Annotated in this window: 47 protein-coding genes and 2 riboswitches (1 of these 49 cut by a window edge); of the genes, 22 read left to right on the forward strand and 25 right to left on the reverse strand. The window is 64.8% G+C overall.

The genetic code is table 11. The features are described 5' to 3' along the window. Positions 1–235 precede the first annotated feature (235 nt). The gene (locus tag KW832_RS09645) at positions 236–2,098 is read right to left on the reverse strand and encodes a serine hydrolase (RefSeq protein WP_218299690.1); all 1,863 of its coding nucleotides are present in this window, start codon (positions 2,096–2,098) and stop codon (positions 236–238) included. 139 nt (positions 2,099–2,237) lie between these two features. Here KW832_RS09645 and hrpA point away from each other — a divergent pair, with 139 nt between their 5' ends. Further along, on the forward strand, positions 2,238–6,317 hold the full coding sequence (hrpA, locus tag KW832_RS09650) for an ATP-dependent RNA helicase HrpA (RefSeq protein WP_218299691.1): 4,080 nt from the start codon (positions 2,238–2,240) through the stop codon (positions 6,315–6,317). Between the two features lie 23 nt (positions 6,318–6,340). Here the strand turns inward: hrpA and KW832_RS09655 are convergent, their stop codons facing one another. After that, the gene (locus KW832_RS09655) at positions 6,341–6,697 is read right to left on the reverse strand and encodes a hypothetical protein (protein WP_218299692.1); all 357 of its coding nucleotides are present in this window, start codon (positions 6,695–6,697) and stop codon (positions 6,341–6,343) included. Positions 6,698–6,929: 232 nt separating this feature from the next. On the opposite strand from KW832_RS09655, the gene KW832_RS09660 reads away from it, so the two are divergent. Further along, positions 6,930–8,615 (forward strand): long-chain fatty acid--CoA ligase, encoded by a 1,686-nt coding sequence (locus KW832_RS09660; RefSeq protein WP_218299693.1) that lies wholly within the window; start codon positions 6,930–6,932, stop codon positions 8,613–8,615. A 112-nt stretch (positions 8,616–8,727) separates the two neighbouring features. On the opposite strand, the gene KW832_RS09665 is transcribed toward KW832_RS09660, so the two are convergent. Further along, complete coding sequence (locus tag KW832_RS09665) at positions 8,728–9,102, reverse strand: PilZ domain-containing protein (RefSeq protein ID WP_218299694.1); 375 nt, start codon at positions 9,100–9,102, stop codon at positions 8,728–8,730. Positions 9,103–9,326: 224 nt separating this feature from the next. On the opposite strand from KW832_RS09665, the gene KW832_RS09670 reads away from it, so the two are divergent. From KW832_RS09670 to KW832_RS09685, 4 genes are all read left to right on the forward strand, one after another. Further along, positions 9,327–12,191 (forward strand): EAL domain-containing protein, encoded by a 2,865-nt coding sequence (locus KW832_RS09670; RefSeq protein ID WP_255577599.1) that lies wholly within the window; start codon positions 9,327–9,329, stop codon positions 12,189–12,191. A 247-nt stretch (positions 12,192–12,438) separates the two neighbouring features. Further along, a complete protein-coding gene (locus KW832_RS09675; protein WP_228895041.1) occupies positions 12,439–12,930 on the forward strand; it encodes a hypothetical protein in 492 nt (163 codons plus the stop codon). A gap of 143 nt (positions 12,931–13,073) precedes the next feature. After that, positions 13,074–13,850, forward strand: coding sequence for a 2OG-Fe dioxygenase family protein (locus tag KW832_RS09680; protein WP_218299695.1), 777 nt, complete (start codon positions 13,074–13,076; stop codon positions 13,848–13,850). Positions 13,851–13,987: 137 nt separating this feature from the next. Further along, a complete protein-coding gene (locus KW832_RS09685; RefSeq protein ID WP_055397444.1) occupies positions 13,988–14,425 on the forward strand; it encodes a universal stress protein in 438 nt (145 codons plus the stop codon). Positions 14,426–14,615: 190 nt separating this feature from the next. Here the strand turns inward: KW832_RS09685 and KW832_RS09690 are convergent, their stop codons facing one another. The 4 genes from KW832_RS09690 to KW832_RS09705 form a co-directional block, all read right to left on the reverse strand. Further along, positions 14,616–15,599 carry a tripartite tricarboxylate transporter substrate binding protein gene (locus KW832_RS09690; protein WP_218299696.1) on the reverse strand — a complete coding sequence of 328 codons (984 nt, stop codon included), beginning with the start codon at positions 15,597–15,599 and terminating at the stop codon, positions 14,616–14,618. Positions 15,600–15,775: 176 nt separating this feature from the next. Then, positions 15,776–16,960, reverse strand: coding sequence for a beta-ketothiolase BktB (bktB, locus tag KW832_RS09695; RefSeq protein ID WP_055397440.1), 1,185 nt, complete (start codon positions 16,958–16,960; stop codon positions 15,776–15,778). A 93-nt stretch (positions 16,961–17,053) separates the two neighbouring features. Continuing rightward, the gene (locus KW832_RS09700; RefSeq protein ID WP_055397439.1) at positions 17,054–17,815 is read right to left on the reverse strand and encodes an SDR family NAD(P)-dependent oxidoreductase; all 762 of its coding nucleotides are present in this window, start codon (positions 17,813–17,815) and stop codon (positions 17,054–17,056) included. A gap of 39 nt (positions 17,816–17,854) precedes the next feature. Then, entirely contained in the window at positions 17,855–18,370 is a 516-nt protein-coding gene (locus KW832_RS09705) for a MarR family winged helix-turn-helix transcriptional regulator (RefSeq protein ID WP_121419934.1), read from the reverse strand. Between the two features lie 87 nt (positions 18,371–18,457). Between KW832_RS09705 and KW832_RS09710 the strand changes: the two genes are divergently transcribed. Further along, positions 18,458–19,342: an EamA family transporter gene (locus KW832_RS09710; protein WP_218299697.1), complete on the forward strand. Its 885-nt coding sequence runs from the start codon at positions 18,458–18,460 to the stop codon at positions 19,340–19,342. 118 nt (positions 19,343–19,460) lie between these two features. Here the strand turns inward: KW832_RS09710 and KW832_RS09715 are convergent, their stop codons facing one another. From KW832_RS09715 to KW832_RS09735, 5 genes are all read right to left on the reverse strand, one after another. Next, positions 19,461–21,122, reverse strand: coding sequence for a methyl-accepting chemotaxis protein (locus KW832_RS09715; RefSeq protein WP_218299698.1), 1,662 nt, complete (start codon positions 21,120–21,122; stop codon positions 19,461–19,463). Positions 21,123–21,208: 86 nt separating this feature from the next. Further along, positions 21,209–22,282 carry a sulfotransferase gene (locus tag KW832_RS09720; RefSeq protein ID WP_218299699.1) on the reverse strand — a complete coding sequence of 358 codons (1,074 nt, stop codon included), beginning with the start codon at positions 22,280–22,282 and terminating at the stop codon, positions 21,209–21,211. Beyond that, positions 22,279–23,304 carry a hypothetical protein gene (locus KW832_RS09725; RefSeq protein ID WP_255577600.1) on the reverse strand — a complete coding sequence of 342 codons (1,026 nt, stop codon included), beginning with the start codon at positions 23,302–23,304 and terminating at the stop codon, positions 22,279–22,281. The genes KW832_RS09720 and KW832_RS09725 overlap by 4 nt, the downstream gene beginning before the upstream one ends. A 27-nt stretch (positions 23,305–23,331) precedes the next feature. After that, entirely contained in the window at positions 23,332–24,012 is a 681-nt protein-coding gene (gene cysC, locus KW832_RS09730) for an adenylyl-sulfate kinase (RefSeq protein ID WP_055397584.1), read from the reverse strand. 57 nt (positions 24,013–24,069) lie between these two features. After that, positions 24,070–24,624: an acyl-homoserine-lactone synthase gene (locus tag KW832_RS09735; RefSeq protein WP_055397429.1), complete on the reverse strand. Its 555-nt coding sequence runs from the start codon at positions 24,622–24,624 to the stop codon at positions 24,070–24,072. Between the two features lie 219 nt (positions 24,625–24,843). Here KW832_RS09735 and KW832_RS09740 point away from each other — a divergent pair, with 219 nt between their 5' ends. Both KW832_RS09740 and KW832_RS09745 read left to right on the forward strand, forming a co-directional pair. After that, a complete protein-coding gene (locus tag KW832_RS09740; protein WP_055397427.1) occupies positions 24,844–25,557 on the forward strand; it encodes an autoinducer binding domain-containing protein in 714 nt (237 codons plus the stop codon). 58 nt (positions 25,558–25,615) lie between these two features. Then, entirely contained in the window at positions 25,616–26,059 is a 444-nt protein-coding gene (locus tag KW832_RS09745; RefSeq protein ID WP_055397425.1) for a DUF4902 domain-containing protein, read from the forward strand. Positions 26,060–26,124: 65 nt separating this feature from the next. On the opposite strand, the gene KW832_RS09750 is transcribed toward KW832_RS09745, so the two are convergent. Next, positions 26,125–26,811, reverse strand: a complete 687-nt coding sequence (locus tag KW832_RS09750; RefSeq protein WP_218299700.1) for an RluA family pseudouridine synthase — start codon at positions 26,809–26,811, stop codon at positions 26,125–26,127. Continuing rightward, positions 26,798–29,023 carry an ATP-binding protein gene (locus tag KW832_RS09755; RefSeq protein WP_121506583.1) on the reverse strand — a complete coding sequence of 742 codons (2,226 nt, stop codon included), beginning with the start codon at positions 29,021–29,023 and terminating at the stop codon, positions 26,798–26,800. The genes KW832_RS09750 and KW832_RS09755 overlap by 14 nt, the downstream gene beginning before the upstream one ends. 306 nt (positions 29,024–29,329) lie before the next feature. On the opposite strand from KW832_RS09755, the gene KW832_RS09760 reads away from it, so the two are divergent. Next, positions 29,330–29,992, forward strand: a complete 663-nt coding sequence (locus tag KW832_RS09760) for an NAD(P)H-dependent oxidoreductase (RefSeq protein ID WP_121506582.1) — start codon at positions 29,330–29,332, stop codon at positions 29,990–29,992. A 64-nt stretch (positions 29,993–30,056) separates the two neighbouring features. Here the strand turns inward: KW832_RS09760 and KW832_RS09765 are convergent, their stop codons facing one another. From KW832_RS09765 to KW832_RS09780, 4 genes are all read right to left on the reverse strand, one after another. Next, positions 30,057–31,409, reverse strand: coding sequence for an MFS transporter (locus KW832_RS09765; protein WP_370628667.1), 1,353 nt, complete (start codon positions 31,407–31,409; stop codon positions 30,057–30,059). Continuing rightward, positions 31,399–32,679, reverse strand: coding sequence for an acyltransferase family protein (locus KW832_RS09770; protein WP_176885803.1), 1,281 nt, complete (start codon positions 32,677–32,679; stop codon positions 31,399–31,401). Before KW832_RS09770 ends, KW832_RS09765 begins: the two co-directional genes overlap by 11 nt. A gap of 72 nt (positions 32,680–32,751) precedes the next feature. Then, positions 32,752–33,792 carry a MerR family transcriptional regulator gene (locus tag KW832_RS09775; RefSeq protein WP_176885804.1) on the reverse strand — a complete coding sequence of 347 codons (1,041 nt, stop codon included), beginning with the start codon at positions 33,790–33,792 and terminating at the stop codon, positions 32,752–32,754. 4 nt (positions 33,793–33,796) lie between these two features. Continuing rightward, on the reverse strand, positions 33,797–34,198 hold the full coding sequence (locus KW832_RS09780) for an FKBP-type peptidyl-prolyl cis-trans isomerase (protein ID WP_369801340.1): 402 nt from the start codon (positions 34,196–34,198) through the stop codon (positions 33,797–33,799). Positions 34,199–34,431: 233 nt separating this feature from the next. Here KW832_RS09780 and soxC point away from each other — a divergent pair, with 233 nt between their 5' ends. Beyond that, complete coding sequence (gene soxC, locus KW832_RS09785; RefSeq protein WP_255577602.1) at positions 34,432–35,679, forward strand: sulfite dehydrogenase; 1,248 nt, start codon at positions 34,432–34,434, stop codon at positions 35,677–35,679. Continuing rightward, positions 35,672–36,325, forward strand: coding sequence for a c-type cytochrome (locus tag KW832_RS09790; protein WP_255577603.1), 654 nt, complete (start codon positions 35,672–35,674; stop codon positions 36,323–36,325). Before soxC ends, KW832_RS09790 begins: the two co-directional genes overlap by 8 nt. A 6-nt stretch (positions 36,326–36,331) precedes the next feature. On the opposite strand, the gene KW832_RS09795 is transcribed toward KW832_RS09790, so the two are convergent. The 7 genes from KW832_RS09795 to KW832_RS09825 form a co-directional block, all read right to left on the reverse strand. Then, on the reverse strand, positions 36,332–36,943 hold the full coding sequence (locus tag KW832_RS09795; RefSeq protein ID WP_218299701.1) for a Crp/Fnr family transcriptional regulator: 612 nt from the start codon (positions 36,941–36,943) through the stop codon (positions 36,332–36,334). 23 nt (positions 36,944–36,966) lie between these two features. Beyond that, positions 36,967–39,858, reverse strand: a complete 2,892-nt coding sequence (gcvP, locus tag KW832_RS09800; protein WP_218299702.1) for an aminomethyl-transferring glycine dehydrogenase — start codon at positions 39,856–39,858, stop codon at positions 36,967–36,969. 77 nt (positions 39,859–39,935) lie between these two features. Further along, the gene (gcvH, locus tag KW832_RS09805; protein ID WP_218299703.1) at positions 39,936–40,310 is read right to left on the reverse strand and encodes a glycine cleavage system protein GcvH; all 375 of its coding nucleotides are present in this window, start codon (positions 40,308–40,310) and stop codon (positions 39,936–39,938) included. A gap of 84 nt (positions 40,311–40,394) precedes the next feature. Beyond that, a complete protein-coding gene (gcvT, locus tag KW832_RS09810; protein ID WP_218299704.1) occupies positions 40,395–41,537 on the reverse strand; it encodes a glycine cleavage system aminomethyltransferase GcvT in 1,143 nt (380 codons plus the stop codon). A 49-nt stretch (positions 41,538–41,586) separates the two neighbouring features. Beyond that, positions 41,587–41,714, reverse strand: a riboswitch (glycine riboswitch). Positions 41,715–41,727: 13 nt separating this feature from the next. Further along, positions 41,728–41,827: riboswitch (glycine riboswitch) on the reverse strand. Between the two features lie 5 nt (positions 41,828–41,832). After that, entirely contained in the window at positions 41,833–43,110 is a 1,278-nt protein-coding gene (locus KW832_RS09815; RefSeq protein WP_121506572.1) for a TRAP transporter large permease, read from the reverse strand. Continuing rightward, a complete protein-coding gene (locus KW832_RS09820) occupies positions 43,107–43,601 on the reverse strand; it encodes a TRAP transporter small permease (RefSeq protein WP_218299705.1) in 495 nt (164 codons plus the stop codon). Before KW832_RS09820 ends, KW832_RS09815 begins: the two co-directional genes overlap by 4 nt. A 147-nt stretch (positions 43,602–43,748) precedes the next feature. Next, the gene (locus KW832_RS09825) at positions 43,749–44,720 is read right to left on the reverse strand and encodes a TRAP transporter substrate-binding protein (protein WP_218299706.1); all 972 of its coding nucleotides are present in this window, start codon (positions 44,718–44,720) and stop codon (positions 43,749–43,751) included. Between the two features lie 381 nt (positions 44,721–45,101). On the opposite strand from KW832_RS09825, the gene KW832_RS09830 reads away from it, so the two are divergent. From KW832_RS09830 to KW832_RS09875, 10 genes are all read left to right on the forward strand, one after another. Then, positions 45,102–45,560 carry an Lrp/AsnC family transcriptional regulator gene (locus KW832_RS09830; RefSeq protein WP_218299707.1) on the forward strand — a complete coding sequence of 153 codons (459 nt, stop codon included), beginning with the start codon at positions 45,102–45,104 and terminating at the stop codon, positions 45,558–45,560. Positions 45,561–45,823: 263 nt separating this feature from the next. Then, positions 45,824–46,738, forward strand: coding sequence for a LysR family transcriptional regulator (locus tag KW832_RS09835; protein WP_218299708.1), 915 nt, complete (start codon positions 45,824–45,826; stop codon positions 46,736–46,738). 319 nt (positions 46,739–47,057) lie between these two features. Continuing rightward, positions 47,058–47,897, forward strand: coding sequence for a putative hydro-lyase (locus KW832_RS09840; protein WP_255577604.1), 840 nt, complete (start codon positions 47,058–47,060; stop codon positions 47,895–47,897). A gap of 25 nt (positions 47,898–47,922) precedes the next feature. Then, positions 47,923–48,888: a TRAP transporter substrate-binding protein gene (locus tag KW832_RS09845; RefSeq protein WP_218299709.1), complete on the forward strand. Its 966-nt coding sequence runs from the start codon at positions 47,923–47,925 to the stop codon at positions 48,886–48,888. A 110-nt stretch (positions 48,889–48,998) separates the two neighbouring features. Then, entirely contained in the window at positions 48,999–49,508 is a 510-nt protein-coding gene (locus KW832_RS09850; RefSeq protein WP_218299710.1) for a TRAP transporter small permease, read from the forward strand. Between the two features lie 21 nt (positions 49,509–49,529). After that, positions 49,530–50,828, forward strand: coding sequence for a TRAP transporter large permease (locus tag KW832_RS09855; RefSeq protein WP_055402381.1), 1,299 nt, complete (start codon positions 49,530–49,532; stop codon positions 50,826–50,828). Between the two features lie 43 nt (positions 50,829–50,871). Then, a complete protein-coding gene (locus tag KW832_RS09860) occupies positions 50,872–51,837 on the forward strand; it encodes a TRAP transporter substrate-binding protein (protein WP_055402383.1) in 966 nt (321 codons plus the stop codon). Between the two features lie 34 nt (positions 51,838–51,871). Then, positions 51,872–52,444: a hypothetical protein gene (locus KW832_RS09865; RefSeq protein WP_055402385.1), complete on the forward strand. Its 573-nt coding sequence runs from the start codon at positions 51,872–51,874 to the stop codon at positions 52,442–52,444. A gap of 44 nt (positions 52,445–52,488) precedes the next feature. Next, entirely contained in the window at positions 52,489–56,142 is a 3,654-nt protein-coding gene (locus tag KW832_RS09870; protein WP_218299711.1) for a hydantoinase B/oxoprolinase family protein, read from the forward strand. 131 nt (positions 56,143–56,273) lie between these two features. Then, positions 56,274–57,671, forward strand: the 5' portion of a protein-coding gene (locus tag KW832_RS09875) for a methyl-accepting chemotaxis protein (protein WP_218299712.1). Its footprint extends 276 nt past the window's final position; only the first 1,398 of its 1,674 coding nucleotides appear in the window; it begins with the start codon at positions 56,274–56,276; its stop codon lies off the right edge, out of view.

The raw sequence follows: 57,671 nt of genomic DNA on the forward strand, positions 1-57,671 counted from the left end.
GCTGTGAATGCACAGTCCAGCCGGGGCGGTGGACTGTGGTCAGGCGGGAGCGAACAAGGGAACAAACATGGTGGTGACCTCCAGTGTTTTCAGGGGCTGCCGTTGCGGCGGGCGCGGCCTGAAAGAAGCGCGAATTGTGGCGATGCCCCCGGCGCTTGGCAAGCCGAAGGCGCCGCAATCGGCTGAATTTGTCGCTTGAAAAGAACAGTGCGGTGGGGGATGAACAGCGCAGTTTTCAGGCTTGGCGCCGGTAGATCCAACCAGCCGCGTGTATCCATTCTTCCTTGTCGCGCGTCTGCACCACGAGTTCCACCAGATCACGGCCCGCGTTGAGCGGCACCTGCACGGTCATGCCGGCCCGGTCCGCCGACAAGGGCAGCAGGAACTGGCTCTCGTCCCAGAACAGGTAGCCGGGCAGTTCGGGCAGCTCCCGAAGTCTGGAGGCCCCCACGCCAATGGCCAGCGGAATGGATGTGGGTGCTTCGTTGGTCAGCAGCCAGTTGCTGTCGAGCCGCGCAGTCCAGGGGGCGGCAAGGGGGCCGGGTGCGGGCGGCATCTGTTGGCCGATGGGCACGGTGATCCAGTAGTGCCCCGCCGTGGCGGCCTCGCGCGCAAGGAGGTAGCGGCGGCCTTCGGACTGCTCCCAGCGGTAGTGGGTGCCAGGCTGGGCGTCTGACCACCACCAGCCATCGCTGCGCAGGCGAAGCCCGGTGCTCAGGTTTTTCCAGTCCAGCAGTTTTGGGTTCCACGACCACAGGTCAACCTGTTGGCGATCGGGCGAGACGGCTTTGATGGGCGCGGAATAGTTGCCATAGATGCCGAGCAGGGCATCCACCGCGCTGGAAGATGCGGTGGCCATGGCGGGGGCGGCGGTCGAGACCCGGGGCGGCAGTACACGCAATTGCCCTGTCTCCTGCAAGGCGCGCAGCGCAATGCCCTCGGCAATCGGGCCCGGCTTGAAGCTGGCGGCGTTGCCGGTGATCATGACCGCCATGCCCGCCTGGGGCAGCACGCAGAAGTCGCTGGAATAAAACATGGTGCCGCCGCTCTTTTGCCACGCGAGCACGCCCGCAGCATTCAAGCCCGGGTGCCGCGCACTGTCCCAGCCCAGGCCCGACTGCCAGTCGGGGGTGAGGCCGGGGTGCATGCCCTGGTTCTGAATCCTGCCCATCTCGGCCACGCTGGTTTTCGACACGATGCGCTGGCCATCGTGCTCGCCGCCCTGGATGAGCATCGCGGCCAGCTTCATCATGTCGCCGGGTGTGGTGCACAGCCCGCCCGTGGCGTAGCCCATCACGAATTCCTGGCCCTGCGGCGCGTCGTTGATGCTGCCGGGGGCAAAGCTGCCCGGTGGCAATGGCTGCAGCGTATAGCCTGATCGGGCCATGCCCAGCGGGTTGAGAAGGGCGGACTGCACAAACGCCGGGTAGGTTTGCCCGGTGACGGCCAGCACGATGCGCTCGATCAGCGTGAAACCGTCGTTGCAATACACCGCCATGGTGCCGGGGGCGTGCTTGAGGTGCACATTGGCCATCGCTGCCTCCACCTCGGCGGCATAGCCCGGCAGCGGCGCAAAGGCAAACATGTTGTGCAGGTAGGTGCCGGGCAACCCCGAGGCATGGCTCAGCAGGTGCCGGACGGTGATCTCGCGGTAGCCCGGCGACAGCATCGCGAACTGCGGCAGGTAGCCCACCACCGGAGCATCCAACTGCACCAGCCTGCGGTCTACCAGCACCATGATGGCCAGCGCCGCGAGCACCTTGCTGACGGAGCCGACGTTAAAGCGTGTGTCGGGCGTTGCGGGCGTGGTGGCGTTTGCATCCAGCGCACCGAAGGCCTCTTGCCAGACGATGTGGTCGTTGTACAGCAGTGCCACGGAGGCCGCCCGCATCTTGCTGCTTTGCATGGCTTCGCGAATTTCCTTGCACCCCCAGGCAATGGTCGTTGTGAGGGTGGGAGATGCAGTGCTGCTGCCACCACAACCGGGCAGCAGCGAAGCCATCGCGCTGGTGCCCGCCCAGGTCAGCCAACCACGGCGCGATGCAGGAAAAAGGCGGGGCTGATCAACAAGGTTCTGGGCGGATGGCTGTCGGGGCATTCGGTATTCCTGGGGGCATTGGCCGCGGAGGCATCGCCAGTCGAGGCGCGATTGTGGAAGCCCCGCACCCGGGCTGGCAACCGCGCGCATGGCCCGTGTTGCACGCGGCCAACGCCCGGCTCGGATAATGCAGCCCTCCATGACCGAATCCGCGCCTCCCCACCCCTTGCCAACCGCCCCGCGCACTGCGCCGCTGCGCATCACCTTTCCTGAGTCCCTGCCCGTATCGGGCAAGCGCGAAGAGATCATGGAGGCCATCAAGAAGCACCAGGTCATCATCGTGTGCGGCGAAACGGGCTCAGGCAAGACCACGCAGTTGCCCAAGATTGCACTGGCGCTGGGCCGAGGCAAGTGCAACGCCAGGCCAGGCACCAAGGGCCAGCTCATCGGCCACACCCAGCCGCGCCGCATTGCGGCCAGCAGCGTGGCCAAGCGCATTGCCGAAGAGCTGAACACGCCGCTGGGTGATGTGGTGGGCTTCAAGGTACGGTTCCAGGACCGCCTCTCCCGCGATGCCTCCGTCAAGCTCATGACCGACGGTATCTTGCTGGCCGAGACGCAGACCGACCCGCTGCTGAAAAACTACGACACCATCATCATTGACGAGGCGCACGAACGCAGCCTCAACATCGACTTCCTGCTGGGCTACATCCGCCAGATCCTGCCGCGCAGGCCTGATCTGAAGGTCATCGTTACCTCGGCCACGATTGATGCGGACCGGTTTGCCAAGCACTTTGAGTCGGCCAAGGGCCCGGCCCCCGTCATCATGGTGTCGGGCCGCACCTTCCCGGTGGAGCAGCGCTATCGCCCGTTTGAAGAAAGCCGCGACTACGGCCTGAACGAGGCCATTGCCGATGGCGTCGACGAGCTGTGGCAAGGCAATGCGGCCGGTGACATCCTGGTGTTTTTGCCCGGCGAGCGGGAGATCCGCGAAGCGGCCGACCACCTGCGCAAGCACCTGTCGCACCAGCCCGTGATGCGCAATGCCGAGGTGCTGCCGCTGTTCGCGCGTTTGTCCCAGGCGGAGCAGGACCGCATCTTTGACGGCCACACGGGCCGCCGCATCGTGCTGGCTACCAACGTGGCCGAGACTTCGCTCACCGTACCAGGCGTGCGGTACGTCATTGACGCAGGAACAGCGCGCGTGAAGCGCTATTCTTTCCGTAGCAAAGTCGAGCAGTTGCTGGTCGAGCCCGTCAGCCAGGCAGCCGCCAACCAGCGTGCTGGCCGCTGCGGCCGAGTGGCCAACGGCATCTGCATTCGCCTGTATGACGAGGCCGGTTTCAATGGCCGCCCCCGTTTTACCGACCCCGAAATCCTGCGGTCATCGCTGGCAGGCGTCATCCTGCGCATGAAGTCGCTGCACCTGGGCGACGTGACGCAGTTCCCCTTCATCGAGGCGCCTTCGGGCCGCGCGATTGCCGACGGCTACCAGCTGCTTGCTGAACTGGGTGCGGTGGATGACGCCAACGAGCTGACCCCCATGGGCGTGGAACTGTCGCGCCTGCCGCTGGACCCGCGCGTGGGCCGCATGATCATCGAGGCGCGCGACCGCAAGGCGCTTGATGAAGTGCTGGTGATTGCCAGCGCCCTGAGCGTGCAGGACGTGCGCGACCGTCCCATGGAGGCGCAGCAGCAGGCCGACCAGGCGCACGCCAAGTTCGACGACGACAAGAGCGAGTTCAGCGGCTACCTCAAGCTGTGGAAGTGGATCAACGAAGCGCGGGGCGGAGCGCCCAGCCTGCCATCGGCCCGTGCGCAAAAGGCCATGGCCGCGCAGAAGGCGCCTTCGCAGGCCTGCTTGCCGGTGGCGCAGCGCAGTGGCGGGGGCAGTCCTGCCGCAGCGCCTGCTGCTGTACCCGCCGCCGTCCCCGCTGCGACTCACAAACTCAGCAACCGCCAGTACGAGCAGCTGCTGCGCCAGAACTTCATCAGCATCCGCCGCCTGCGCGAGTGGCGCGACATCCACACCCAGCTGCTCACGGTGGTCACCGAGCACAAGTGGCAGATCAACACCCAGCCCGCCAGCTATGAGCAGCTGCACCTGTCGATGCTTGCCGGGCTGCTGGGCAACGTGGGCGCCAAGAGCGACGAGGAAGACTGGTACCTGGGCGCGCGCGGCATCAAGTTCTACAAGCACCCGGGCGCGCACCTGAACAAGAAGCCCGGCCGCTGGATCGTGGCTTCGGAACTGGTGGAAACCACGCGTCTGTTTGGCCGGGGCATCGCGGCCATCGAGCCGCAGTGGCTGGAGCAGATTGGCGGGCATGTGCTGCGCAAGCAGCTGCTTGACCCGCACTGGGAGAAAAAGTCTGCGGAAGTGGTGGCTCTGGAGCGCGCCACGCTCTACGGCATCGTGGTCTACAACAACCGCCGCGTGAACTTCGGCAAGGTAGACCCGCACGCTGCGCGCGAGGTGTTCATCCGCGAGGCGCTGGTGGGTGGCAACTGGGAGACCAAGCTGCCCTTCCTGGCCGCCAACCAGAAGCTCATTGCCAAGGTCGAAGAGCTGGAGCACAAGTCCCGCCGCCAGGACGTGCTGGTGGACGACGAACTCATCTACGCCTTCTACGACCAGCAGCTGCCGCCCGAGGTATGCAGCGGCCACAGCTTTGAGGCGTGGTACCGCGAAGAAAGTAAAAAACAGCCTGATCTGCTCAAGCTCACCCGCGAAGAACTGATGCGCCACGAGGCCGCAGGCATCACCACCAATGCCTTCCCACGCACCGTGCGCCTCGGTGGTGTGGACTGCGCCGCCAGCTACCTGCACGAGCCCGGCGATGCGCGCGACGGCATCACCGTGACCATTCCGCTCTTCGTGCTCAACCAGGTGAGCGACGAGCGCTGTGAATGGCTGGTGCCGGGCATGCTCAAGGACAAGATCCAGGCGCTGCTCAAAAGCCTGCCGCAGCGCCCACGCAGCCGCTTTGTGCCGCTGCCCGAGTCCGCCACCCGTCTGGCCGCGCTGCTGGGCACGCCCGAACGTTTTGGCACCGGTAGCCTCACTGATGTGTTGCTCAAGCAGGTGCGCGACGAAACCTCGCTGGATGTGAAGCGGGCGGACTTCAAGCTCGACATGCTCAGCCCCCACCTGTTCATGAACTTCCGCGTGGTGGATGAGCACGGCCGCCAGCTGGGCCACGGCCGCAACCTGGGCGCGCTCAAGGCCGAATGGGGCGCCAAGGCGCGTGGCGCATTCCAGGCGCTGGCAGGGCTCAAGCTCGGTGGCGGGGCGGCAGAGAGTGAAAAAAATGAGTCAAAAATGCCTCCAGCGCTTGATGGTAAAGCGCAAGCAGCTACTAAATCAGGAGTAAAGGGGGCAGCGCCCGCGCCCGCGAAACCTGCGAGCGTCACCCCATCGACCCCCGCAGGGCAGCGCTACACCACCTGGACGTTTGGCGAGCTGCCCGAGCTGATGGAGATCAAAAAGGCCGGGCAGACGCTGATCGGCTTTCCGGCACTCATCGACGGCGGCGACGCTGTGACCATCGAGGTTTTTGACGAGCCCGAAGTCGCCGCCGCCAAACACCGCGCGGGCCTGCGCCGCCTGTTTGCGCTGCAGATCAAGGACGCCCTCAAGTACCTGGAAAAAAACATCCCCGACCTGCAGAAGATGGCCGTGGCCTACATGCCCCTGGGTACACAAGAAGAGCTGCGCACCCAGATCATCGACGTGGCGCTGGACCGGGCCTTTTTGCTCGACCCGCTGCCGACCGACGAAGTTGCCTTCAAACGCCGCGTAGAAGAGGGCAGGGGGCGCCTCACGTTGATCGCCAATGAGGTGGCGCGCCTGGCTGCCACCATCCTCACTGAATACGCAGCCGCCGCCCGCAAGATCAAGGACACCAAAAACGCCCCCGAAGCCACAGCGGACGCACTGCAGCAGCTGCAGCGCCTGGTGCCCAAGAACTTCATTGCCGTGGCCCCGTGGACGCAACTGGCCCACTACGCCCGCTACCTCAAAGCCATCACGCTGCGGCTTGATAAATACCGCGCCGACCCCGCCCGTGACGCTGCCAAGCTGGCCGAGCTGCGCCCGCAAGAGCAGCGCTACTGGCGCCTGGTGGCCGAGCGCAAGGGCGCGGTGGATGCGCGCATGCAAGAGCTGCGCTGGCTGCTGGAGGAACTGCGCGTGAGCTTCTTTGCGCAAGAACTGCGCACGCCCCAGCCGGTGAGCGTGAAGCGGTTGGACAAGCTGTGGGCGCAGGTCAATAGCTGATGGCCGGGGTGGAGGCCTGCGCCTTACCCCCTGGTCCAGATCTTGATCGTCACGTACATCGTGTAGCCCAGGGCGAGCACCAACCACACCACAAAAAACAGGTTGGCCCAGTACTGGCCGGAATGCTCTGCCAGGGTGTAGACCTGCCCGGCGCAGCCCTTTCCAACGCAGGGAATTTCGCGCAGCACCACTGCGCGCAGGGCTTCGAACAAAAGGTAGCAACCCAAACCGGCAACGAGCAAGAAGCCGATGGGCCCGACAGGTGGTTTGGTGAACTCATCGTTCTCGTCGCGCAAGCCCTGGTTGAGCAACTTCTGTCCGTACCGGTAAAAGAAGTAACCGACCGCGAGCACCAGGGCGTAGTAGACGAGGGTCAGCATGTCGTCGAGTCTTGGTAGGTAGGAGGAACAAGCGGCGTGGCGACGATGGTAGCCGACACATCTCGATCACAGCCGCACCAGAAGCGCTGGCGCTGTGCCCCCAGCCTGTGGTCACTGCGCCGCGTGCGACCGGTACCTCGGCGTCACATGCGCGACGCAGCATCAGTGCCATCCCCAATGCCGTGGGGCACCATGCGAACTAGGCTGTGTTCTTCAAAGGAATCCCTGCTCCATGCGCGCTCACTACAAGTTCTGGCCCCGCCGGCTGCCCAAGTCCATCACCCTGCCGTCCACCTCGCTGTGGGACAACCTGTCCACCAATGCACGCCGCTACCCCGACAAGGCGGCGCTGGTGTTTTTTGGGACCACGGTCAGCTATCGGCAATTGATGGAAGGCGCGGAGCGCCTGGCCGCGCGGCTGGCCCAGCTGGGCGTGCAGCGCGGCGACCGTGTGGTGCTGTGCATGCAGAACTGCCCGCAGCTGGTGATGGCGCATTTCGCCATCCTGCGGGCCAATGCGGTGGTGGTGCCGGTCAACCCCATGAACCGGGCCGAGGAGCTCAAGCACTACATCACCGATCCCGACACCAAGGTGGCGATCACCACCGGTGACCTGGCCCCCGAGATGGCCAAGGCCAGCAATGCGTTGGTTCCTGGTGAGCGCCTGGCGCACCTGGTGGTCACACAGTTTTCGGATGCGTTCGACGTGGCCGTGACCGGCATGGATGCGCCGCCCGAGGCTTGGATGGACTGGCTGGGCACGCGCCACCCCTTGCCTGCGCTGGAGGGCGGGCAGGTCCACGCCTGGACGGACGCCCTGGCCTGTGCGGAAGCGCCACCCGCCCTGTCGGTAGGCCCAGCCGACCTGGCGCTGCTGCCCTACACCAGTGGCACCACCGGTCTGCCCAAGGGCTGTATGCACCTGCACAAAAGCATCATGCACAACACGGTGGCCGCCAGCCTGTGGGGCAATGGGTCAGCCGACAATGTGACGCTGGCGGTGGTGCCCATGTTCCACATCACCGGCATGGTGAGCGTGATGCACACGTCGATCTACTGCGGCGCCACGCTGGTCATCATGCCCCGGTGGGACCGCGACCTGGCCGGGCGCCTCATATCGCGCTACCAGGTCACCACCTGGACCAACATTCCCACCATGGTCATCGACCTGCTGGGCAGCCCGAACTTTGCCAGCTATGACCTGTCCAGCCTGGCCTATATCGGTGGTGGTGGAGCCGCCATGCCGCAGGCCGTGGCGCAGCGCTTGCTGGAGCAGTATGGCCTGCGGTATTCCGAGGGCTATGGCCTGACCGAGACAGCTGCTCCGTCGCACGCCAACCCGCCCGACCACCCCAAGCAGCAGTGCCTGGGCATTCCGTTCATGAGCACCGACGCGCGGGTGATCGACCCCGACACGCTGCAGGAGCTGCCTGTGGGCGAGCAGGGCGAGATCATCATCCATGGCCCCGAGGTGTTCGAGGGTTACTGGAAGCGGCCGGATGCCACGGCCTCGGCCTTCATCGAGTTCGAGGGCAAGCGGTTCTTCCGTTCGGGGGACTTGGGGCGCATGGACGAGGACGGCTATTTCTTTTTGACCGACCGGCTCAAGCGCATGATCAACGCGAGCGGTTTCAAGGTATGGCCCGCCGAGGTGGAGGCGCTGATGTTCCGCCACCCGGCCATCCAGGAGGCCTGCATCATCGCCGCGAAAGACAGCTACCGGGGCGAGACGGTCAAGGCGGTAGTGGTGCTGCGCGCCACGCACCAGGACACGACCGAGCAGCAGATCATCGATTGGTGCCGCGAGAACATGGCGGTCTACAAGGTGCCGCGCATTGTGCAGTTTGTGGCGGCGTTGCCCAAGAGTGGCAGTGGCAAGGTGATGTGGCGGGCGCTGCAGGAGCAGGAGGCTCAGTAGGGGCAGTAGCAGTAGCAGTTGCTGTGGCTGTGGCTGTGGCCCATGGGCGTGTGGCCAGGCCGGGAATCGGAATCAGGGGCTGCCATCGGTAGCCCTTTTTCCATGCGCCGGGTCAGTGGGATGGCGTAGCCAGCGTCAGCTCGCCCAGATCCCGCTCCAGCAAGGCGGGGTCGCCCAATTGCAGTTCGATCAGGCGGCGCAGGTGGGTCACGCTGTCCAGATCGATGCCCCGGCACAGCAGGCCGGTGTGCAGGCCTTCGGTATGCGCGACTTCGGTGGACATGGCGATGTGGTTGCCGGTTTCGGCCAGGGGAATGGTCAGCTGGCAGAGCATGCCCAGCTCCAGGTCGGCCTGCGCGGGCACCATGATCAACGCGCCTTTGAGGGACAGGTCCAGCACATGCACGCTGAATGCGTCGGTGGATGTGGTCAGCAGGGCCGGTGCGTCAAAGCCGACGCGGACAAAGTGGCGGCGTTCGTGGGGCATCGCTGTCTCCTGGGCGAAGCGGGGGTGGGCACATGCTACTCCAAGCCCGGCGGTGGCAGATTGCATTTGGATGTTTTTGCAAGCTTTCGTTACCATGGGTCTTATTTCCCTGATTTCGATAGGGCCAAGCTGTGAGTCCATGCGTGTACCGGTTCGGGAGCCATTGCGTCGGCTGGCTGCGATGGGCAGTGCTGTTGGCGTTGCTGTGGGCATGTGGCGTTGCGATGGCGGCTCCGCGCGAACTGCGCGTGGGGGTGTACTCCAACGAACCCAAGGTGTTTGTGAACGCGGAGGGCAAGCCCTCAGGCATCTTTGTGGACCTGCTTCAGCTGGTGGCCACCCGAGAGCAATGGACACTGCGCTATGTGCCCTGCGATTGGCAGGACTGTCTGGATGCGCTGGCAGCCGGGCAGATTGACCTGATGCCCGACGTCGCCCGCACCCGCGAGCGCGAGCGGCTGTTCGACTTTCACGCCTCGCCTGTGCTGCACAGCTGGTCGCAGGTCTACCGCGCGCGGGGCAGTTCCATCCAGTCGATGTTCGACCTGGCGGGCAAGCGTGTGGCGGTGCTCAAGGGCTCGGTGCAGCGCGCAACCTTCCAGAGCATGATGGACAGTTTTGGAATCGCGGTGCTGCTGATCGACGCGTCCACACTGACCGAGGCTTTCGAATTTGTACAGAATGGCGATGCGGATGCGGTGATTGCCAACCACCTGTTCGGCAACTTTCATGCGGCCCAGTATGGGCTGGCGGATTCGGGCATCGTGTTCCAGCCCGCCACCTTGTACTTTGCCACCGGCCTCGGACGCAACGCCGATGTGCTGGATGCCATTGATCGATCAGTGCAGGACTGGCGCAGCGGTGCCGACACGCAATACACCCAGGTTCTGCGCCGCTGGGGCGGACAGGAGCAGGGCGCGCGCATTCCCCCCTGGGCGTGGTGGGGTGTGGCGGGGCTGGCGTTGTTCGGGCTGCTGGCCGCACTCTCGGCCGTGGTGCTGCAGCGCAAGGTGCAGGAGCGCACACGCCACCTTCAGGTCAGCGAGCAGAAGCTGGCGGCCATCCTCGACAGTGTGGGTGCCTTCATCTACATCAAGGGGCGGGACTATCGTTACCAGTATGCGAACCACCATATCCTGGAGCTGTTCGGGCGGCCCGCGAGCGAGGTGGTGGGGCAGGACGACACGGCTTTTTTTGACCAGGCCACTGCCGTACAGATTCAGGAGAACGACCGGCGCGTGCTGGAGCACGGCGAGCGGCTGGAGGTGGAAGAGGTCAATACCCACCTGGCCGATGGCGTGACCCGTGCCTACCTGTCGGTCAAGATTCCCCTTCGCCTGCCCGACGGCAGCATCCACGCGCTGTGCGGCATCTCCACCGACATCACCGAGCGCCGCCGGGCCGAGGAGTCGCTGCGGATCGCGGCGTCCGTGTTCGAGTCCTTCGAGGGCATGGTGGTTACGGGGCCGGACCAGCGCATCCTCAAGGCCAACCAGTCGTATGCACGCCTCACGGGGTATACGGTGGAGGAGCTCGTGGGCCAGACCCCCGCATTGCTGCAGTCTGGCCGCCACGATGCGCAGTTTTACGAAGGCCTGCACAGTGCACTGCGCAGCACCGGTGCCTGGCAGGGCGAAGTGTGGAACCGGCGCAAGAACGGCGAGGTGTACCCCGCGTGGATCACGGTGACGGCTGTGCGTTCTGCACAAGGCGAGGTCACGCACTATGTGGGCACGCTGACCGACATCTCGCACCGCAAGGCGGCCGAGGAGGAGATCCGTCTGCTCGCGTTCTACGACCCGCTCACCGGTCTGCCCAACCGCCGCCTCATGAACGACCGTCTGCAGCACAGCCTGGCCACCTCGGCGCGCTCCGGTGCGGGCGGGGCGCTGCTGTTTGTGGACCTGGACAACTTCAAGGATCTGAACGATACGCAGGGCCACGAGTTTGGTGACCAGCTCTTGCGCCAGGTGGCGGCCCGCCTGGGCGGCTGTGTGCGCAGCGGCGACACCGTGGCGCGGCTGGGGGGCGACGAATTTGTGCTGCTGATCGAGGGGCTGAGCCCACAGGCCCACGAGGCCGCTGCCCAGGCAGAAACCGTGGGGCGCGCGGTGCTGCTCGCATTGGCGCAAGGCTATCCGCTTGGGGGGCACACGTACCACAGCTCGTGCAGCATCGGCGTGGCGCTGTATGCCGATGCGCAGGGCTCAGTGGACGAACTGCTCAAGCGGGGCGACATGGCCATGTACCAGGCCAAGGGTGCCGGGCGCAACACGATGCGGTTCTTTGATCCGCGCACACAGGCCGCCGTCACGGCGCGCACGGCCCTGGAGTCCGGGATGCGCGAGGCCTTGCGTGACGGCCAGTTCCTGCTGCACTACCAGGCCCAGATCAGCCAAGCCCACGGCATGGTGGGGGCCGAGGCGCTGGTGCGCTGGCAGCACCCGCAGCGGGGGCTGGTGTCGCCGGCCGAGTTCATTCCGGTGGCCGAGGCCTCGGGCCTCATCGTGCCGCTGGGGGCGTGGATATTGCGCACTGCCTGTCTGCAGCTGGTGGAGTGGGAAAAAGACCCGGCCACCGCCCCCTGGACCTTGGCCGTCAACGTGAGCGCGCGCCAGTTCCGCCACCCGCACTTTGTGGACGAGGTGCTGGGCGTGCTTGAAGAGACGGGGGCCAACCCGCAGCGCCTGAAGCTGGAGCTGACCGAGACCCTGCTGCTTGACGACGTGGAGGACACGATCGAGCGCATGACCACGCTGCGGGCGCTGGGCCTGGGGTTTTCGCTCGACGACTTCGGCACCGGGTACTCGTCCCTGAGCTACCTCAAACGCCTGCCGCTGGACCAGCTCAAGATCGACCAGAGTTTTGTGCGCGACCTGCTCACCGACGCCAACGATGCCAGCATTGCCCGCACCATCGTCACCCTGGCCCAGAGCCTGGACCTGGGCGTGATTGCCGAAGGCGTGGAAACCTGCGAGCAGCGCGACATGCTGGCCAGCCTGGGCTGCCACATGTGGCAGGGCTACCTGTTTGGGCGGCCCGGACCTGCCAGCGCACTGCGGGAGGCGCCGGCAGGGGCGGTGGTGTAGGGCCGTCTGTTGTTGGAGGGTGCTTCTGTTTTGATAGCTGCTAGCGCTTGATAGGTAAGCGCTAGAAGCAAATTTTGCTTGTAAAATTGACCCCTGCGAGGCCGGCAAGGGGTTCTGTCGCCATTTCCTTACATCCTGTGCACCCTGCGCGGTGTAGGGTGTGGCAGGCCTTGTTACAAACCAGGGCCAGCCTACCGCAGCCGCCCAACGGGTGGCGGCTCCGGTTGGCAAAAGCAAGGAGTCCCCCATGAAAAACACCACCATGACCACGATGCACTCACTCCGTCTTCTCCTGTCTGGCGCGATGGCCGCGCTGCTGCTGGCAGCCGCTGGCGGCGCCCACGCGCAGGCCTATGTCAACGCCACCGTGGGCGGCGAACTGGCGCCCGGCGTGTACGGCCGCATCAACATCGGCAATGCGCCACCGCCGCCGCTGATCTACGCCGAGCCGGTCATCATCCACCGCCCGGCAGTGGTGGTGCCACGGGCACCCATCTACCTGTATGTGCCGCCCGGCCATGCCAAGAACTGGGGCAAACACTGTGGCCGCTACAACGCCTGTAACCAGCCGGTGTATTTTGTGCAGGAGCCACCACCACGCCGTGGCCCTCCACCCCGTGCCCACGGCCGCGATGACCGCCGCTGGGACGACGACCACCGCCACGGTGGCAAGCACGACCGTGACCATGACCGGGGGCGCGGCCATGGCAACGGCAAGGGCCACGGCAACCGCGATTGAAGGCTAACGGCGAGCGGCTAACGGCTGAGGGGGAAGGCCGATATCGCAGTGCTGCGGGGTGCCACGCAGGTGGCAGGCCCTGCCGCACCTTGCTTGAGCCACCGCAGAAGACCTGCGGCGCCAGCGGTTAAGCTCGGGCTTCTATGGCCCAAGTCACTTTTTCTCCTCCGTTCACGGCTCCCTCCGATGTGGCGAGCCAGCTCCGCAAGGCGGGCTACGCCGTTCTGTCGCCTGCCGATGTGGCCCGCTGGGTGGGCTGCGGTCTTTCGTCGCTGATGGCCCTGAGTGGCGACTGGGCGGCGTTGCCGCCCGATGATTTTCTGAAGGACGGTGGCCGCTACCGGCGCCGCCGCCATGCGTGTTTTGTGGTGCAGGGCGGGCAACTGCAGCAGGCACCACACCGGGCGCACTGGCAACCTGTGGAATACAACGCGCTGCATGGCGGCATGGAGCGCTGGTTTGCGCCCATGGAGGTTGCCACCGTGGCCCAGCCGGTGTGGCAGCAGCTGCTGGCTGCGCTGGCCGGGGTGTCCGATGCCGTGTTTGCTCCGTCCGAGGCGCCCGTGCCCTGGTTCATCGAGGCGCACCAGTTCCGCATCGACACCACCGACGGCATTGGCCGGCCCACGCCCGAGGGGGCGCACCGCGATGGCGTGGACTTGGTGGCCGTCTTCCTGGTGGGGCGCGAGGGCGTCAAGGGCGGCGAGACGCGCGTGTTCGAGGCCGCAGGCCCGAGCGGCCAGCGCTTTACGCTGACCGAGCCGTGGTCTTTGCTGCTGCTGGACGATGCCCGCATGATCCACGAGTCCACCCCTATTCAGCCGTTGGCCGAAGGCGGGTACCGCGACACCCTGGTGGTCACCTGCCGCCGAGGCAACTTTCAGGGGGCGGACGTGGTGGGGCAGACCCCGGCAGCCTGAACACAAGCGCCTGCAGCAGCGCATGTGTGCAGCCGATTTGATGCGAATCAAGATGCGGGGTATGGTGGCGGTTCACACTCTGGTTCAAGAAGTCGGGCCACAAGCTTGACTCACCTATCAACCCAAGGAGAAGCACCATGTTCAAGCACATTCTGGTTCCAGTCGATGGTTCCAACACCTCGATGCTGGCCGTGTCCAAGGCGGCCGGGCTGGCCAAGACCTTTGGCAGCGCCGTGACGGCGGTCTACGTCGTAGACCCCTATCCCTTCACCGGCGTGGGGGCCGATTTTGCGTATGGCCAGGCGCAGTACATCAATGCTGCTACCTCCGAAGCCAACGCGGCCCTGGAAGCCACGCGCAAAGCCATGGCCGAAGCCGGTGTGGCTGTGACCACCGTGGTGGGCGAGGGCCATGCCGTGCACGACGGCATCCTGCGCGCGCTGGAGAGCACGGGCGCCGACCTCATCGTGATGGGTTCCCACGGTCGGCGCGGCCTTGAAAAGCTGGTGCTGGGCAGCGTCACGCAGCGCGTGCTGGGTGTAGTGCACATCCCCGTGCTGGTGGTGCGCGACTGAGGGCGTTGCTCCTTAAAAAAACGGCTCCTTACGGGGCCGTTTTTCATGGCAGTTCTCGATAACGCTGCGCATCCGCATCCCACAGCTCGTGGAACAGGCACGCCCCTCGCCAGTGCACCCGTGGATCTGGCTCCGCCAGGCCACCGGGTGCGTCCCCCTTCAGGGGGAAGGCGCGAAGCGCCTCAGGGCGTCACTCAATCTTTGCGCCGGAGGCTTCCACGATGCCCTTCCACTTGGCGTAGTCGGTCTTGAGCAGGGTGCCAAACTGTGCGGGCGACATGGCTTCGGGCTCGGCGCCCTGGGCCTGGATGGCGGCCTTCATGTCGGGCGTGGCCAGCAGCTTGTTGATTTCAGCGTTCACGGTGGTCACCACGGCGGCGGGTGTACCGGCTGGGGCAAACACGCCGTACCAGGTGCTCACATCAAAGTCCTTGAAGCCCGACTCGGCCACGGTGGGCACTTCGGGCAGCGACGAGCTGCGCTTGGCCGACGTGACGGCCAGCGGGCGCAGCTTGCCTGCCTTGATCTGGCCCATGGCCGAGGGCAGGGACGAGACCAGCAGGTCCACGTTGCCCGCCAGCGCATCCATCAACGCGGGGTTCGATCCTTTGTACGGGATGTGGCTCAGCTTGACGCCTGCGGCCTTCTCGAACAGGTCACCCGCCAGGTGGATGGACGTGCCGTTGCCGGGCGAGCCATAGGTGATGGTGCCGGGCGAGGCCTTGGCGGCGGCCACCACGTCGGCCAGCGTTTTGTACTTGGAGTTGACGCTGGTGGCGATGACCACGGGCGTGTAGGCCACGTGGGCGATGGCGGTCAGGTCCTTGGTGGGGTCCCAGGGCAGGTTTTTGTACAGCCAGGGGCCGATCACGAGGTTGTCCTTCTGGCCCATCACCAGGTCATAGCCCGTGGGCGCGGCCTTGACAGCTTCGCCAATGCCGATGGTGCCGCCCGCGCCGGCCTTGTTGTCGGCCACCACGGTCCACTTGGCGCTTTCGGTGAGCTTGTTGGCCACCAGGCGCGAGAGAATGTCGGTGCCGCCGCCGGGCGGGAAGGGCACGATCAGGCGGATGGGCTTGGTGGGGTAGGCCGCAGCCGGTGCGGGTGCCTGGGCGTGCGCGGTGGTGCCCACGGCAAAAGCGATCGCGGTGAAGGAAAGCAGGGTGCGAATCATGGTGTGGTTTGTCTCCGTCGGTTCATGGAATGTGCAGGCGGTGGCTGGGCACACGCCACCTGGCTGATCTGGGTCAGCGGGCGCCAATGATCGCTGATGACCGGAGGCGCCCGCCTTGCCAATGGCGGGGGGCAGCATCGCGGGTGGCGATGGCAGTGTTCCCACCCGCAGGGAGGTCAGATGCGTTCAAAAATCGCTGCAATGCCCTGGCCGCCGCCGATGCACATGGTCACCAGCGCGTAGCGGCCCTGGATGCGTTGCAGCTCGTGGATGGCCTTCACGGTGATGAGCGCGCCGGTGGCGCCAATAGGGTGGCCCAGCGAAATACCCGAGCCATTGGGGTTGACCTTGGCAGGGTCCAGGCCCAGGTCCTTGGTCACTGCGCAGGCCTGGGCGGCAAAAGCCTCGTTGGCTTCGATCACGTCCAGGTCGTTGACGGTGAGGCCCGCCTTTTTCAGTGCCAGCTGCGTGGCTGGCACGGGGCCGATGCCCATGTACTTGGGGTCTACACCTGCGTGGGCGTAGGCCACCAGGCGTGCCAGGGGCTTGGCGCCACGGGCCTTGGCGGCACCGGCTTCCATCAGCACCACGGCGGCGGCGGCGTCGTTGATACCCGAGGCGTTGCCGGCCGTCACCGTGCCGTTTTCCTTGATGAACACGGGCTTGAGCTTGGCCAGGTCGTCCATCGTGGCGCCGGGGCGGAAGTGCTCGTCGGTGGCGTACAACACGTCGCCCTTTTTGCTCTTGAGCGTGACGGGGACGATCTGGTCTTTGAACACGCCGTTTTGCGTGGCGCGTTCGGCGCGGTTGTGGCTTTCCACCGCCAGCTTGTCCTGGTCTTCACGCGTGATGCCCCATTTGGCGGCAATGTTCTCGGCCGTCACACCCATGTGGATGTTGTGGAAAGGGTCGTGCAGAGCGCCGATCATCATGTCCACCATCTTGGTGTCGCCCATGCGGGCGCCCCAGCGCATGTTCAGGCTGGCAAAGGGCACGCGGCTCATGTTTTCAGCGCCGGCGCCAATCGCCACGTCGGTGTCGCCCAGCAGGATGGACTGGCTGGCGTTGACGATGGCCTGCAGGCCCGAGCCACACAGGCGGTTCACGTTGAAAGCAGGCGTACCTTCGCCGCAGCCACCATTGATGGCGGCAACGCGCGACAGGTACATGTCCTTGGGCTCGGTGTTGACCACATGGCCAAATACCACGTGGCCCACGTCCTTGCCTTCCACGTTGGCACGTGCAAGCGATTCGCGCACCACGAGTGCGCCCAGTTCGGTAGGAGGCACGTCCTTGAGGCTGCCACCAAAGGTGCCAATGGCGGTGCGCACTGCGCTGACGACGACGACTTCACGGGTCATGGGGAGGTCCTTTCAGATGAATTTGAGGCTAAATTGGCCGCTAGCGCTTATCCAGAAAGCGCGAGCAGCTATAAAAACAGGAGTTTCGGGGCTTTAGGCATCTCTGACATCGGCCACCGGGTTGGTGCCAAAGTCTGCGCGTTCCAGCCAGGCGAGCACGCGGATAGCGGCGTCGGTGGGCGATGTGAGTTGGCCACCCGTCTTGAGGTTGGCGAAATTCTGGCGGTCCGGGAAGGCGGCCGGGTCGGCGCCGCGCAGCTGGACCTGCATGTCGGTGTCGATCACACCAGGCGCCAGCGAGCATACCTTGGCACCGTGGGGCTTGAGGGCCTCGTCCAGCGCCACGCAGCGCGTGAAGTGGTCCATGCCGGCCTTGGCCGCGCAGTAGGCGGCCTGCGAGGCCATGGCCCGGCGGCCCAGGCCCGAGGAGATGTTGAGCACCTTGCGGGGCACCGTCCAGCTGTCCGTTGCACCCAGGAAGGCGGCGGTCAGTTGCATGGGCGCCTCCAGCCCCACACGCAGGGCGGTGGCCAGGTCGTCCACATTGCTGTGTGACAGCGGTGCAATCTGCGGAATCATGCCCGCGTTGTTGATCAGCGTGGCGCTGGCAAATGCCTGCGGGCCTTGCGCCTGCAGCCAGGCCTGCAGCTTGTGGGCGGCCTGTTCGCCCTGCGACAGGTCTTGCTGCCACTGTTCGATGGTGACACCTGCCGCTTTCGCTTCGATGGCCAGGTCGGCGTTGGTGCTGCGCGCGATGCAGACCAGGGTGTTGCCGCTTTTCAAAAGCTGCTGGGCCATGGCCAGGCCCATGCCGCGCGATGCGCCGGTGAGGATGGTGAGGTGGTTTTGGGGCATCCCGCCATGTTACTGCGCAGTACCCATGGCCGGGGGTAATTACTGCCCTGTGGGCGACTCAAGCGCCGCCAGCAGCAGTGCCAGCCGGGCGTCAAGTGCCGCGAGGTCGGCGGCCTTCAGTGGCGCCAGGATGCGGTGCTCGTTGGCCACATGGGCTTCCACGGCGCGGTCGATCAGTGCCAACCCCTCGGGCGTGAGCTGTACCAGCGAGCTGCGCGCGTCGTCGGGGTTGGGCCGGCGGGTGATCCAGCCCTGGGCTTCGAGCTTGCCCATGCGGTGCGTCATGGTGCCCGAGGTGACCATGAGCGTGGAAAACAGCGTGGTCGGTGCCAGGCAGTGGGGAGCGCCGCTGCGGCGCAGCGTGGCCAGCACGTCGAACTCCCAATAGCTCAGGCCGAATTCGGCAAAGGTCTCGTCGAGCCTGCGCTGCAACAGCGCGGCGCAGCGTTTGATGCGGCCGATGGGGCCCATGGGGCTCACGTCCAGGTCGGGGCGCTCACGGTGCCACTGGGCCAGGATGGCGTCCACGGCGTCGGGTTGGCGTTGGGTGGCCATGGTGTTGGTGATGAAATTATCTTGAATTCAAGATTGTAGGGCACAGGCGTGGTAGGATTATTTATCTTGAATTGAAGATAGATTGCCATGCAAAACCACCGTACCTCTTCCTGGCTGGATGCGCTCACCACGGCCCTGGGTCCGGTGATCTGGGGCTCTACCTACATCGTCACCACCGAGCTGTTGCCGCCCGACCGGCCCTTCACTGCGGCGCTGCTGCGCACGCTGCCTGCAGGCCTGCTGCTGGTGTTGTGGTGCCGCCGTTGGCCGGCGTGGGGCGATTGGGTGGGGTGGCGGCGCCTGCTGGTGCTGTCGGCGCTGAACATCGGGGTCTTCCAGGCGCTGCTGTTTGTGGCGGCCTACCGGTTGCCGGGGGGCGTGGCGGCTGTGGTGGGCGCCATAGGTCCGCTGGTGGTGATGGGGCTGGTCTGGGCGCTGGACCATCGGCGCCCGCCCGGCATGGCGTTGGCGGCGGGTGCCCTGGGCGTGCTGGGCATGGCGGCGCTGCTGCTGTCGCCGGGGGCGCGGTGGGACATGGTGGGCGTGGCTGCGGCGCTGGTGGGCACAGTGTGCATGGCAGCGGGCACGTTCTGGTCGCGGCGCTGGCGGTCGGACCTGCCGGTGCTGGCATTCACGGGCTGGCAGCTGCTGGCGGGCGGCATCATGCTGGCGCCCGTGGCCTGGGTGGTCGACCCGCCGCTGCCCGCGCTCTCGGCTGCGCAGGTAGGCGGTTATGTCTATCTGAGTCTGGCTGGTGCCCTGTTGGCCTACGCGCTGTGGTTTCGTGGCATTGCGCGGTTGCCGTCGGTGGCGGTGTCGTCGCTAGGGCTGCTGAGTCCGGTCACGGCCGTGCTGCTGGGCTGGGTGTTGCTGGGGCAGGCCATGACAGGGGTGGCGCTGGGGGGCATGCTGGTGGTGCTGGCCAGCATTCTTGCGGTGCAGTGGGCGATGTCGAGGCCGGTGCAAGGGTAGGTTCGTTGGTCGCGCCGGGAGGCGGTCTTGATTGCTATATTTTGTATAGCTAACAATGAGAACCATCATGCGCCAGGGCCTCAAAAGGCCCTGAACCATCGCCTTGCCTTGCGGCGCCTCAGGCTGCAGCGATGGCGCGGGGCGCGCTGACGCGCGCAACCGGTGCCAGGGCTGGGTGGGCCGTGTGGGTCGGCGGTGTGGGCGCCCGGCTCGCGGCTGGCAGGGGGGGGCTGCTGCCCGCTGTATCCAACTGGAACACCGAGACCAGCTGGACGAGATCCAGGGCCTGGCTCTTCATGCTGCTGGCGGCGGCGGCCATTTCTTCGACCAGGGCTGCGTTCTGTTGCGTGGCCTGGTCCATCTGCATCACGGCTTCACCTACTTGGCCCACGCCGTCGCTCTGCTCGGCGCTGGCGGCACTGATCTCGCTCATGATGTCCGTCACACGCCGGATCGACTGGACAACATCCGTCATCGTCTGCCCGGCCTTGTCGACCAGGGCCGTGCCTTGGTCCACGCGGCTCACGCTGGCCGAGATGAGTTCCTTGATCTCCTTGGCAGCTTCGGCCGACCGGCCCGCCAGCCCCCGCACTTCGGTGGCCACCACGGCAAAGCCCCGGCCCTGCTCGCCCGCACGCGCGGCTTCCACGGCGGCGTTCAGTGCCAGGATGTTGGTCTGAAAGGCGATGCCGTCGATCACGCTGATGATGTCGGCAATTTTCTTGGAGCTGTCGTTGATGCCCTTCATGGTCTCCACCACCTGGGCCACCACTTCGCCACCCTGCACGGCCACGTCGTTGGCATTGCGGGCGAGCTTGTTGGCTTGCTGGGCGCTGTCGGAGTTCTGCTTCACGGTCGAGCCCAGCTCCTCCATGGAAGCAGCGGTTTGCTGCAGCGCGCTGGCCTGGCGTTCGGTGCGGGCCGAGAGGTCGTGGTTGCCCTGCGAGATTTCTGCACTGGCGGTGGAGACGCTTTCGGCGCTTTGCCGCACGTTGGCCACGATGTCGGCCAGCTTGGCACGCATGTGTGCCAGCTCGGTGAGCAACTGGCCCGGCTCGTCCTTGGCCCCCAGGGGGATGGGAGTGGCCAGGTCACCCGCCGCGATGGCCGTGGTGGCCTGTACGGCCTGCCGCACAGGGGCGGTGATGGAGCGGGTGGTCCACCATGCCAGGAACAACCCCACCAGGATGGCCAGCACGGTGCTGCCGCTCACCCAGGCGGTGCTGGCCTCGGCCTTGCGCGTGGTGTCCTTCAGTGTGCTGGCCACGCCTTCGTCCAGCGTGTGGGTTAGCTCTTGCAGCACGGCCGCGTAGCTCTGAAAGACGGGCGCGAGCACGGTATCGGCCTGCGCGGCCACGTCCTGTCCCGCCTCCTTGGCTTTGACGAGTTCGGTGCGCTTGACGCGGTAGGCATCGCGCGCGGCAATAGCCTGGTCGTAAAGCTGCATTTCCTTGCCGGACAACAGGTAGCTGCGCACCTCCTGCATGCGCTTGCTTTGCACCTCGACCACGGCAGACATGTCTTTCTTGAGCTTGCCGGCGTACTGGGCGTCGTTGGCTTTGAGGAAGGCTTCGGTGCGCAACCAGTTCATCTGGATGTCGGTCTGCCACTGGTGCACGATGCCCTGGCGCTTGAGTTCCGAGGTGGCAATGTGCTCATTGCTGTGCTGCAGGGCGGTCACGCTCATGACGCCGAGTACAGCGATGACCATGGTAATCAGTAGCAGCAGCCCGAATGCCACTCCAAGTCGAATGCCCAGTTTCAGGTCTTTGATGCGCATGGCGGTTCCTTGAGGGTGCAGTGGCGAAGGTGTGTGAAGGGGGCTGGGGTCGGGTGCCTGTGGACCAGGTTGGTTTGCCGCGCTGGTCAGGACAAGGCCGCTGCCCCGGTTTCCAGGGAGCTGGTGCTTTGAAGGCGGTGGCGCACGCGCTCCAGGTAGTCGGCCCGCACGCGGCGGGCCGCATAGTCGCGCGGCGCACTGCGCAGCAACTGCTCCCAGGCCTCGACGCGCCGTTTTTCTGACTGCTGGTGGCACTGCGCCAGCACCACGGGCGTGGGGGGCAGGGCCTGGGCCTCGGTCATGCATTCGTAGCCGTAGTAGTGCATGGTTTCCCACGCTAGGCTTTCGATGGTCTCGATCTCATGGGGCTGTAGCTGGGTCTTGAACTTGTCCTTGTTGGCTGGCAGTGGGGCAAAGCAGTTGGACTCCCACAGGGCGGACATGCGGGACAGGTCTTGCGCCTCTTGCGATGCCGCGATGTCCAGCATCTGCGGCAGGAACTCGATGCCGATGAACTGGCAGATGCGCCGCAGCGTGTGTTCCTGGTCGCCCAGGAAGTCTTCGTAGCGGATGGTGAGCACGCGGTCCGGGTAGCGCAATGCCAGTGCGCGGCCTGTGGCGTGGGCCTTGACCCAGGCCAGGGCGTTGAGTGTGGTGTCGAAGTCGTGAATGATCGCCCGGTTCATCGAAGCCACCTGCGCCCGGGGGTCGCGGACCACGTTCAGAAAACGCATTTCCGGAAACAGGGCCATCAGGTCGTGGGCGTAGTGGACGCTGTCGAGCGACTTGTCCATGGCCACGCTGGCTCCGTGCTGCTCCGCGCTGCGCAGCAGCAGCTCCCACACAATGCGGTGCACGCTGCGGGGTTCGTTCTTCAGCGCGGTGAAGATCTCCTCGGCGTCGAAATGCACCCCCGGCCACTTCACCATGCTGGATTGCTGCAGTCCCACCACGTCCTTGACCATCTGCCGGTACGCGCTGTCATCGCGCAGGTCGCCATACAGCGGCACCAGGGGCATGAAGTCCACGATGTGCAGGGGGTAGGGGGAGTGGAACTGTGGGCTGGCGTTCAGGCGCAGGCGCAGTGCATGGCTGCCGCAGCGCCGCAGCGGAATCATCAACAGCGGAAGCGGGCGTGTAGTGCGGGTTGGCTGGTTCATGGTGTGTCTGACTCCAGGTGCGCGAAGAACTCGTTGATGAAGCGATCCATATCCTGGTCGGGCAGCCGGTCGATGCCGCCCGCGCCATGGCGACCGCCACCCGCCGGGTAGCGGCTGCAGAAAATGTCGGCACGGCTGGCGCTGGCGCTGCCGATGCGCAGGTTGACCAGAAAGTCGCCGTCCGAACGGGGCGTGAGCACGACGACCGAACGCCCGTTGTTGCGCGCCACCAGCTGGTTGGCCAGGGTGCCGCACAGACGCCGGGCCCATGCGCGGTCGGGCAGCACGTACACGGTGGCCCTGTCGTTGGCGGTGTAGGGGGCCAGGTCCTGCACGGCCTGCTGGTCGCTGGCATGGCCTTCTTGCAGGCGGCGGAATTCGTAGGCCTTGGCCATGAAGTCGAGCGGGCTTTCAAAGCGATGGAGTGACCGGTACAGCTGCACGGGGCAAAAGTGCAGGTCTTCGCGGCTTTCGCCATAGGCGTTGTAGTTGAGCAGGTAGCCCAGCTGCGCCAGCGCACCGCGTGTGGCCGCCGTGCAGCCATGCTCGCGCGCCATGCGGTCGGCCACGGCGTCCAGGTTGTCACCGTAGGCCGCCACGATGGCCCACTGGCGCAAAACGCCGCCCAGGTGGCGGTCTACCAGGATGCTGGTGCAGACGTCCAGGCCGGTGTCAATGTGGGCGGTGAGCTGCGGGTGGCGAAAAAGGGTTTTTGCGCTGTGGTGGTCGAAATAAGTCACGTTGCCGCCGCCATTGAGAACCCGGCACACACCCTGCGCGTTGCGGTCCCACGAGATGTCGAGCGCCGTCACCTGCAGTGGCCGCCCCGAGGGCAGCTGGTCGAACAGGGCAATGTCCCGTTTCACCCCGCTGATAAGAAAGCTGTCGCGGGGCTCTACCAGGCGCAGCTGGTGCAGGGCACACAGCCCGTCGGCATCACCGTTGAAGAGGTCATAGGCGTGCACCCCATGGGCCGTGGGGGCTGGCGCCGGGGCGGAGACTGGGGCGTGGTCGGTAGACATGGAAAGAAACGTGCAAAAAAGACAGCCCTAGCGGATGTACCCGCGCTGGCGCAGGAGCGCGAGCACCTGGGCGCAGGCATCGGGCAGGCTCAGGTGGGCGGTGTCGATGCTGAAATCAGGCGATTCGGGTGCCTCGTAGGGGGCGGAAACCCCTGTGAACTGTGGGATGTGCCCCGCTCGCGCCAGGGTGTACAGGCCCTTGGGATCGCGGCCCTCGCACACGTTGAGCGGGGTGCTCACATGCACCTCCAGAAAGCGGTGTTCTCCGATGAGCGCACGGGCCATGGCACGGTCGCTGCGCTGGGGAGAGATGAGTGCGGTGAACACCATCAGCCCGGCGTCGTTCATGAGGGCGGCGACTTCGGCCACGCGCCGAATGTTTTCCGAGCGCTCGGCGGCGCTGAAACCGAGGTCGCGGTTGAGCCGGTGCCGCAGGTTGTCTCCGTCCAGCACAAAACTCGCAAACCCGAGCCCATGCAGTTCTTCCTCCAGCGCATAGGCCAGGGTGGACTTGCCCGCGCCGCTCAGGCCGGTGAGCCAGAGGGTGACGGGGCGCTGCTGCAGCAGGTCCTCGCGCAGGGGACCTGTCACCCGTCCGGCATGCGGGATCACCACCCGCAGGCCGTGGGGCGTCAGGCCTGGAGAGGCAGCCGCAGCCGCAGGGGTCGGGCCCTGGGCCGGGTGCTGGAGCGAGGAAGGCTGCGGGATGGGCATGTCAGGCAAAGGCTGTGGGCGGCGAGCGTGTCAGCAGGCGGTTTCGTGTTGTCACTTGCACCGAATGGAGCAGGCAAAAAGCGGATGGCCCTGGACCACGGTGGGCGGGCCCAGGCGATGCGATTCAAAACCCGTGCGGCGCAGCAGGCGCTCCACCCCCAGTGGCGAGACAGTGACCATGCGCTGGGCTCCGTGGGCCATGGCGCACCGGCTGGCCGCCTGCAGCAGGCCGGTGGTGATGGGCGAGGAGAACTGGTCGAGCGCAGAGCCCGTGGGGCCTGAAAAATCCATGGATGCAAAGCGGGACAGCTCCCACACCTCCGGCGCGTCGGGGGCCGGGGCACCGTTGAGCAGTTGCGGAAACACCTCGGCCAGCAGGTAGGGGCGGGTGGTGGGTAGAAGCCGGGCGGTGCCGATGACCTCGCCGTCTTCGTTCTGGGCGATGACGTAGACGGTGTCGTCCCGGTCGAACTGGTCCAGCTCCAGGGCATCGCGGCAGTGCAGCTGCCAGCCCAGTTTTTCCACAAAAACGCGGTGCCGGTACCGGGCCATGCGGGTCATCAGTGGTGGACGCAGTTCCGCAGAGCAGCCAGAGGTGATGCGCATCGGAGATTCCCTCATGAGTTTTCCCCATTAGAAAATCACCCGAAAATATTTGTAACTACCAACTCTGGTAGGTGTTGCCTGACCCCGTCCCTCTCAAAATCAACTCGCCAAAGGGCTTCAATGCCGCCAGAATGTGGAAAAACGTAACGGCGGTTGATGGTGCGTAATTCGCATGCGGATGGTCAGTCTCTGTGGGGTGGTGCTCGGTGTTGGAGTCCTATGACAAGCTGGCAAGAAGATCTTTTGGGGGTGATGGACCGCGCGCAGTCTGAGCAAGAGGTTTTTTGCAAAATCGAGCTTGCTGCGCACGCTTTAGGGTTTGAGTACTGCGCCTATGGCCTGCGGGTACCCATGCCCCTGTCCAACCCAAAGACCATTTTCTTGAACAACTACCCGCCGGCCTGGCAGGAGCGGTATGTGCAGCAGGGCTATGTGCAGGTGGACCCCACGGTGCAGCATGGGTGCCGCAAGCAGACCCCGCTGGTCTGGTCAGACGACGTGTTTGCATCAGCCCAGGATTTCTGGGAGGACGCGCGATCGTTTGGCCTGCGCTTTGGATGGGCGCAATCGTGCATTGATGGGGGCGGGGTGCGCGGCATGCTGACGCTGGCGCGTTCGTCCGATGCCCTGACACCCGACGAGATTGCCCACAGCGAGATGAAGATGCGCTGGCTGGCGCACATTGCGCACCTGATCCTGTCGCGCATCTTTACGACACGCCAGGCCGAAGAGATGCAGCCGCATCTGACGGCCAGAGAAATCGAGGTGCTCAAATGGACCGCCGACGGCAAGACCTCTGCCGACATCTCCTCGCTGCTGGATGTGTCGGAAAACACCGTGAACTTCCACGTCAAGAATGCCGTGACCAAACTGCAAACCACCAACAAGACGGCTGCCACCGTGCGTGCCGCCATGCTGGGGTTGCTGGGCTGATGCAGCGGCCCGGGGGCGCTGTAGGCCCTTGCGCACAGCCAGACCGCACCAAGCTGGGATGGGCCGCAACCTGGGCGGCCTGTGGGGAGCGGGCGTGAACGCCATGCAGGTGTCGCCGGATGGCCTGCTGCGCCTGTCGATTGACGAGTTGCTGTCCCTGCCCATCCACCATCTGATGTCAGCGGTAGACCTGGACCTGGTGGTGCCGCGCACCGCAGTGTGCGGCTGCGAAACCACCATCAGCGGCTATACCGAATGGGTGAGCGCGTCCTGCCCCGTGGTTTCCATTGGCTGGGACTGGCACATCAGTCTCTGGACAGCGCAACGGCCCTTTGCCTGGGCACGGCTGGGCCAGCCCCGCAGCAACGTGATGCTGGTGTATTCCACGGGCAACGACACCGGGTGGCACAAGAACCTGGAACTGCTGTCCACGGTGGTGGACGCTTTGCCCTGGCAGGAGCAATTGAGCCATTCGGTGACGGCCCTGCTGCCCAGTCATTGAGTATGGTTTGCTATTAAAAATATAGCTGTAGATGACACCCTTCAAGCGCTGGGTGGCAAAAACCTTCAAAAATCAGCTGCCAGCGCCCACCGCATGGCCTGCCCGGTGGTGGGGTGGGCCAAGGCCAGTTCCCCGGCATGCAGCAGCAGGCGTGGCGCCTGGGCCTGGGTGGCGGCATTGGCGTACAGCGCGTCTCCCAGGATCGGGTGGCCCAGGGCGGCCAGATGCACGCGCAGTTGGTGCGTGCGGCCAGTGACGGGTTCGAGCTCGACCCGCGTGGTTCCTGCCGCCGTGTTGTGGTCCAGGGGGCGCCAGCGGGTGTGGCTGGGCTTGCCGTGCTCTGCATCAATCACGCGCAGGGGGCGTCGCTCCCAGTCGGCAGCGATGGGCAGATGGATGTCTGCCCAGGAGCCGGGCGGTTCGGCCACCAGGCCTTGCACGATCGCGACGTAGCGCTTGTGAATCTGCCGCTGTTCGAACGCCAGGCTCAGGCGCCGTTGTACATCGGCATGCCGGGCCATGAGCACCAGGCCTGAGGTGGCCTGGTCCAGCCGGTGCACGATGAGTGCGCCGGGCCAGTGCTGCTGAGCGCGGGCACTCAGACAGTCTTGCTTGTCGGGGCCGCGCCCTGGTATGCACAGCAGGCCTGAGGGCTTGCAGAGCACGAGCAGGTCGGCATCCTCATGCAGTGCCACCGGGGCGGGTAGGCCAGCAGTGTCCGCAGCCAGCGCGCTGGTTTCAGCCTGCGGCATGGCTGTCGCCGCCCACCAGGCGCTGCACGGTGGCGCAAAGCTCTTCCACGTCGTTGGGCTTGTGAATCAATGCCTGCGCGCCTTCGGCCAGCGCAGCCTGTTCGATTTCGGCCGTGACGTAGCCCGAGGCCAGGGCCACGGGCAGGTCGGGGCGGATCAGGCGGGCTTCGCGCACCAGGTCCACTCCACAGAAGCCGGGCATGTTGTAGTCGGTGACCAGCAGGTCAAAGGCCTGCGGGGCAGCGCGAAGCGCGGCAGTGGCCTCGTGCGGGTCGGTGTAGCCGCTGACCTCATAGCCCCGGCGGCGCAGCAGGCGCTGAACCAGAAACACCAGGGCCTGGTCATCGTCCACGTACATCACGTGGTGCTTCTTGCGCGGTGCGCTGCCGGGGGTATCGGTGGCGGGAGGCGTCGAGGGTGCGGAGGATGCTGGTGCGGCCTGCACCGCTTGAGTGGGCTGCGCATCCAGGGTGCTTTGCGCCGCGCTGTGGGCGACCGGAAAGTACAACGTGAACCGGCTGCCCTGGCCGGGGGCACTGTGCACGTCCACGCCGCCTTCATGTGTGCGCATCACGCCGTGCACCACCGCCAGGCCGAGGCCTGTGCCCTGGCCCACGGGCTTGGTGGTGAAGAAGGGCTCGAAGATGCGTTCCAGCGTGGCAGCGTCCATGCCGGGGCCACTGTCGCGCACGGTCAGTGCGACATAGTCCACGGGGGCCAGGCCCAGCCGTTCGCTCAGGCGCTGGTCGGGCTGCACGGCAGCGGCTTCCACATGGATGCTGCCGCGCTCGGTGCCTTGGCTCTGGATGGCGTGAACCGCATTGGTGCACAGGTTGAGCAGGGCCTGCTCGACCTGCGTGGCATCGGCCAGCACGGGGGGCAGGCCTGCTTGCAACTGCATGTGCAGCTCGATGGCGGGGGGCAGGGTGACGCGCAGCAGGCGTTCGGTGTCGTGCACCACTTCGGCCAACGACACTGCGGAGCGCTGCGGTGGCTCGTTGCGGCTGAAGGTGAGGATCTGGCGCACCAGGTCGCGCGCACGCCGACCGGCCTTGTCGATCTCCATCAGGCTTTCCAGCACGGGCGAACCTGCTGCACAGTCGGCCTTGGCCAGTTCGACATTGCCCAGGATCGCGCCCAGGATGTTGTTGAAGTCGTGAGCAATGCCGCCCGCCATGGTGCCCACGGCCTGCATCTTGTGCGACTCGCGCAGCTGGGCTTCCAGCTCGCTGCGGTGCGCCTCGGCCTTCTTGCGGCCGGTCAGGTCGCGGGCGAACACGGTGGTGGTTTCGCCCTCGGCATGGCGCTCGAACGACACGCTCACCTCTACCGCCAGTTCCTTGCCGCTGGCGGTCAACGCCGTCATCTCGCCCAGCAGGGCCTGGGTGGTGAGCTGGGCAAACGCCAGCGCCTGCGCCGCATCGGGCAAAAAGCGGTCCAGCGTACTGCCCAGCGCGTCGCTGGCGCTGCACTGGAACAGCGCTGCCGCCGTAGGGTTGAACACGGTGATGCGCTGGTGCTGGTCCACGCAAATGATGGCGTCCAGCGCGGAGTTGATGATGGCCTCCAGCCGCTTCTCACTGGCGCGGATCTGTTCGTTGCGCTGCTGCAGGGTGATGGCGCTGTGCTGTAGCGCCTGGCGCTCGGCCAGCAGTGGGCCTTGGTCGATCACTGCACACAGAAACTGCGACAGGGGGGGACCACTGCTTTGCGGGGCCTCAATGTGCGCGATGTGCAGGTCGCCCGTGATGGGCGTATCTGCATTGATGGAAAAAACGACCTCCTTGACCTCGCTGCGGCCCAGGTCCTGCGCCAGCGCGAAGGCCTCGCGCACGCGCCGGGCGTCCTGCGGGCGCACAAAGGGCATCAGTGCCGTGAGCGGGCGGTCGCGTTCGGTGGGCTGGAACGAGCGGTGCGCCATCGAGTTGGCCTGCACCACCATGTCGTGTTCGTCCACCACCATGAGGGCCAGCGGCACACTGGCAAACAGGGTCTCGAAGCGTTCGTAGGCGCTTTCCGCCACGGTCTGGCTGTAGCGCAGGACCTTGTTCTGGCTCTCCAGCTCTGCCTGGTAGGCGCGCAGCTCAGCCACCAGGCCCTCGGCTCCTGTGCTGGGGGGCGTGGCACGCGGGGTGGGTGTCCCGGGCGCGTGACCTGTGGGAGCGGGCTGCCGCCCCGCAGGGTCCAGAAACGACAGGTCGGGTTCACTCATGGGAGGGGCGCGGCCAGGGGTTTTGGCGCGAGGAAAGTGCGCGCGCTGCGCAATGCTGTGGGCCAGAAAGCATGGCCACGAGTGTACGCCCGCAAGCCTGCGGATCCTGCAGGCCCCGGGGGCTCGTACACGCAGAGACCGGGGTGAACGGCTTCAGCGCCTCTTTCAAGGGGCGATTGTTGATCAATTGCGAACAATCCTTTTCTCTCACGGGGCTTACCGAAGGAGATTCGGATCCCTACAGTTCCACCATCCCGCATTTTTTGGATCCAACCCGATCGCTACTGACTGTCAGGAATTTTTGCCATGAACCCCATCGACGACACCTCCCTTGCCCAACCCCTGCTGAACAAACTGCAATGGCGCTATGCCGCCAAGAAGATGAACCCCGCCAAGGCGGTTCCGCAGGAGAAGGTGGAGCGCATTCTCGAAGCCGCGCGCCTGGCGCCCACCTCCAGTGGCCTGCAGCCCTTTGAAATCATCGTGGTGACCGATCCCGCTGTGCGCGCCAAGATCCAGCCCATCGCCTGGAACCAGGCCCAGATCACCGACGGCTCGCACCTGCTGGTGTTTGCTGCATGGGACAACTACACGGCCGACCGCATCAACATGATGTTCGATCTGACCAATGACCAGCGTGGCTTCAAGAACGAAGGCTGGGAAAACTACCGCCAGATGCTGCTGAACAGCTACCCCCAGCGCGATGCCGAGGTGAACTTCCAGCACGCAGCCCGCCAAGCCTACATTGGCATGAGTGCCGCACTGATTGCCGCTGCGTTTGAAGAGGTGGACTCCACCCCCATGGAAGGCTTTGACCCCAACGCGCTCGATGAGATCCTGGGCCTTCGGGCACGTGGCCTGCGCAGCGTGTCGATCCTGCCGCTGGGTTACCGCGCCGATGAAGGCGACTGGCTGGTGAACCTGAAGAAGGTGCGCCGCCCCCGCGAGCAGTTCGTGACTGAAGTCTGAGGATCTCCTCCTAAGGCACAAAAAAAGGCTGGACGGTGGTCCAGCCTTTTTTGCGTGGGGAGCCTCAGCGTGTGGCGGGTGCTGCATCCGTCACGCGGCGCATGGGCGTCAGTACAAAAGCCAGCGCGGCCAGCACCACCAGCGTACCTCCGCTGGCCGCAAACAGCTGGGTCAGCGTGATGCTTTTCATCACCCAGCCCGTGATGGCTGCGGAGATGGGGGCCAGGCCCATGAAGATGAACATGAACAGGCTCATCGCCCGGCCAATCAGGGCCGGTGGCACACGTTGCTGGATCCAGGTGAACACGCTCACCTGCATGAAGCCGCCGAGCAGGCCGATGACCAGCATCAGCGTTGCACCCTGCCACACGGCCGTGATCAGCCCCAGAGGCATGAACAGTACACCGATGATGGCGTCGAACGCCAGGATGGTCATGCCCAGGCTGCCAAAACGCAGCCTCGGCAACATGCCCGACACCACCATGCCCAGGAGCGTGCCCGCGCCATGGGCGCCCACCATGGTGCCGAACGCGGCCGCGCCCAGCGCTGGCGTGCTGCTGGCCAGCACGGGGATGGCGATGTGGATGGGGCCCATGATGAACAGGGCGATGGCGCTCCAGTAGAGAAAGCAGGTGCGCAGTTCTCCATCGCGCCAGAAGTGAACGAGGCCCTGCGCCACCGATGCCAGCACCGCCTGGGGTGCGGCAGCCGGGGCCGAGTTGCCTGCATGGGTCTGCACCTTGGACAGCGTCCAGGCGGACACCGCAAAGCTCAGGGCATCCAGCGCGAAGGCCAGGCCGATGCCGGTGGCGTTGGCATGGGCCGGTGCACTGGCGACTTCTTTGACTGCGTCGCCCGCACCAAACAGCGCAATGAGCAGCCCTGCCAGCAGGGGCCCAAGGAACATGGTCAGCTGGCGCAGGCCCAGGCTGATGCCGTTGGCGGCCTGCAACTGCGAGCGCGCCACCACGTGCGGCATCATGGCCGTGCCAGCAGGAATGCTGAAGGCCGTGGCCAGGCCAATGCCCAGCGACAGCGCATACACCATCCACAGCGTCAGGGTGCCTGCAAGCACCAGCCCCGCCAGCACGGCCAGCAGCACCAGGTTGATGTATTTGGTGATCATCAGCACCTGCTTGGGCGAGTGGCGGTCTACCAGTGCACCGCCGATCAGGATGAACAGTGCGCGCGGCACGCTGATGAGGGCCAGCACGGTGCCCAGCACCAGGGTGTCGCCCGTCATCTGCAGCACCAGCCAGGGCAGTGCAATCAGCGTGAACTGGTCGCCCAGCATGGACAGGAAGGAGCCGCTCGTCATCCAGCGAAAGTTGGGGTCCTTGAACAGCGCGGCGCGCGGGTCCTGGGGGGCGCTCTTTGGGTGGGGGGGCGAAGGGTGATGGGGCATTTCAGGTCGCATGAACAGAGTCTCCAAAAGATTTGCGGGTGTGCCGGCGCCCGTTGAGCCACTGGCTCACGGCGGTGAATCGCACGCACAGGTGGTAGCTGGCCAGGCACAGGGCCGTGGTGGCCAGCACGTTGAGAGCCATCTTGGCCAGGACGGGAATCGGCACGCCATACAGCAGCGCGCCAAAACCAATCGTCAGCGGCAGGTGCACGAGGTACACCCAGTACGAGCTGTCGGCCAGGTAGGCCAGCCAGGCACGGGGCTGGCCGACGTGGCGCAGAAAGAGTCCGATCAGCGCAAAGCTCCACAACCAGGACGCGGCGTTGTAAGCCAGTGCCATCCAGAACTGCAGGTGCCGGGTGGCAGAGACGGGCTCGGCCAGGATCTCGGTGAAGGCACCGGTGACCAGGACCAGAGCAAAGGCCGAAGCCTCAGGCTGGGCCAGCACTTCCGACAAGAATGCAGTGATCAGGAAGCAAACGAGCCCCAGGCCCGCCAGCACGGGCCAATGCCTTGCGTAGCGCACCATCAAGTCCCTGCGCTGCGTGTACAGGCACAGCCCGAATCCGTAGAAAAGCCCGTTGTGGAGCCATTCCGCCAAGGGAGGCAGAAAGGAACCGCTGGGCGTGACGATTCCGTGGTCGTAGTGGGCGCCGATCCAGGCGAGTGGAAGGGTGAGCGCCACAACGCCCAGGGCCGAACCGCCCAGCCAGGCGGCGAAGCGCCCCAGGGCTTTTTGCACGCCGCCAGGCAGCGCACGTGCCGCAGCCCACACCACAGGCGTGAACACGGCCAGCCACAGCAGCATCCACAGAAACCACAGGTGCATGGTCGGTGGGCCTTTGGGTACGTTGGGGCCGTGGGGCAGCAGGCTGCGGTCTACGCCCCAGGTGCCATGGGCCATGCGGTGCAGGAACAACAGGCCCAGCAGGGTGCTGACCGCCAACAAGGGCGGCCAGAACACCACAAAAGGCAGGCCCAGGCGGCGCAGCCGGTTGCGCACCATGCCCGCCAGCCCTCGGTGCTGCACCAGTGCCGACACAAAAAAACCGGCCAGGATAAAAAACAGGGGCATGCGGAACGCATGGATCACCGCCACCAGCAAGTCGGCCACCGACGTGGACAAATCGTCGTGCCAGGGCAGGGGAGACGGCCGGCTCATGTAAATGACCGAAACATGCAGCACGATGCCCAGCCACATCATGGCGGCGCGCAGATTGTCCAGGGCATGCAGTTTGCGGCCCGGGGCGGCGGATTCTGGGGTGTGAGTCGGTCCATTCATAGGGACCGACTGTGAAGCCTCACGTTGCGTGAGGGTCAAGCACTTTTCTGACTTTTTGGGGCGGTGCTGTTGTCAGCGGTGTGGGGATACCACAGCAGCCGCAGGTGCTGGCATTGCGTGCGCCAGCGCTGCCTGCAGATAGGCGCGCACGGGAGCACTCAGGGGCGAGCCTGCCTGCAGCAGCGGTTCATTGGCGGAGGCCATAAGCAGCTTTTGGCGCAACTCGGGGCTGCGCCGCGTGAGTGTGTCGAACAGTGCGTTCCAGCGCAAAGCGGCAGCCACCGCATCGGGGTGGTGGGGAGGAAGGGCGCGGGCCAGAAGCTGCTGAACGTCCTGCTCCAGCGCTGCCCAGTCGGTATGGGGCACATGGCCCAGTGTGCGCAGATCGTTGCGGGTCAGGTACTTTTCCAGCAGCGCCATGCGCAGCTTGATGGCCGTTTCGATGTACTCGATCATTTCACCCGGCGGTGCGTGGTTGCGCCCCTGGGTGCTGGGTTCGGTGCGGAACATATGGCCCCAGCGCTCCAGCAGGTCCAGATCGCCCTTCATCCAGTGCAGCATGAGCGCCATCCAGCGGTAGGCCAGCGCCTGCACCTCGGGTGTGTCGGGTGCCAGTTGGCGGTCCATGGCACTGCGCACCAGGTCTTTGACGATCAGCCAGTCAGCCTCAATGAGGTTCCAGTTCTGAAAGATGTGCTTGAGTTCGGCCGAGCTGAAATACTTGCCATAGGTCGTCATCAGCGCCAGGGCCTCCAGCCAGTTGCCCATGTCTGGCTCGGCACCGGCCATCAGGCCGTCCCTCAGCATGGTCAGGCGTCCGCGCAGTTCGGTGGCCTGCGCGATTTGCTGGTCCAGCGAGCGGATCTGCTGCCCGATGATGCGTTCGGGGGCCATGCCGTCACCCGCCAGCAGCGCCCCGATGTCGCTGAGCGCCAGGCCCATCTGGCGCATGGTCTGGATGCCGTGCAGTCGCTGCACATCGGCCTGGCTGTAGAGGCGGTAGCCCGCCTCGGACCGGCCTGAAGGCTTGAGCAGCCCGATCTCGTCATAGTGGTGAAGCGTGCGCACCGTCAGGCCGGTGCGCCGCGCGAGATCACCGACCTTGAGCAGCATGGGGTCAGCGGCCGATGGAGATGAGTTCGATCTCGAAGTTGAGCGTGGCATTGGGTGGGATCACGCCACCGGCTCCCCGGGCGCCGTAAGCGATGGAGGGGGGGCAGGTCAGCTTGGCCTTGCCACCCGGCTTCATGCGTTGCACGCCTTCGGTCCAGCAGGGGATCACGCCGTTGAGCGGGAACGACGTCGGCTCGCCGCGCTTGTAGGAGCTGTCGAACTCCTTGCCGTCCAGAAACATGCCTTTGTAGTGCACCTTGACGGTGTCGGTGGCCTTGGGCGAATCGCCGGTGCCGTCCTTGAGCGATTCATAAACCAGGCCACTGGCCGTGGTGACGGGGCCTGCGGCCTGGGCAGAGGCAAAGGGGGCAGCCAGAAGGCCAATGAGCACAAGGGCGGAAGAAATGCGCACGGGGAGTCCTTGAAACAAAAAAGAAAGGGGGAAAAGTCAGAACGCCATTTTGCTCGTCAGCAATGGTTGGGCTGCGAGCGGCGCGCCAGTGTAAAGGGCTTGGCGCCTTGGCTGGTGCCAATCCACTGTGGGCGCGTTAACCAACGTTAATGCGCAGCGGCATGCGGATGGCAACACTGCAGCTGCGGCCAATGGGAGCCGAGTGCTTGTTTTTGCGGAGATGACGGATGCGTTCATTCAACGGCCACAGCGGACTGGCTCGGAGGACTTTTTTGGGGGGGCTTGCGACGGGGGGCGTGGGTATGGCGGCGGCGCAGGCAGCGCCGCCACAGCCACTGGCCGCCCGCTTGCCCGATGCGATGACCCGCCCCGGTGGGGCCGATCTGCCGTACGGCCTGCCCGCAGCACAGGAGGCGCAGGTGGAGCGGACCTTGTCCACTGCGGCAGGCTTTCCGGTGTGGCGCACGCCGTTGCAGCACCAGCGCGGCATCATCACCCCCAGCGGCCTGCACTTTGCCGTGCACCACAACGGCGTGCCCGACATTGCGCCGGAGCGCCACACACTGAAGGTGCATGGGCTGGTGCACAAACCGCTGCGCTTTGACTTGGAACGCCTGCTGCGCTACCCCATGGTCAGCCGCGTGCATTTTCTGGAATGCGCGGGCAACTCAGCCGCCAACGCGCTATCGCCCACGGCTCTGGACCAGACGCTGGGCGAGATTGCGGGCGAGGTGTCGTGTTCGGAGTGGACGGGCGTGCCGCTGGCCTATCTGCTGAACGAAGCGGGGGTGAAGGACAGTGCCCAGTGGGTGGTGGCCGAAGGCGCCGACGGTGGATCGCACAGCCGCAGCCTGCCCCTGAAGGCCTTGCTGGAGCACGGCATGGTGGCGCTGTACCAGAACGGAGAGCGGCTGCGGCCTTCACAGGGCTACCCCATGCGCCTGTTCATGCCGGGCTGGGAGGGCAACGTCAACGTGAAATGGCTGCACCGGCTCGAAGTGACCGACGCGCCCGCCTACACCAAGGACGAGTCGGGTCTGTACACGCAAGTGCTGGCCGATGGACGGATCGAGCGCTTCGCGTTCCACATGGAGGTGAAGTCGGTGATCACGCACCCCTCCGGCCAGCAGCGTTTGCCTGAGCCCCATGGGTTTTGCGAAATCACTGGTCTGGCCTGGTCGGGCCGGGGGCGCATAGCGCGTGTGGATGTGTCCGTGGACGGAGGTCGCACCTGGGCTGCGGCGCAGCTGCACGGCCCGGTACTGGACCGGGCCTTTACGCGCTTCACGCTGCCCTGGCAGTGGAACGGCCGCAAGGCCGACCTGATGAGCCGCGCCACGGACGAGCATGGTCGTACACAGCCACTGCGCAGTGAATGGAAGCGGCGCTATGCCATGCACTCGTTCAACCACTACAACGCGGTGCAGGCCTGGCGCGTGCAGGCCGATGGCCGCGTGGAGAACGTCTATGCGTGAAGACCTGTGCAGCCAGTTGCTGCCCGCAGGACGCGCCACCCTGCGGCGGGGCGTGGCCGTGGCGATGGTGGTGGGACTGCTGAGTGCAGGCAGAGCCAGCGAAGCCCAGACGCCATCCGCTGCGGCTACTGCACCAGCAGCGCCGCCAGTTGTCATCGGCTTAGGCCAGCCGCTCTCGCCTGCCGACATCGATCGCTATGCCATCACCGTCTTCCCCAACGGCCGCAATCTGCCACCGGGCCGGGGCAGCGTGGAGCAGGGCGCGCGGCTGTATGCCATGCACTGTGCCGCCTGCCACGGCGCACAGGGCATCGAAGGGCCTGCCGCACGGCTGGCGGGCACATATGGTTTTATCGGCTGGAGCGACCCGCTGCGCCCCCTGCGCGTGCGCAAGTACCCGCTGCAGGTGTTGTCGGTGGGCGCGATGTGGCCTTATGCCACGACGGTGTTCGACTATGTGCGCCGGGGCATGCCGATGCACGCGCCCAAGAGCCTGACCGATAACGAGGTGTACGGCATCACCGCGCACCTGCTGCATCTGAACGGGTTGGTGGCAGGTGACGCCGTCATGGACAAGGAAAAATTGCCCCAGGTGGTGATGCCAGGGCGGGATCGCACGGTCAGCGCGTGGCCACAGGAACGCTGAATATTCTCAAACGCCGCGTGACGCTTCCAGCATGCCCAGCCGTGCCCGGATGCGTGATAGCGATACCGGCGAGATGCCCAGGTAGCTGGCCACATGGTGCTGCGGCAGGTGGGGCGTCAAATCACCGTGTGTAGCGAGAAAAGATTGGTAGCGCACCTCGGGCGGGTGGCTCAACAACTCGGCTTCGCGCTGTGCGTGCTGCTGAAACACATAGCCCAGGGCCTCTTCCAGCAAGGGGCCGATGTGGGCAAAGCTGCGTTGCCACTGCTGCAAGGTGGCATAGGTCAGCTCCACAGCCTCTACCGGTGCCAGGGCCTCGATGGCATAAGGGCTGGGCAGCGCCAGAGGCGGCAGGTTGCCAGCCACCCAGCTGCCGGTGCCGTGAAACGACCGGTTGCGTTCGGTACCTTGTTCGTTCAGGTAAAACAGCCGAACCACACCGCTGCGCACCTGCCAGCAGCGCGTGCTGGTCTCGCCCGCGGGCTGCAGCAGCGTGCCTGCGCCGAACTGACGGCGAGGCAGGGCCTGCCACAGAGCGGCCAGGGCAGGTTCAGACCGGACCAGCGCGTCCAGCGCAGGCGGCTGGCAGACAGTGCAGGCGCTGGTGGTCGAGGTCACTGCGTTCAGGCAATTCAGGTGTCTCAGGCGTAGTCAGACACCGGGATGCAGCTGCAGCTCAGATTGCGGTCACCCCATACGTTGTCCACGCGGCCAACAGGCGACCAGTACTTGGCCTGGCGCAGGGCGGCCACCGGGTAAGCGGCGGCTTCGCGGGCGTAAGGGCGAGCCCATTCGCTGCCCAGCAGACTCTCGGCCGTGTGCGGCGCGTTCTTCAGCGGGTTGTTGTCCTGCGGCCAGGCGCCGGATTCGATCTGGCGGATCTCTTCGCGGATGGCAATCATCGCGTCGATGAAGCGGTCGATCTCGAACAGCGTTTCGCTCTCGGTGGGCTCCACCATCAGCGTGTTGGGCACGGGGAAGCTCAGCGTGGGCGCGTGGAAGCCGTAGTCGATCAGGCGCTTGGCGACATCCTCAGCCATCACGCCGCTGGTGTCCTTGAGGCCGCGCAGGTCCAGGATGCACTCGTGCGCCACGTGGCCATTGGCACTCGCGTACAGCGTGGGGTAGTGATCCTTGAGGCGTGCACTGATGTAGTTGGCCGAGAGGATGGCGGTTTCGGTCGCGGCCTGCAGGCCTTCGGCGCCCATCATGCGGCAGTACATCCAGCTGATGGGCAGCACGGCGGCATTGCCCAGAGGCGCTGCCGACACGGCACCCACGCCGCCGGCCACACCGGCCGTAGCATGACCAGGCAGGTAGGGCACCAGATCGGCCACCACACACACGGGACCTACGCCGGGGCCGCCACCGCCGTGCGGAATGCAGAAGGTCTTGTGCAGATTCAGGTGGCTCACGTCGCCGCCGAACTCGCCAGGGGCTGCCACGCCGACCAGGGCGTTCATGTTGGCGCCGTCCACATACACCCGGCCGCCGTGGCTGTGCACCAGGGCGCACAGCTCCTTCACCTGCGTTTCGAACACGCCGTGCGTGCTGGGGTAGGTGATCATGATGCAGGCCAGGTTGGCACTGTGCTGTTCGCACTTGGCCTGCAGGTCGGCCATGTCCACGTTGCCGTTGGCGTCGCAGGCGGTCACTACCACCTGCATGCCCACCATCTGGGCGCTGGCGGGGTTGGTGCCGTGTGCGCTGCTGGGGATCAGGCAGATGTTGCGGTGGCCGTGGCCCTGGGCCTCGTGGTATGCCTTGATGGCCAGCAGGCCCGCGTATTCGCCTTGCGATCCGGCGTTGGGCTGCAGGCTGATGCCTGCGTAGCCCGTGGCCTGGCACAGCCAGGCGCGCAGTTGTTCGTCCAGCTCCTTGTAGCCTTGCAACTGGTCAGCGGGTGCGAAGGGGTGCACGTTGGCGAATTCGGGCCAGGTGATGGGGATCATCTCACTCGTGGCATTGAGCTTCATGGTGCAGCTGCCCAGCGGGATCATGCTGCGGTCCAACGCCAGGTCCTTGTCAGACAGCTGGCGGATGTAGCGCAGCATGCCGGTTTCGGAGTGGTGGGTGTTGAACACCGGATGAGTCAGGTACTTGCTGGCGCGGCGCAGTTCGGTGGGGATCAGCGGCTCTACACCCTTCTCGAAGGCGTCAAACGTGGGCAGCGCCTGGCCATCCGCGGCGAACACCTTCCACAGCAGCTCGATGTCGGCGCGCGTGGTGGTCTCGTCCAGCGAGATGCACAGGTAGTTTTCGAAATAAATTCGCAGGTTGGCGCCCAGCTGTACTGCGCGAGCAGCTATGGATTTAGTAGCGCCATCGGTTTTGAGCGTCAGCGTATCAAAACACGCCTGCGGGCGCACCGGTGCGCCCAGTTGGGTGAGCCCCTTGGCCAGAATGGCGGTGTAGCTGGCCACACGCTGTGCAATGCGCTTGAGCCCATCGGGGCCATGGTACACGGCGTACATGCTGGCGATCACGGCGGGCAACACCTGCGCGGTGCAGATGTTGGACGTGGCCTTTTCGCGGCGGATGTGCTGCTCGCGCGTTTGCAGGGCCAGGCGGTAGGCGGGCTTGCCATGTGTATCCACGCTCACGCCCACCAGGCGGCCGGGCAGGCTGCGCTTGAACTCGTCGCGGCAGGCCATGTAGGCAGCGTGCGGGCCACCCGCGCCCATGGGCATGCCGAAGCGCTGCGTGGTGCCCACGACGATGTCGGCACCCCATTCACCGGGCGGGGTGATCAGCGTGAGGGCCAGGAGGTCGGCCGCTGCGATGAAGGCCGCCTGTTTGGCATGCGCCTTTTCCACGTCGGCGCGCAGGTCATCAATGCGGCCGCTGGTGGCAGGGTACTGGGCAAGCACGGCGAAATACTCGCCATTCAGCGCTGCATCCCATTCGGCGGCGGAGTTGGCCAGCACCACTTCGATATTGAGGGGCTTGGCACGGGTCTGGATCACTTCGATGGTTTGCGGGTGGGCATCACCGGCCACCACAAACACATTGCTTTTGCTCTTGACGGAGCGCTTGGCCAGCGTCATCGCCTCAGCGGCGGCCGTGGCTTCGTCCAGCATCGACGCATTGGCAATCGGCATGCCGGTCAGATCGCAGACCATGGTCTGAAAATTGACCAGCGCCTCCATGCGGCCTTGCGAGATTTCGGCCTGGTACGGCGTGTAGGCCGTGTACCAGGCGGGGTTCTCCAGGATGTTGCGCAGGATGACGCCCGGTGTGTGGGTGCCGTAGTAGCCCTGTCCGATGAAGCTCTTCAGGACCTGGTTCTTCGATGCCATCGCCTTGAGTTCGGCCAGCGCCGCCGCTTCCGTGATCGGCAGGGGCAGGTCCATCGCGCTGCTGCGTGCGATGGAGCGCGGGACGATGGAGTCGATGAGGGCGCGGCGCGAGGCCTCGCCAATCACCGACAGCATGTGCGCTTCATCGGCCGCATCGATGCCGATGTGGCGTGGCAGGAATTCGGTGGCGTTTTCAAGCGCTGCGAGCGTGGGCAGGGGGGCGAGGGTGGTCATCGGCGGCGGCGTGGGACAACAAGGAGGCACATTGGCCCGGCAGGGCGCCGGGCCTCGGGGAACAAAAGATCCGGAGATCAGGCGTTCTTGGCGAACTCTGCGTACGCAGGTTCGTCCATGAGCGCGTCGAATTGCATCATGTCGGTCACGTGGACCTTGAAGAACCAGCCAGCGCCCAGCGGGTCGGTGTTGGCCAGCGAGGGGTCGGCGCGCAGGGCTTCGTTCACCTCGACGATTTCGCCGCTGACGGGCATGTACACGTCGGCGGCGGCTTTGACGGACTCCACCACGCCGGCGACTTCACCCTGGTTGAAGGTCTTGCCGACTTCGGGCAGGTCCACAAACACCACATCGCCCAGCGCGTCCTGGGCGTGTACCGTGATGCCCACGGTGGCGGCTTCGTGGTCGGAGATGTCGATCCACTCGTGATCCTTGGAAAACTTGACGGTCATGGGGGCTCCAGAAAAAAGGGGAAAAACAAACAAAAGTGCCGATGCCAGCCAAGACTGTAGCCGGGCTGGCGCAGTTTCAGACGGTCAGCCGCGGTAGTAGCGCGCGGGGGTAAAGGGCATGGCACGCACTTCCATGGGCACGGCCTTGCCGCGCACGATGGCGTTCACCCGCGTGCCGATGGCGGCGAAGGCGGGTGTGACATAGCCCATGGCCACGGGTTCGTTCACCGTGGGGCCCAGCAGGCCGCTGGTCACTTCGCCAATCTTCTGGCCGTCTTCGCTCTGTAATTCGGTGTGTTCGCGCACGGGCACACGCTCCAGTGCGACGAGGCCAACGCGCTTGCGCTGCAGGCTGGCGGGGTTGTCGATCTGCGCGAGCACCTTGTCTGCTCCGGGGAAACCCCCTGCGCGGGCGCCTCCCGTGCGACGCACCTTCTGGATGGCCCAGTTCAGCGCGGCTTCAGGCGGCGTGGTGGTGGTGTCGATGTCGTTGCCATACAGGCACAGGCCCGCTTCGAGCCGCAGCGAGTTGCGGGCGCCCAGGCCGATGGGTTTGACCTCGGGCTGAGCAAGCAGGGCGCGGGCCAGGGTGTCGGCCTGCGCAGCGGGCACCGAGATTTCAAAACCGTCTTCACCGGTGTAGCCGCTGCGGGTCACAAAACAGTCGCAGCCTGCAATGGAAAAATCGCCGCCCGTCATGAACACCAGCTTTTCCACGCCGGGCGCGAGGCGGGCGAGGGCGGTGACGGCCCGCGGGCCTTGCAGAGCGAGCAGGGCGTGGTCGGGCATGGGCACCACCTTGCAGCGCTGGCCGATGCGGGCCGTGATGTGCGCAATGTCGCCCACCTTGCAAGCACCGTTCACGATCACGAACAGCGTGGGCTCGCCATCCACCACGCCTTGGTTGAAGAACATCAGGTCATCGATGACCGTGCCTTCGTCAGTGAGCAGCAGCCCGTAGCGCTGTTTGCCCACGGGCAGGTCGATCACGTCCACCGGCATCAGGGTTTCAAACGCCGCTGCGGCGTCAGGGCCGACCAGCTTGAGCTGGCCCATGTGCGAGACGTCAAATAAGCCCGCCGCGCTGCGCGTGTGCTGGTGTTCGGCCATCAGCCCAGCGGGGTATTGCACGGGCATGGAGTAGCCGGCGAACGGCACCATGCGGGCGCCCAGCTCGATGTGCAGGGCGTTCAGGGGCGTGGTAAGCAGGGGGGCGGTGGCTGACATGGCGGAACTCCGGGGCAAATGAGGGCCGCAGCCACAAGGTGGCCACGGGATTTGCCCTGCTGTCCGCTTTACCTGAGAGATTCACCGCAGCGCCCTGGCTGGCCGTGCGGTTTGCTCCTTCGGTGGATGGCCTCGACACGCGGGTGCGGTGGGCCATCTCTCTCCAGCAAGGGAACGCCCGCATCACTGCGGGCGGTTGTCAGTCCTTTTGCCTGAGCGTTCGGCTGCTGCCTGCGCCTTCGGCGGTGCGGTGGCCTGTGGGGCTAGGCACTCTCTCCTGACCTAACGATTCTAACTACTTTGCGTAGACCAGATCTCGGAGAGCGAGTGAGATCGAGGGTATGTACGTGATGATCATCAGGCAAACCAGGATCACACAAACAAAAGGCAGTAAGTGCTTGATGATGCGGTCCAGCGAGATTCTGGCCACCGTGCAGGCCGCAAACAGATTCACTCCAAAAGGCGGGGTGATCATGCCCAGCGCCAGGTTCACCACCATGATCAGCCCGAAATGCACCGGGTCGATGCCGAAGTGCATGGCCACGGGCGCGAGGATGGGCGCCAGCACGATGATGGCGGCGCTGGTCTCGATGAACATGCCGATCACGAACAGCGCCGCATTCACCCCCAGCAGGAACAGGGCAGGGGACTGCAGCACGGCTTCGAGCCAGCGGCCGATGGCATCGGGCACCCCGGCACGTGTGATGAGGAACGCAAACAGCCCGGCATTGGCAATGATGAACATGATCACCGCCGACGAGATGGCCGACTTGCGCAGGATGGCGAACAGGTCCTTGATGCGGATCTCGCGGTAGATCACCACCCCCACGATAAGCGCGTAGAACACGGCCACGGCCGATGCCTCGGTGGGGGTGAACACGCCGCCGTAGATGCCGCCCAGGATGATCACAGGCATGAGCAGCGCCCAGCCTGCCTGCAGCGTGGCCTTGCCAAACGGCATGCGGCCATCGCCGTCGTTCTTGCCCCAGCCCTTGTACTTGCAATACGCCCATACGAAGAGCATCAGCGCACCGCTGATCAGCAGGCCCGGGCCAAAGCCCGCGATGAACAGCTCGCCAATGGACACTTCGGCGCTCACGCCGTACAGGATCATCGGGATTGAGGGCGGAATGATCACACCCAGCTCGGCACTTGTGGCCTGCAGCGCAGCCGCATAGCTGGTGGGGTAGCCATGCTTGATGAGCGCGGGGATCAGGATGGCACCAATCGCAAACGTGGTGGCCACCGACGAGCCCGACACGGCCGCGAAGATCATGCAGGTGAGCACGCAGGTCATGGGCAGGCCGCCCTGCACGCCGCCCACGATGCTCTTGGCAAACTCCACCAGGCGGCGCGAGATGCCACCGGTCTCCATGAGGTTGCCCGCGAGGATGAAGAAGGGGATGGCCGCCAGCGGAAACTTGTTGATCGAGGCGAACATCTCCTTCACCGAGATCAGCATGTTGGCGTTGGATGCCTGGATGCCCAGGATGGAGGCGAGGCCGATGGACACGGCCACCGAAATGGTGAGTGCAAAGCAAATCACCATCGTTGAAATCATGACCATGCTCATTGGGCGGTCTCCAGTTCCATGCGCAGGGGGTCGATGAGATTGCCGATGATGCCGACAGTGCAGAACAGGCCGCCGACGGGCATGGCCAGGTAGGCCCAGAACATGGAGACGGATTCCAGCCCCGCCATGCTCTGCACGCCACCACGTTGAGCGTAGTCCCAGCCGTACCAGATGACGATGCCGATCAGCGCCAGGGCTGCCAACGCGACCACCCAGTCCAGCACCCGCCGCAGGGCGGGAGGGCTCCAGCGGTAAAGCACATCCACGCTGACCATCGCGCCCTGGCGGAAGGCGGCGGGGATGGCGAGGAACACCATCCAGATCAGGCTGAAGCGGATCAGCACTTCCGTCCATTCGGCAGGCTGCTCCAGCACAAAGCGCATGAGGATCTGGAACATGCCCAGCGAGGCAGACAGGGCCAGCATGGCGCAGGCCCCCAGCATGGCGATGAACGTGGTCCATCGCTCAAAGGTGAGAAAAGCATTTTTCATGGGGCAGTGCCAGCCATGGGCAGTTGAAACAACAGGGGGAACAACACGGTAAGCAATCAGGCAAGAAGCCTGGGGCGGGAGCAAAAACGCCCGATAGCGCTTGCGCTACGGGCGTTGGTTGCTACTACAACGATAGTAGCGCGGGCATCACTTGAAGTCGCGGATCTTGTCGAGCGTGGCCTTGCCGAACTGTTTTTCGAATTCGGCATTTACGGGGGCCAGTGCGGCCACAAACTTGGACTTGTCGGGGTTGTCCACCACCGTCATGCCCTTGGCGCGCAGGTCGGCCACACCCTTGGCGTCGTCTTCATCCACGCGGGCCCGGTTGGCCTTGGTGCCTTCCTTGGCGGCGTCGATGAAGGCCTGTTTGTCCGCGGTCGACAGCTTCTCGAAAGCGCCCTTGTTCATCACGAAGATGGCGGGGGAATACACGTGGCCGGTCAGTGTCAGGTGCTTTTGCACCTGGTCGAACTTGGCCGAGATGATCACGGGCAGCGGGTTCTCTTGGCCGTCCACAGTGCCTTGTTGCAGGGCCGTGAACACTTCGGGGAAGGCCATGGGCGTGGTGATGATGCCAAAGCCCTTGTACGCGGCGATGTGCACGGGGTTCTCCATCGTGCGCATCTTCAGGCCCTTGAGGTCCTCGGGCGTGTTCACCGAGCGCTTGCTGTTGGTCATGTGGCGAAAGCCGTTCTCGGCCCAGGCCAGGGCTTTGAAGCCCTTGCTGTCGAACTTGGTCAGCATCTCCTGGCCGATGGGGCCGTCCAGCACCGCACGGGCATGCGCCTTGTCGCGGAACAGGAAAGGCACGTCCAGGATCTTGGTTTCAGGAACAAAGTTGGGGATGGGCCCCGTGGAGCTGAACGCCAGCTCTTGCGTGCCCAGCTGCACGGCTTCAATCGACTCGCGCTCGCCACCCAGGGCGCCGTTGTAGAACGTCTGCACCTTGTAGCGGCCGGCCGTGCGCTTTTCGACTTCCTTGGCAAACGTGTCGATGGCAATCCCCTGGTGGGAATTCTGGGCTGTCGAGATGCTGATGCGCATGGTGGTCTGCGCGGCAGCGGTGGCCACAAAGCCGAGCGCAAGGCTCAGGCCGACGACGAGTTTGGTCAGTTGCATGCTGTCTCCTGTTAATGGTGGGCTGGGTTGGTGGGGATGCACGGTTGCTCCTTGCAGAGCGGACCCCAGCCTCTGCCAAATTATGGCGGTGCAGCATCGACGCAGGCATCGGGGTTTGTGCTGGTAAGCGTGCTTATTAACTACCCACCAGGGCGCTAGCCAAGACGCTTCTGGCGGCCATGGGCGACGCCAAAAAATGCCAAGGGCCCCGTGCTGGCGGTAACCAGCCGGGGCCTTGTCAGTTTGTGCGCTCCGGTAAGAGCGCCTTGATGGAAGAAGTATGCGCGGGGCGGATGAGATGAATTTGCTGAATTCGCTCCAAATGGAGTGAATCGCAGAATAATTTTCTGTGTTGGCGAAGATTGGTGAATAATCCAGCCGATGGATCGACTGGATAAAAAAATTCTCGCTGTGCTGCAAGGCAACGCCCGCGCCAGCCTGCAAGAGATCGGGCAGGCCGTGGGCCTGAGCGCATCGCCCTGCTGGGGCCGCATCAAGAAGATGGAAGAGGCGGGTGTGATCCAGGGCTATACCGTGCGCATCAACCCGCAGTCGCTGGACCTGGCCGACACGGTGCTGGTGCAGGTCACGCTCGACAGCCATTCCGACAACACGCTCGAAAAATTTGGCGAAACACTCGCCAGCATTCCCGAGGTGATCGAGGCGCACCTGGTGTCGGGCGACTACGACTACCTGCTGCGCATCGTCGTGAAGGACACGCGCGACTACGAGCGCTTGCTGCGTGAGAAGCTCTACAAGATCAAAGGCATCCGGCACAGCCGCTCCAGCTTCGTGCTGCGCACGCTCAAGAAGGCCGATCTACCCCTGTTTGTGGGGTGATCTTGCATGAAAATGGACTCTAGCGCTTATCTGTAAATGGTTGGCTGCTATTGTTTTAATAGCATTGCATCCGTTCGCAACTCCATTGCGCAGGCATCGAGGAAACCCGGCGATGCTCTGTTTTTGCGGTTCAAAGGCTGTGGAACACGCGGATCAACGGCAGAATGGCCACGCCTTTCGGCGCTGGCTTGGGGGATGTTGCACCACCACGGTGCACCGCCAAGGAGCTTGCAACGTGCCAGCAAGGCCGGAGAACCACCACCATGAACCTGCGTTTTGTCGAAGCCTTTTACTGGGTGGCCTCCCTCAAGAGCGTGACGCGCGCAGCGGAAAAGCTCTTTCTGACGCAGTCGGCCATGTCAAGCCGCGTGGCGGCGCTGGAGGAAGAACTGGGCGTGCTGCTGCTGGACCGGCGCGACAAACATTTCAAGCTCACAGTGGCGGGCACGCGCTTTCTGACGTACGCCAAGCGGATGCTGGAGCTGCAACGCCAGCTCAAGGCCGAGATGGGCTCGGGCGGCCCGCTGGAAGTGTCGATTCGCCTGGGCGCCATTGAGTCGGTACTCCACTCGTGGCTCATCCCCTGGGTGGAACAACTGCGCAAGGACAACCCGCTGCTGGAGCTGGAGCTCACGGTCGAATCCACGCCGGTGCTGCTGGATCAGATCCGCCGGGGCACGCTGGATGCCGTGTTTGCGGCCTTGCCCGCATCGGCCGAAGGCATTCGCAGCCAGGCGCTGACGCCGATGGAGATGGTGTTCGTCGGCAACAGCAAGATCCACCGCAAGCGGCGCTATGCATCGGAAGACTTTGCCGGCACCGACATCCTGACCTTTCAGCGCGGTTCTCAGCCCCATGTGTACCTGTTGGACACGCTGCGCCAGGCGCAGGTGGAGCCGCGCTGCGTGCACACCATTTCCTCAATCTCTGCCATGGTGCAGCTGGTGCAGGGCGGTTTTGGCGTTGCCACGCTGCCGCGCCTGGCGGTGCAGAGGATGCTGGCATTCCCGGATCTTCGTGCGCTGGCCTGCGACATTGCGCTGCGTCCGCTGCCCATTCACGTGAGCTACCGCGAAGACCCGTCTTCGCCCGCGATGGAGGCGATCGTGCGTTCGGCGCTCAGCTTCATCGAAGCGCAGCAAGCCCCAGAGCCCAGGCCCCGCAAGGCCCGCGCCTGAGCGCGGGGACCACGCACGCTCCTTTTTCCGCTGCGCGCACTGCGGTTGCGCTGTCTGCCTTCACGGCGCAGCCCCGAGGACTTCGCATTGAATCGACATGCGCAGTTCGGTGCGGCTGCGCGTGTGCAAATTCTCCTTTCTAGGGTTCGGGTTAACCCTAAATAGAAGTCCAAGGGTTAACCCTGAGCACCAAATTGGTTTGCTTCGCCCCAATGAAGTGCATCGAAAAAATCGATGAGCTAAGAGAAATTTTTTGAATTTGCCAGCGCAGTTACACCCCAACACAATCCGTCCAACGTCATGCAATTGACTTTTCTCAATGCAAGGAAATACGGTGGACTTAGCTCAAGAAAATTCGCTCGCGGTGTTTGGCCCTGAGGGCACCAGCAATCCGAACCACGTTCGCGACACCATCCGCAAGGGCCTGTGGACATCACACACCAGCGGTCTCGCAGACGGCCATGTGCAAGGCAACGTGGTCATCCTGCCTGAGGTGCTTGCCAGTGACTTTCTGCGGTTTTGCCAGCGCAATCCCAAGCCTTGCCCCGTGCTGGCGGTCAGCGAGCCCGGCCAGTTCACCCTGCCTTCGCTGGGCAAGGACATCGACATACGCAGTGATGTGCCGCTGTACCGCATCTGGCGCCACGGTGAAATGTCGGAGGAGGTGGCGGACATTGCCAGCCTCTGGCGTCCGGACCTGGTCACCTTCATCCTGGGCTGTTCGTTTTCGTTCGAGTCCGCATTGATCGAGGCAGGCATCCGCCTGCGCCACATCGACGAAGGCAAGAATGTGGCCATGTTCCGCACCAACGTGCAAACCGAGCCGGCCGGCCCTTTTGGCGGTGCCATGGTGGTGACCATGCGTCCCATGCCTGCAGCGGATGTGATCCGTGCCGTGCAGGTGACATCGCGTTTTCCCAATGTGCATGGAGCACCTGTGCACATCGGTGACCCGGCCCTGATCGGCATCGCCGATCTGGCCCATCCCGACTACGGCGACGCCGTAGCGCTGATGCCGGGCGAAATCCCTGTTTTCTGGGCCTGCGGCGTCACCCCGCAATCGGCCATCTTGAATGCCCAACCCGCGTTCTGCATCACGCATGCACCGGGCTGCATGCTGGTCACCGACCTTCTCAACCACCAACTTGCCAGTTTCTGATCCGCTTTCAACAAGGAGTTCCACCATGAAGAAAATCACAATTTGTTTGTCCGCAGTCCTCAGCGTCTGCGCCGCCCAGGCCCAGATCAAGTGGGACCTGCCCACGGGCTATGGCGCCAACAGCTTCCAGACGCAGAACGTGCAGCAGTTCGCCAACGAGGTGGATCAGCTCACGGGTGGCAAGCTCAAGATCGTGTTGCACCCCGGTGGCTCGCTGTACAAGGCCAACGAAATCAAGCGTGCGGTGCAAACTGGCCAGGTGCCCTCGGCCGAGTTCATCCTTTCGGGCGCTACCAACGAAAACCCGCTGTTTGGGGTGGATTCGATTCCATTCCTGGCCACCAGCTATGCCGATTCCAAGCGCCTTTATCTGGCCGCCAAGCCTGCGCAGGAAAAGCTGCTCGCTGCGCAGGGCGTGAGGGTGCTGTTCACCGTGCCATGGCCTGGCCAGTCGCTCTACTCGCTCAAGCCCGTGAGTACGCCCGCGGACTTCGCAGGCACCAAGATGCGGGCTTACAACCCCGCCACCACGCGCATTGCGCAACTGCTCAAGGCGCAGCCGGTGACGATCCAGCTGTCGGAGCTGGGCCAGGCTCTGGCTACCAACACCGTGCAGAACTTCCTGACGTCCAGTGCCAGCGGCGTGGAATCCAAGCTGTATGAGCAGGTGAAGCACTTCTATCCCGTCAGCGCGTGGCTGCCGCGCAATGCCACCGTGGTGAACCAGAAGGCGTTTGATGCCCTGGACAAGCCTTTGCAGGATGCTGTGCTGAAGGCTGCGGCCGCCGCTGAAGAGCGCGGCTGGGCCACAAGCGAGCGCGTGGACAAGGAGTTCATCAAAGAGCTGGGCGCCAAAGGCATGACCGTGGCCGAGCCCAGCGACAGCATCAAGAAGGAACTCGCAAGCATTGGCGAATCCATGACGGCCGACTGGATCAAGTCTGCCGGACCTGAGGGGCAGGCCATCATCGACGCCTACCGCAAGAAGTAACTGGCGTTTTCCGGGCCCCCGCAGTGGGGCCGGGGTAGCACAGGCGCATGCTGCCCAGTTCTTTCGTCGCCACTCCCCCTCATTTTTTTCAAGCGTTACCGGAGTACGCCATGGACAAACTCGTCCGAAATTTCTACAGGCTGCTGATGTTGCTGTCCTGCCTGTCCATGCTGGCTGCGTTCGCCGCAGTCACGCTGGGCGTGTTTGCCCGCGAGGTCATTCACGTCAACATCGACGGTCTCGACGCGTATGCAGGCTACGCCATCGCCGCAGCGCTGTTCTTTGCATTGCCCGGCACATTGCAAAACGGAGACCACATCCGGGTGACCCTGTTGCTCGACCGGCTGCCGTCACGCTGGCGCGGCGCCTTTGAATGGTTCTGCCTGTCCAGTGCACTGGTGCTCACGGCCTATATCGCCTGCTACGCAGTGCGCTCGGTGTGGATTTCCTACGTCACGCACGACATTTCGCCTGCGGCCGATGCTTCGCCGCTGTGGATTCCCCAGATCAGCATGGCCATGGGCTGCATCGGCTTTGCGCTGTCGTTTGCCCATGCGCTCATCCTGCGCTTTCAGGGCGTGGCCTTCATGGCCGTGTCTGAATCGGCCCGTTCCGAGTAACCCCCTGCAGGAGAAATCAACATGGACGTCATCATTGCCTTTGGCCTGATCGTGGTGCTCTTTGCAGTGCTCGGTTCGGGTTTGTGGATCGGCCTGTCACTGCTTGCGGTGGCGCTGGTCGGTATGGAGCTTTTTACCAGCCGCCCCGTGGGTGACAGCATGATGCTGACCATCTGGGGGTCTACCTCCAGCTGGACGCTCACGGCCTTGCCGCTATTCCTCTGGATGGGCGAGATACTGTTTCGCAGCAAGCTGTCGAGCAGCATGTTCAAAGGCCTGGCGCCCTGGCTGGACCGTCTGCCCGGCCGCCTGTTGCATGTGAACGTGGTGGGCTGCACCATCTTCGCTGCCATCTCGGGCTCATCGGCGGCCACTTGCGCGACCATCGGCAAGATCACGCTGCCCGAACTCAAGCAGCGTGGCTATCCCGAAGACATCTCGGTGGGCACACTGGCTGGCGCAGGCACGCTGGGCCTGCTGATCCCGCCGTCGATCATCATGATCGTCTATGGCGTGGCGGCCAATGTGTCGATCTCCAAGCTGTTCCTGGCCGGCGTGATTCCAGGTCTGATGCTGGCAGCCCTGTTCATGGGCTACATCGTCGTGTGGGCCTTGTTTAACAAGGACAAGGTGCCAGCGCCTGATGCCCGCCTGAGCTTTGTGCAGAAGCTCTATGCGTCGCGCCACCTGATCCCTGTGGTGTCGCTCATCGTGGTGGTGCTGGGCGCCATCTACAGCGGTATTGCCACCGCCACCGAGGCCGCGGCGCTGGGTGTGGGCGGGTCGCTGATTCTGGCGAAGATTGAGGGATCACTCGATTGGGCGCGCTTCAAGGACGGGCTGGTCGCTGCCTGCCGCGTGTACTGCATGATCGGCCTCATCCTGGCGGGCGCCGCGTTCCTCACACTGGCCATGGGCTTCATCGGCCTGCCACGCCACCTGGCCGAGTTCATCGGCGCCCTGCACCTGTCGCCCTTTGCGCTGATGCTGCTGCTCATCGTGTTTTTCATCCTGCTGGGCTGCTTCCTGGATGGCATCTCCATGGTGGTGCTGACCATCGCGGTGCTGCTGCCCACGGTGGAAGCTGCAGGCTTTGACCTGGTGTGGTTCGGCATCTTCATCGTGTTGGTGGTGGAGATGGCGCAGATCACGCCGCCGGTGGGCTTCAACCTCTTTGTGCTGCAGGGCATGACGCGCCGCGAAGTTACCTGGATCGCCCGCACTGCACTGCCTTTGTTCGCACTGATGATCGTTGCGGTCATCCTGACGTATTTCGTGCCCGACGTCGTGCTCTGGCTGCCACGCCAGATGCAGGGCTGACCCCGCAGCACCCCTCGCCGAAAAATCCGTACAGGAGCTCACCATGAAGACCATCGTGTTGTTGGCCGCGCTTGCCGTGGCCCCGGTGCTGCACGCCCAAACCCAGTGGAAGCTGGCCACGGGCTACCGGGCGGAGTCGTTCCACACGCGCAATATCGTCCAGTTTGCGCAGGACGTGGAGCGTGCTTCAGCCGGTGCATTGCGCATTGAAGTGCATGCCAACAACGCCTTGTTCAAACTGGCTGAGATTCCTCAGGCGGTGCAGGACGGCAAGGCCCAGGCGGGCGAAACCATCATGACGAGCCTGGTGCGCGAGATCCCCATGGCAGGTGGCGATTCCGTGCCTTTTGTGGTCCGCAGCTATGCCGACGCACGGCGCATGTGGGATGTGCAGCGACCGTTGATCGAAGTGCACATGGCGCGCAAGGGGCTCAAAGCCTTGTACGCCGTGCCGTGGCCTCCGCAGGGGCTGTTCACCACGGTCCCGGTGCGTTCGTCGGTGGATTTCAAGGGAACCCGCATGCGCACCTACAACCCGGGCACGGTGCGTATTGCCGAGCTGCTGGGCGCCACGCCCGTGGATGTGCCCATGGTCGAGGTCAATCAGGCCCTGGCGGCCGGAAAGCTGGATTCGATGATCACATCGGCCTTGACCGGAGTGGAAAACCAGGTCTGGGGCCAGATCAAGCAGTACTACGGTATCAACGCCTGGTTCCCCAAGAACATCGTCTTTGTGAACCAGCAGGCGTTTGACGCACTGCCCGCCCCGGTGCGCCAGGCAGTGAGCCAGGCTGCAGCAGACGCCGAAAAACGGGGCTGGGCGATGAGCGCCGCCGTGGCCGAGGAGTCGGTGATCGAACTGCAGCGCAAAGGCATCAAGGTCGAGCCCCCCACCGCGGTGCTGGACTCCGAACTCAAACGCCTGGGCGAACGGTTTTCCCGCGAATGGGTGCGGTCCGTGGGGAGCGAGGCCAACCAGCTCTTCATCCCGTACTACACGCAGCGCTAGGCCATTGCATTGTTGGCATCACCAAGGAATCACCATGCAAACCCCTTCCGACACCATCGAGATGTATCTGCTGGCCAAGGATGGCAACCGGCCTCACCTGATCGAGCGGGCCTTTGCCGGCGGCGCGCTGCTGCGCATGGACGTGCGGCAGGGCGACATGGACTTTCCGCCGGTGGCCCACGGCCGCGACGCCATTGCCGAAACCCTGGTACGCCGCTTTGGCCGCACTTATGAAAACGTGTACAGCTTCTGTCTGGCCGATCCTCCCGATCCTGCGTGTGCGGAGTTTCACTGCCCCTGGCTCGTGGCCATGACCGAAAAAGACAGCCGCGCGGTGCGCCTGGGTTGCGGCCAGTACCACTGGCGCTTTGCACCGGGCTCGCGCCTGGCGCAGGAGCTGAGCATTGTGGTGGACAGCATGCAGACCCTGCCGCCCTCGGACATCCATGTCGTGATGCCCTGGATCGCTGCACTGAGCCGCCCCTGGTGCGGAGCGGACAAGGCCATGGTCACAGCGCCCTCCATTCCTTCTGTGCGCGCGGTGCTGGAGGCACTGGCTCGCGCGCCGCGCTCCCCGGCCCGCTCGCCTCTGGCCCTGGCGGCCTGAGCGAGCACCGAACCCTTTCATTTCACTTTGCAAACCATCACACCATGACACAACTTGCACCCACCACCCACATTCCCCGCTGGCAGTTCTGGATTGACCGTGGGGGCACATTCACCGACATCGTGGCCAAGCGGCCCGATGGCTCGCTGACCACCCACAAGCTGCTGTCCGAAAACCCCGAGCAGTACAAGGACGCCGCCGTGGCGGGCATCCGCCACCTGCTGGGTTTGAAGCCTGGCGAGCCCGTCACACCCGCGCTGGTGGAGTGCGTGAAGATGGGCACCACCGTGGCCACCAACGCATTGCTGGAGCGCAAGGGCGAGCCCACGCTGCTGGTGACCACGCGCGGCTTTCGCGACGCGCTGCGTATTGCCTACCAGAACCGCCCCCGCTTGTTCGATCGCCACATCCAGTTGCCCGAGCTTTTGTACACCGAGGTGATCGAAGCGTGCGAACGGGTGGGCGCCCATGGCGATGTGCTGCAGGCACTGGACGAACCCAGCCTGCGCGGCGACCTGCTGGCCGCCTACGGACGTGGTCTGCGCAGCGTGGCCATTGTGTTCATGCACGGCTACCGCTACACCCAGCATGAACAGGCGGCTCAGCGCATCGCCAAAGAGGTGGGCTTCACGCAGATCAGCACCTCGCACGAAACCAGCCCGATGATGAAGTTCGTGAGCCGGGGCGACACCACCGTGGTGGATGCTTACCTCTCACCCATCCTGCGCCGCTATGTGGAGCAGGTCGCCAGCGAGATGCCGGGCGTCAAGCTGTTCTTCATGCAGTCTTCGGGGGGCCTCACCGATGCGGGTACCTTCCAGGGCAAGGATGCGATTCTGTCGGGGCCCGCAGGTGGCATCGTAGGCATGGCGCGCACGGCGGGCCTGGCCGGGCATGAAAAGGTCATCGGCTTTGACATGGGCGGAACGTCCACGGATGTAAGTCACTACGCCGGTGCGTTCGAGCGCGAGTTCGAAACCCACGTCGCCGGTGTGCGCATGCGCGCCCCCATGATGAGCATCCACACGGTGGCGGCTGGCGGCGGCTCGGTATTGGCCTACGACGGTGCCCGTTTCCGAGTGGGCCCCGAAAGCGCAGGCGCCAACCCAGGCCCGGTGAGCTACCGCCGTGGCGGCCCGCTGGCAGTGACCGATGCCAACGTGATGGTGGGCAAGGTGCAGCCGCGTTACTTCCCCAGCGTGTTTGGCCCCGCCGCCAACGAAACACTGGACGCCGATGCGGTGCGTGCCCGCTTTGAAGAAATTGCTGCGCAGACCCAGCGCAAGCCCGAAGAAGTGGCCGAAGGCTTCATCCAGATCGCTGTGCAGCAGATGGCCAACGCCATCAAGAAGATCAGCGTGGCACGCGGCTACGACGTGACGCGCTACACGCTGCAGTGTTTTGGTGGCGCGGGCGGCCAGCATGCCTGCCTGGTGGCCGACGCCTTGGGCATGTCGCGTGTGTTTGTGCACCCGCTGGCGGGCGTGCTCAGTGCTTATGGCATGGGTCTGGCGGACCAGACGGTGATCCGCGAACAGGCGGTGGAGATGCCGCTGGCCGCCGCATCGCTGCCGCTGATTGCGGAACGCCTGGACGCACTGGGCTCTGCGGCCCAGGCCGAGCTGGAGCGCCAGCAGGTCAGCGCCAACCCGGTGCAGGTGCGCCACAACGTGCACGTGCGCTACGAAGGCACCGATTCGGCCCTGGTGGTGCCGTTTGGCGACATGGCCAGCATCCAGGCCGCTTTCGAATCTGCCTATCGCCAGCGTTTTGCCTTCCTGATGGTAGGCAAGGGTCTGGTGGTGGAGGCCGTGTCGGTCGAGGCCATGATTGCGGGCGATGCCCCCGCCGAGCCGCGCCTTCCCGTGCATCCGCACCGCAAGCACCCACAGCGCGAGACGGTGAAGATGTACTCGGGCAGCGCATGGCACGATGCCGCCCTGGTGGTGCGCGAGGACCTGCACCCTGGCGACGTGATCCCAGGCCCCGCCATCATTGCCGAGAAGAACACCACCACCGTGGTGGAGCCCGGCTGGTCTGCGCGCCTCACGGACCTGGACCACCTGGTGCTGGACCGCGTCACCGCGCGCAAGGTGCAGTACGCCGCAGGCACCACGGTGGACCCGGTGCTGCTGGAGGTGTTCAACAACCTGTTCATGAACATCGCTGAGCAGATGGGCCTGCAGCTGCAGAACACGGCCTACTCGGTCAACATCAAGGAGCGCCTGGACTTCAGCTGTGCGCTCTTCGATGCCACGGGCAACCTGATCGCCAACGCGCCGCACATGCCCGTGCACCTGGGTTCCATGGGTGAGAGCATCAAGACCGTGATCCGCGAGAACGCGGGGAAGATGCACCCGGGCGATGTGTACATGCTCAACGACCCGTACCATGGCGGCACCCATCTGCCCGATGTGACCGTGATCACCCCGGTGTATGTGGCCGAGGGCAACGAGCCCACGTTTTATGTGGGAAGCCGGGGCCACCATGCCGACATCGGTGGCACCACGCCGGGCTCGATGCCACCGTTCTCCACGCGCATCGACGAAGAGGGTGTGCAGATCAACAACGTGAAGCTGGTGGACCGTGGCATCTTTCTGGAAGAAGAGGTGCGCAGCCTGCTGACGACGGGTGGCGGCACCACGCCATACCCCAGCCGAAATCCCCAGCAGAACCTGGCCGATCTGCGCGCGCAAATCGCTGCCAACGAGAAGGGTGTGCAGGAACTCTCGAAGATGGTGGGGCAGTTTGGCCTGGATGTCGTGCAGGCCTACATGCGCCATGTGCAGGACAACGCGGAAGAGTCGGTGCGCCGCGTGATCACGCAGCTCAAAGACGGGCAGTTCACCCTGAAGTTGGACAACGGCGCGCAGATCAGCGTGTCGGTCAAGGTCAATGTGGCCGAGCGCAGCGCGGTGATCGACTTTGCAGGCACCAGTGCGCAGCAGACCAACAACTTCAACGCCCCGCGTGCTGTGTGCATGGCGGCGGTGCTGTATGTGTTCCGCACGCTGGTCGACGATGACATTCCGCTCAATGCCGGGTGCTTGAAACCCCTGCAGGTCATCATCCCGCAGGGCTCCATGCTCAACCCCAACCCGCCGGCCTCGGTGGTGGCGGGCAATGTGGAGACCTCCACCTGCATCACCAATGCGCTGTTCGGCGCCTTGGGCGTGATGGCGGGCAGCCAGCCCACCATGAACAACTTCACCTTTGGCAATGCGCAGTACCAGTACTACGAAACCATTGCCGGCGGCAGCGGTGCCGGTGCGGTGTTCGATGCTTCGGGCCGCACGGTGCGCGGGTTTGACGGCACCAGCGTGGTCCAGACGCACATGACCAATTCGCGCCTGACCGACCCCGAGGTGCTGGAGTTCCGCTTCCCCGTGGTGCTCGACAGCTACGAGATCCAGCGCGGGTCCGGCGGGGCAGGCCGCTGGGCGGGTGGTGATGGTGGCGTGCGGCGCGTGCGCTTTCTGGAGGCGATGACGGCCAGCATTTTGTCCAACGGGCGCCTGAACCCCGCCTTTGGCATGGCAGGCGGCCAGCCGGGCCGACCCGGCGCCAACCGCGTGCTGCGTGCCAACGGCCAGGTGGAAGAGCTGGGCCATATCGGCGCGGCACTGATGGAGCCTGGCGATGTGTTCGAGATCGCTACCCCCGGCGGTGGCGGCTTTGGCGAATGTGTCACGTCGTGACGTGATGGGCCGCTGACCCCAGTGGGGCATGTGCTGTGTGCGTTGTACCTGCGGGGACACACTGGGCACAGCGCTTGCCACCACTGGTTTCCACCCCCGCATGGTGCGGGAAATGAACCAGGAGAACGCTCATGAACTACTTGCCAGCCACTTCCGGGGCGCTTGGCGGCGCCACCTTCTCCGCCGCACCTGTACACGCGGATGTCAGCCGTGCCACAACAGACTCTGCCGCCCAGAGCCCAGAGCCTGCGCGGCGCAGCCGCACCCTCAGCGTGGGGCAGAAGCTGGCGGCCAGCTTTGGCATTCTGGGCTTCGCGGTGGCCTTGCTCGGCGCCACCACCTGGCTGACGGGCCAGGACACCAGCCGCCAGGCTACGCTGCTGACTGCAGAGCAGCTGCCCATTGAGCGCACGGTGCGGGACTGGAAAACGCAGTCTGTCTATATCGGCCAGATTGCATTGCGCGCCACGTTGTCGTCCGACGTGTTCCCGCTGGTGGCTGAGATGCGCAGCCAAATCGCCGCTGAAGACGCGATGCGCAAGCGCATTGAAGAAGCGATGGCCAAGGCGTCCTCCAGCGAGAGCGCCGGGCCGCTGTGGACCGAAGCCCAGGAGCAACGCCAGAAATATGCAGTGTTGCGGGATGCGCTGGTGCAAAACGCCCTCGAAGCCAAGATCATCAGCCAGAAGGAGTTGCAGGAACACGCTGCTGCGTTGACCCAGTACCTGCGCTCCATTGACCAGTTGCTCGCAGCCTCCGAGCAGTCATCCCTGAAAGCGGGTGACAGCATGATTACCGACGCGTCCCGTGCGCAATGGGTCAGTGCTGTGGCGGTGCTGGTGGTGGTGGCGCTGTCGGCGCTGTTTGGCTGGCTGCTGCGGCGCTCCATCGTGCTGCCGCTGCGCCAGGCCTGCGAAGCGGCGGATCTGGTGGCGCGGGGCGACCTGACGGTGCGCATGCAAACCCAGCGCACCGACGAGATTGGCCAGCTGCTCACGGCGCTGGACAAGATGGTCGAGTCGCTGCACTACGTGGTGACCGAGGTGCGTGACTCGGGCGAATCCATCCATGTGGCCAGCTCTGAGGTGGCCGCGGGCAACACTGACCTGAGCATGCGCACCGAGCATGCCGCCAGCAACCTGCAGCAGACGGCGGCCAGCATTGCGCAGCTGGCGCAGATGGTGGCCGCCAATGCCGACAGCACGCGCCAGGCCAATGCCCTGGCGCTGAACGCCACCGAAGTGGCCAGCAAAGGCGGCGAAGTGGTCAGCCAGGTGGTCAAGACCATGGAAGAGATCAACGCCAGTAGCAAGAAGATCGCCGACATCGTTGGCATCATTGATGGCATTGCGTTCCAGACGAATATCCTGGCACTGAACGCCGCCGTGGAGGCCGCCCGCGCGGGCGAACAGGGGCGCGGCTTTGCCGTGGTGGCCAGCGAAGTGCGGGGCCTCGCAGGGCGCAGTGCCAATGCGGCGCGCGAGATCAAGGCGCTGATCTCCACCAGCGTAGACAAGGTGAGTGACGGC

Origin of the sequence: Acidovorax sp. sif0632, from assembly GCF_019218805.1 — a bacterium.
GTDB classification, from domain to species: Bacteria; Pseudomonadota; Gammaproteobacteria; order Burkholderiales; family Burkholderiaceae_C; genus Acidovorax; species Acidovorax facilis.

What these genes read in the sequence shown, in the direction of transcription:
- KW832_RS09705 (WP_121419934.1), bottom strand. Translation starts at nt 18,370, where the DNA reads ATGGCCACCCAACGCCAACCCGACGCCGTGGACGCCATCCTGGCCCAG.
- KW832_RS09645 (WP_218299690.1), bottom strand. Translation starts at nt 2,098, where the DNA reads ATGCCCCGACAGCCATCCGCCCAGAACCTTGTTGATCAGCCCCGCCTT.
- KW832_RS09850 (WP_218299710.1), top strand. Translation starts at nt 48,999, where the DNA reads ATGGACAAACTCGTCCGAAATTTCTACAGGCTGCTGATGTTGCTGTCC.
- KW832_RS09670 (WP_255577599.1), top strand. Translation starts at nt 9,327, where the DNA reads ATGGCGGCTCCGCGCGAACTGCGCGTGGGGGTGTACTCCAACGAACCC.
- KW832_RS09725 (WP_255577600.1), bottom strand. Translation starts at nt 23,304, where the DNA reads ATGTCTACCGACCACGCCCCAGTCTCCGCCCCGGCGCCAGCCCCCACG.
- KW832_RS09745 (WP_055397425.1), top strand. Translation starts at nt 25,616, where the DNA reads ATGGGCCGCAACCTGGGCGGCCTGTGGGGAGCGGGCGTGAACGCCATG.
- KW832_RS09735 (WP_055397429.1), bottom strand. Translation starts at nt 24,624, where the DNA reads ATGCGCATCACCTCTGGCTGCTCTGCGGAACTGCGTCCACCACTGATG.
- KW832_RS09660 (WP_218299693.1), top strand. Translation starts at nt 6,930, where the DNA reads ATGCGCGCTCACTACAAGTTCTGGCCCCGCCGGCTGCCCAAGTCCATC.
- KW832_RS09750 (WP_218299700.1), bottom strand. Translation starts at nt 26,811, where the DNA reads ATGCCGCAGGCTGAAACCAGCGCGCTGGCTGCGGACACTGCTGGCCTA.
- gcvT (WP_218299704.1), bottom strand. Translation starts at nt 41,537, where the DNA reads ATGTCAGCCACCGCCCCCCTGCTTACCACGCCCCTGAACGCCCTGCAC.
- KW832_RS09765 (WP_370628667.1), bottom strand. Translation starts at nt 31,409, where the DNA reads ATGCGACCTGAAATGCCCCATCACCCTTCGCCCCCCCACCCAAAGAGC.
- KW832_RS09865 (WP_055402385.1), top strand. Translation starts at nt 51,872, where the DNA reads ATGCAAACCCCTTCCGACACCATCGAGATGTATCTGCTGGCCAAGGAT.
- KW832_RS09680 (WP_218299695.1), top strand. Translation starts at nt 13,074, where the DNA reads ATGGCCCAAGTCACTTTTTCTCCTCCGTTCACGGCTCCCTCCGATGTG.
- KW832_RS09755 (WP_121506583.1), bottom strand. Translation starts at nt 29,023, where the DNA reads ATGAGTGAACCCGACCTGTCGTTTCTGGACCCTGCGGGGCGGCAGCCC.
- KW832_RS09720 (WP_218299699.1), bottom strand. Translation starts at nt 22,282, where the DNA reads ATGAACCAGCCAACCCGCACTACACGCCCGCTTCCGCTGTTGATGATT.
- KW832_RS09855 (WP_055402381.1), top strand. Translation starts at nt 49,530, where the DNA reads ATGGACGTCATCATTGCCTTTGGCCTGATCGTGGTGCTCTTTGCAGTG.
- KW832_RS09815 (WP_121506572.1), bottom strand. Translation starts at nt 43,110, where the DNA reads ATGAGCATGGTCATGATTTCAACGATGGTGATTTGCTTTGCACTCACC.
- KW832_RS09740 (WP_055397427.1), top strand. Translation starts at nt 24,844, where the DNA reads ATGACAAGCTGGCAAGAAGATCTTTTGGGGGTGATGGACCGCGCGCAG.
- KW832_RS09655 (WP_218299692.1), bottom strand. Translation starts at nt 6,697, where the DNA reads ATGCTGACCCTCGTCTACTACGCCCTGGTGCTCGCGGTCGGTTACTTC.
- KW832_RS09775 (WP_176885804.1), bottom strand. Translation starts at nt 33,792, where the DNA reads ATGCTGCTCAAGGTCGGTGATCTCGCGCGGCGCACCGGCCTGACGGTG.
- KW832_RS09825 (WP_218299706.1), bottom strand. Translation starts at nt 44,720, where the DNA reads ATGCAACTGACCAAACTCGTCGTCGGCCTGAGCCTTGCGCTCGGCTTT.
- KW832_RS09675 (WP_228895041.1), top strand. Translation starts at nt 12,439, where the DNA reads ATGAAAAACACCACCATGACCACGATGCACTCACTCCGTCTTCTCCTG.
- KW832_RS09690 (WP_218299696.1), bottom strand. Translation starts at nt 15,599, where the DNA reads ATGATTCGCACCCTGCTTTCCTTCACCGCGATCGCTTTTGCCGTGGGC.
- KW832_RS09700 (WP_055397439.1), bottom strand. Translation starts at nt 17,815, where the DNA reads ATGCCCCAAAACCACCTCACCATCCTCACCGGCGCATCGCGCGGCATG.
- KW832_RS09820 (WP_218299705.1), bottom strand. Translation starts at nt 43,601, where the DNA reads ATGAAAAATGCTTTTCTCACCTTTGAGCGATGGACCACGTTCATCGCC.
- KW832_RS09710 (WP_218299697.1), top strand. Translation starts at nt 18,458, where the DNA reads ATGCAAAACCACCGTACCTCTTCCTGGCTGGATGCGCTCACCACGGCC.
- KW832_RS09840 (WP_255577604.1), top strand. Translation starts at nt 47,058, where the DNA reads ATGCAAGGAAATACGGTGGACTTAGCTCAAGAAAATTCGCTCGCGGTG.
- KW832_RS09870 (WP_218299711.1), top strand. Translation starts at nt 52,489, where the DNA reads ATGACACAACTTGCACCCACCACCCACATTCCCCGCTGGCAGTTCTGG.
- KW832_RS09665 (WP_218299694.1), bottom strand. Translation starts at nt 9,102, where the DNA reads ATGCCCCACGAACGCCGCCACTTTGTCCGCGTCGGCTTTGACGCACCG.
- KW832_RS09845 (WP_218299709.1), top strand. Translation starts at nt 47,923, where the DNA reads ATGAAGAAAATCACAATTTGTTTGTCCGCAGTCCTCAGCGTCTGCGCC.
- bktB (WP_055397440.1), bottom strand. Translation starts at nt 16,960, where the DNA reads ATGACCCGTGAAGTCGTCGTCGTCAGCGCAGTGCGCACCGCCATTGGC.
- KW832_RS09715 (WP_218299698.1), bottom strand. Translation starts at nt 21,122, where the DNA reads ATGCGCATCAAAGACCTGAAACTGGGCATTCGACTTGGAGTGGCATTC.
- KW832_RS09830 (WP_218299707.1), top strand. Translation starts at nt 45,102, where the DNA reads ATGGATCGACTGGATAAAAAAATTCTCGCTGTGCTGCAAGGCAACGCC.
- KW832_RS09770 (WP_176885803.1), bottom strand. Translation starts at nt 32,679, where the DNA reads ATGAATGGACCGACTCACACCCCAGAATCCGCCGCCCCGGGCCGCAAA.
- soxC (WP_255577602.1), top strand. Translation starts at nt 34,432, where the DNA reads ATGCGTTCATTCAACGGCCACAGCGGACTGGCTCGGAGGACTTTTTTG.
- KW832_RS09790 (WP_255577603.1), top strand. Translation starts at nt 35,672, where the DNA reads ATGCGTGAAGACCTGTGCAGCCAGTTGCTGCCCGCAGGACGCGCCACC.
- hrpA (WP_218299691.1), top strand. Translation starts at nt 2,238, where the DNA reads ATGACCGAATCCGCGCCTCCCCACCCCTTGCCAACCGCCCCGCGCACT.
- KW832_RS09835 (WP_218299708.1), top strand. Translation starts at nt 45,824, where the DNA reads ATGAACCTGCGTTTTGTCGAAGCCTTTTACTGGGTGGCCTCCCTCAAG.
- KW832_RS09685 (WP_055397444.1), top strand. Translation starts at nt 13,988, where the DNA reads ATGTTCAAGCACATTCTGGTTCCAGTCGATGGTTCCAACACCTCGATG.
- KW832_RS09760 (WP_121506582.1), top strand. Translation starts at nt 29,330, where the DNA reads ATGAACCCCATCGACGACACCTCCCTTGCCCAACCCCTGCTGAACAAA.
- gcvP (WP_218299702.1), bottom strand. Translation starts at nt 39,858, where the DNA reads ATGACCACCCTCGCCCCCCTGCCCACGCTCGCAGCGCTTGAAAACGCC.
- KW832_RS09860 (WP_055402383.1), top strand. Translation starts at nt 50,872, where the DNA reads ATGAAGACCATCGTGTTGTTGGCCGCGCTTGCCGTGGCCCCGGTGCTG.
- gcvH (WP_218299703.1), bottom strand. Translation starts at nt 40,310, where the DNA reads ATGACCGTCAAGTTTTCCAAGGATCACGAGTGGATCGACATCTCCGAC.